This is a genomic window from Austwickia sp., assembly GCA_016699675.1.
Lineage (GTDB): Bacteria > Actinomycetota > Actinomycetes > Actinomycetales > Dermatophilaceae > Austwickia.
The window spans coordinates 3223247-3279603 of the sequence record CP064985.1 but is presented as its reverse complement, the minus strand read 5'-3'; the positions used below and the strand labels follow the sequence as shown (position 1 = coordinate 3279603).

Here is a 56357-nt window from a genome sequence, read left to right as displayed (position 1 = left end):
TTGCGCTCCAGCCCATCCCCCCTGATCGCAGCAGAGAACCCTAGAAGCACGACCGCAAGGAAGAACAGGCCGATTGCCGCCGAGACCATGAGCCCTCCCCGCTGCAACCGTAGCAACAAGCACAGCGTCGATGCCGTCCTCGCACACACTGCTGCATCACCGGTTGCTCAGCCCTACACCCTCATCTGCGGAGAGCCTGTTTCACGCGCTGATCGCCGATGCCTCGACCAGTGCGCGCCGCACGGCTTTGCGATCCACACCCATGCTCTGCGCGATCGCCCTCATCGAGACACCGCCGAGGTGGAGACGCACCGCTTCGGCCGCCTCTTCTACTCCGAGTCCCGGACGGCGACGCCCGACGCGGCGCCGCGTGAGGTGCGCCGACACGGTGGCGCGATGAACGCCGTACCTGTCTGCCAGCTCGTTGACCGTCGTACCATCGAGGTAGTCGTCAACGAGGCGGTCGACCTCAGCAGCGGTGAGAAAGGTTTGAAGATGTTCAATCCTCCGCACCACGGGGCCACGAGAGTCCGCCACCGGCGCGGTTTCCGGACGCTGAGACACCCGATAGACACCCCGCTTCCAGCGTGTGACCAGGGTCTTTAGGCGCGGGGTGAGGTTGGAGAACGTACTACGCAGGGACCCCAGATGGGTCAGGTTTGAACTTTCGACCAAGGGGCCACCCTTGGTCGAGGTTCCAACCTGGCCCTCTTTCTTTGCTTGGGCGGCCCAGCTCAGGGCGTCGGCCTGCAAGTCCGGGATGCTGAGCCCGTCGTACGGGGTCCGGTAGCCGACGCGCACGTCGTTGTCCTCGTCGATGTAGATCGCCTTGAACAGTGCCTGATTGAGGAGCCGACGGTTTGCGTCGTCGGCGCGGGCGTAGATGTCAGCGGCGTTCGACAGTAACGTCAGCGAGTCATTGAGGTTCGCTCGTGCGTCGGCGTAGTGGCCGTGGTGCGCGTTGATCCGGTACTCGATGGTCTCCAGCGACGCGGTGATTCGGTCCTGCTCCCGCTTGAGAAGGTCGAGTGGAATGGCGCCGGCGTAGGGTGCCTGGAGTAGCTTCTGCTGCTCGCCTTCGACCTGAGTTCTACGGTTCGCGAGGCCGCCGAGTTCCGCTGCTCCCTCGGACATCATCTCGTCGAACCTGGCATGGAGCATCGCCGAGAGCGCCTGCTTCGTTTCGGGGTCGATCTGGACCCGCGCGTAGAAGCGTTCGACGAGTCGTTCGACCTGCTCGATGAGCATCGCCTGCCGGGTGTGTCTACGGAGCTCAGCCCCACCACCGCACCGTCGCGTTCAGCGAGCCAGAGCGTCTCGACTGCTCCGAGCCTGGACAAGATGCGTCCCGTCACCGGGTCATTGGGCTCGACGAGCAAGGACAGCACAACCCTCGCGGTGCGCTCGTCGCTCGCGACATCACTCAACCTGGCCATCATCGGTTCCTCTCGGTGCTCGTTACCGACGAGGTGCGCGGACCGAGCCTCGCGGACACCCGCCCTGCTTAGCGGTCCTCTCCCGTGTGAGGCGACACGGGCGCAGCTACGGAGATTCACCCGGCGGACTCCGAAGAACGGCCTATTCGCGGGAGCGCCCGCGTGGCGAACCATGATGTGTTCTGTAACGAGTACTATCCGTAACATGAAGCGTCTAGGAAGCCTGAGTGACGTGGGGCTCACCGAGCTTGATAGCGCGTTGCGCCATGAACGCCTACGCCGCCGAGAGGCATGGCGAGATTGCGAGCACTGCGACCAAGCGTTCCTCGGACGAGGTGACGCTCGCTTCTGCTCAGCCCGCTGCCGTGTTGCCGCACACCGGGCGAGGAAGGACTCCAATGACTGACAGCCTGCGTGTCATCGGGTCACGCCGATACGGCACACTCTCACCATTGCGATACCCCGGCGGAAAGGCTGCGCTCGCTGGCTTCTTCGCTGACATCATCGACATTCTTGGCATCAAGGACGCCCGCTACATCGAACCCTACGCCGGAGGTGTGGGCGCAGGGATCGCGCTTCTGCGCGAGGGCATCGTCCAACACCTGGTAGTCAACGACATCGACCCAGCCGTCCACGCCTTCTGGAAGTCCGTCGTTGGCAACAACGCAGAGTTCGTAGAAATGGTCGCGTCAACGCCACTCACGATCGACGAGTGGCAGCGCCAGCGGGAGGTATATCGCTCACGGGACGAGCGCGATGCACTGCGCCTGGGCTTCGCGTTCTTCTTCTTGAATCGAACCAATCGCTCCGGGATTCTGAACGCCGGCGTTATCGGCGGCCAGCGTCAGGAGGGAAAGTACAAGATTGATGCACGATTCAACCGGCTCACACTCGTCGAGCGGTTGACTGCGATCGGTGCTCTAGCGGATCGAATCACGGTCTCTGATCTGGATGGCCGGACTGTGATCCAGCAGTACTCTCACGATGACCGGTCATTCATGTACATCGACCCGCCCTACGTGCAAGCAGGCTCGCAGCTCTATCTCAATGCCTTCGACGGACGAGACCACAAGGCACTCTCGACGATAGTCAACTCCGTTGAAAGCGCGCACTGGTTGATGACCTATGACACAGCCCCGCTGATCGAGAAACTGTACCGAGATCAGTTCCAGTGCCGACTGGAACTCACCTACTCCGCCAGGTATCCGGGACAGGCGGAAGAGCTGCTCGTGGCATCCCCGTCGGTCGCGCGGGCGATCAAGTCGTTGCAGACGACGCCTGCGATGGCGGGCGCAACAAGCGCCTAAGCAACGGGTTCACGACCTTCCATGCCTGCCGGACGTCATCCGCACTCACGGAAGCATCGGCACTGTGCGCGATGAGGTTGAACCACTGGATCGATCCGTGCTTATGCGCGTTACCCGACTGGATAGCACTAATGCCTGACTTGAGCGACTTCTCTTGTCCATAGGCCTGCACCACGCGCTTGAATACATCGCTCAACTGTCCAGTGGCGGGGGTTGGAGAGCCCTCGAAATGGACCTTGATGGTGGCCTCCAATACTGAGCGCATGAGGATCGCGGCCGCGATAGGGAGATTCGAGAGGCTGATCTTGCGCAACTCGAAGTATCGCAGCTTGAGATTCAGCGGCGCGTTCTCGTAGTCCAGCCCCGACAGATCAAGCGTGTCCTTCGTGTCTGGATGGTTGGGTCCACGGCTGCCCGTGCCGCCAGGAGGGCCGGGTGGGTTCGGAGCAGCACCACTCCCGCCAGTGTCGGGGCCACCGGGCGCGCCGGACGCGCCACCTTGGGATGGCCCGGATGGCGTCGGTCGCGCGGGAGGAGTGGGCGGCGCTGGTTGGGGCGGAGCCGCAGTCGATACGCCGTTGAGGCGATCCACCAGGGACTGATACTCCTGGCTGCGCTTCTTGAACTCTGGTGAGCGAGTGTTGAGACGCCCTGCACGGAACTCGCTGACGAGGTACTCCAAAGCGTTGAGCTTCTTCTTCGTCAACTTCACAGCGATCTTCTCAGGCGTCGAAGCCCGCGGCAGAAGCATGCCATCCTTGTCGAACTCGACACCGATCGCGGAAGCAATCTCTTTGCTTCGGTAGGCATACTCGAAGGCTGACATCGCCAGGTCGTCACTCGCGGCGTACTGCCGGAGGGTGTGATCGGAGAATGGCGCTGCGCTGAGGAAGCGCCGCATCACGGCCATCCGCATGAACCTGGCAACCTCGACATCCGGGTACTGTGCCTTCACATCGTCGACCGTGGTCTGCTCGTCGACGAGCGAATAGTAGAAGGTTGCCTGCTGATCGCGACTCCAGCGCCTCTTCGAGATGCCGGTGTGCAACCTCGCGACGTGAGGCGCAGCCGTCGCCCGGTCGGGAGCGACGATGACACGGATTCGTTCGGGGAGATTCTCCGCCTCCACTGCGTACCGCTTCAGCAGCGCGCGCATCTCTGCCTCATGGCCGGGCACGATCGTCGGGTCCTGGAGCGCCTTGAGCGCGCTGACTCGACGGTTGCCTTCCAGCACGGTGTATGGGGAGCTACCGCCGGACGCCGATGCCGACGTCACGATCGGGACTTCGTTGTCGAAGTAGCCGTCACGGAGGATCAGGCGCGCCGCTCCGAGGACATCCTCGGATGCAAACAGGTACTTCAGCGCACCTGCTTCGTCGTCGCGGCGCGTCGGTATGCGGTAGTTCTCCAGGTCGAGAAGGAGCTGGTCGAGGTCGACCTCGACTATCGGTAGCTGCTCATAAGCCATATCCAGCCCTGCTCTCGTGCTCCGTCCGGCGATCCACGCCCTCGGTGCCGAACTGGCGAGAGCAGTTGTTCGTCTCCAACGGTAGCTGCACGCCTCGGTCTCCGGGCTGAGACACGTCGGGAGCGACGATGTCCGCCGAAACCCTCTGCGCCATTAGCGGCCCAGAGCGGCGCTACGAACTGCTGGCGGACTCATCCGCAATGAGTCCAGCCTCGACCAGAGCTGCGCGCACGGCCTTACGGTCCACGCCCATCCGGCGACCGATGGCCCGCATCGAGACGCCCGCTCGGGTGAGCCGCACGGCCTCGGCCTTCTCGTCGATCCCCAGCCTTGGTCGGCGGCTCGGCACGTTGCGGCGACGCAGATGGGAGAACACGGTGGCGCGGTGAATGCCGTACCTCTCAGCGAGCGCCTTGACTCTCATCCCGGCCAGGTAGTCGCCGACGAGGGCGTCCACCTCGGAGTCGGTCAGAGAAGTTTGAGCCGTCTCGACAGTGCTCGCAACAGGGCCACGACCATCCTTCGGAGCGGTATCCTGGGGACGTCGAGAGACCTCGTAGACCCCACGGTCTAGGCGGTTGACCAGGGTTTTTGTCTTGGGGGCGGAGTTGCCGAACGTGATACTCAGGCACCCCAGCCGCGAAGGGCCCGGAGACCTGGTCTTCGGGCCCTTTGCCGTGCCACGTCGGCTGGCAGGATGGGGGAAAGTCCCGCCCTCAGGAGGCCTCGCATGCGCGCCACCGCCCGACGTACCGGGCCGTTTTCCCTCCTCCTCGCCGTGCTCGCGGGCGCGCTCATCGCGCTGGCGGGGGCGCCCGCCGCGCTCGCCCATTCCGCGCTCGTGTCGTCCAATCCCGCCGACGGGTCGACGGTCGCCGCGCTGCCCGCGGTCGCGACCCTGACGTTCAACGAGGACATCAACGGCGACTTCTCGCAGGTCGTCGTGCAGGGCTCGGGCGAGCCGCGCAACGTGCCGCCGTCGATCAAGGGGCCCGTCGTCACCGCGGCACTGCCCGCTGACCTGGGCACGGGCAAGGTCGTCGTCCGCTATCGCGTGGTGAGCAAGGACGGGCACCCGATCTCCGGGGAGATCGCGTTCACGGTGGCGGGGGCGGCGGGCGGGACGTCGGGTGCGTCGGCTGCGGCCCCCTCTCCCGGGTCGGGCGCGGGTTCCACGGCCAGCATGGCGGCAAGCGGTACGTCGAGCGCGGGCGCGGCGTCCGCGTCCCCGCGGCCCACGGCGGCGTCGAGCGTGGCGAACGGCTCGGACAACATCGTCGCGTACGTCCTGACCGGCTTCGTCGCCGTCGCCATGCTGACGATCGGCCTGTTGCTGTGGCGATGGGAAAAGCAGCGCCACAAGCATGGAGCCTGGAAGGACTAGGGCGTGTCTGACAAAGGGTTCGTGGCTGGGCTGACAGTCTGGCTGGCATGTCGCGGTTTCAGATGCTCTCGGATGCTCAGTGGTCGCTGATCGAGGACATGCTGCCCGGACCCACGGGTCGGCGTGGCCGCCCGTTTGCGCCGGCCAGGTTGATGGTCGAGGCGATCATCTACCGGTACCGGTGCGGGATCGCCTGGCGGGATCTGCCCGAGGTGTTCGGGCCGTGGCAGACGGTGTGGACCTGGCACCACCGGATGGCCATGGACGGCACCTGGGATGCCGTGAGCACCCAGCTGACCGCGGCGGCCGAGGCGGCGGGGTTGATCGACTGGTCGCTGTCGGTGGACTCCACGATCGCCCGAGCCCACCAGCACGCCACGAACACGACCCGGCTCACGGGGGCTGGATCGAATTACACGAATCCCCACCACGAGCCGCCTGATCACGGCATCGGCCGCTGCCGTGGCGGGCTGTCCACCAAGATCCACCAGTTGGTCGACGGTCACGGGTTACCGCTGGTCACCGCGATCACCCCGGGCCAAGCCGGGGACTGCCCGATGCTGGTGCCGCTGCTGGCCCAACTGCGCGTCCCCCGCGCCGTCGGCCGGCCCCGGACCCGGCCGGTCGCGGTGCGCGGTGATAAGGCCTATTCCTCCCGGGCCAACCGCGCCCACCTGCGCGCCCGCAGCATCAAGGCGGTCATCCCCGAGCCTGCCGACCAGCAGGGTCACCGGCGTCGTCGTGGCTCGCGTGGGGGGCGCCCGGTGGCTTTGGACCGCGCCGACTACACGAACCGCAACGTCATTGAGCGGCGCTACTGCCACCTCAAGCAGTGGCGCGGCCTGGCCACCAGGTACGACAAACACGCGCTGCTCTACCGCGCCGCCGTGGTCCTCAACGGCGTCATCGCCTGGACCCGCCTTTTGTCAGACACGCCCTAGCCCGTCGCCGAGCCGCGAGCGTCGGTCGCCGGCACGGGCGTTCGCGCCCGTCCGCCTTGCGCGACGGCCCCTCGACGGGGCCGAGCCGGAACACGGCGGCGTCCTCGTCGATGAGGACGTCGACGGGACGGGAACAGAGCGTAGGAACCATCGACCGCACGCGATCGCGGGCCTCCGCGTCCCACGGCCCGAGCACCACGATGCTCGGTCGCGGTCCGCTGGTGCCCCGTATGAGCAGGCCCGGATGGGCGGCCCGCAGGACGGTCTCGAGCACCCTGCGGGCCGCCTCGCATTGTGCGACGGCGCTGGCCAGCGCCGCTGGCGCATCGGATTCCGCAGCGGCGCCGGAGGCGAGGACGACCGTGGCCCCTTGCCTGCGGGCCTGGTAGGCGACGTCCTCGACCGATCCATCCACCAGCTCGGGGGCGACCAGCCGGTCCCGAACGCCCGCCTCGAGGAGAAGGCACTCGCGGCGCCGCTCGGGCTCCAGGCGGGCGCCCGACGCGACGAGCCGGAGCATGGGCAGCACCCGAGCCTGCAGCGCCGTACGTCGCCGTTCGATTTCGGCGTCTCGGGCGTCCGTGAAGGCCCGCGACCGGGCCAGCGCCGCCCGGTGCGCCAGGCTTTCATCGATCGCGGCGGAACCCCGCGCCAGGCCGGTGCGCGACAAGCCACCGACGATGGCCACGCCCAGCAGGACCGGAAACGGTCCGAGGGCCGAGCCCCACCAGGGCCGCCCGGCAGCGGCGTCCATCGCCATGGTGCCGAGGAGCATGAACCACGCCGCCGCCACGGCACGCGTCGTACCCCACCGGAATCCCACGGCCCCGGTGATCGGCATCAGCGCCCCGAGGTGCCAGTCACTCCAAAACGTATCCGCGGTCGCCACGTTGTTCCAGGTCAGGACTGCCGGCAGCGTGCACGCAGCCGGCACCAGCCAACCGACGGCCGTGGCGGCGGTGGGGGCGCAGACGATGATCACCGAGAAGGCGCAGATCAGGACGGCACCCACCTGCATGAGCAGCGTTGACCGCAGCGGCGGGGGCGCCACGAACCCCAAACAGACATTGAGCAGCATGATGCCGAGACCGAGCACGACGACCGGCACGAACGTGCGCGGCGGCCAGTCGAGCGGGGCCCGGGGCTCGGGCCCGGACGCGTGCCACGTCAGGCGGACCGATGTCCCCGCACCGACCTCCGAGCTGACGTGCACCTGGCCCCCGACGGACGCCATGCGTCCAGTCATGCTGACCGTCATGCCCGTGCGCCGGTGGACCCCGGCGGCGTCAAAACCCCTGCCCTGGTCCCGGACGAGCAACATCACCCGGGTCATGGAGAAATGTCCGGACACCGAAACCTCGCGCACCCCGGCGTGCCGGGCCACGTTGGCGATGGCTTCGCGGCCCGCGTCGATCGCCGCCACCCACGCGCTGTGCCACGCCTCCGCGTCCGGCGGCGACAGATCTCCTGACAGGGATTCCCCGCAGGCGGGTGGCGCCACGCGAACGTCGACCGAGGCGGTGAGGGCGGCTCGGCTCGCCGCCTCGCGAAGGACCGTGGCCGGATCGAGGGAGGTGGAGGCGGGTACGCCGGCGCACGGGGGATCTCGAGGGTCAACTGCGGGTCGGGTGCTGAATTCGGCGACCGCCGAGCGAGCCATCTCGGCGACGTCCGCACCGGGGGGCCGGGGCTCGGCAGCGACTCGCAGCGCCGCCAGGACGCGATCGTGGATCAACCCATCCCAGCGCACGCGCTCGGCAGATCCGGCGGCCCGACGCGCCTGTTCGGTCTGCGCGGCGAGCACGCCACCCGCTGCCCGCGTCACCTCACCCTCGGCGCGCCGGACCAGGGCGACGAACGCCGTGCTGGTCAGCTGCGACACCAGCAGCAGGGTCGTTTCCAGGAGCAAGCGCTCGGGCGGCATGGTGCCCGAGCGCACGACGTACTGGCAAAGGCAATAGCTGAGCTGCAGCGCGACGCCGGCAGGCACCCCGAAACCGGCGGCGGCGCCGGTGACGGTGGCTCCCATGACGTGCAGGAACGGGGGGTATGCCGAGCCCTGCCGGTCCGTCGGCGCCACCGTTGCGAGGACGGCATGGAGTACCCCGAGGAGCCAGCAGGCGAGGACCAGCGCCCGGAACGCGGACCAGGATCGCATCGGGCGACGAGCTTGCCAGACGCAGGTGACATACAGGCCCACGAGCAGGGCCAGGGCGAGCTGGCCGAGCGGCACGGGATACATGCCGATCTCGCTGGGCAAGTCCGTCAGCGTGACGACCAGGTTCAACCCCGTGAAAACCAGCACGGCCCGGTAGAGGGACGTGTCGACGGTCTGCCGGGACGGACTGGGGTCAATGGACATGGGGGGCCTCGATAAGGCTGTCCTCGACGGCGCGCGTATACAGCTCGGTCCTGGTGTGCGCGGGCCGACCGATGTCGCCGTACTTGCTGCGTACCCGCAAGAGGTATTCGCGCACCGTGTCCGGGGAGATGCCCATCTGGCGGGCCACGGATTTCAGCGGGAGACCCGCCGCGTAAAGACACAGCGCTTCGCGCTCCCGGGGGGCGAGATCGGGGGCGCGCCAGCCCGCGTCGGCCTCGATGGCGAGGGCCCATTCCGGGTTCAGATGCGGCGTTCCCGACGCCACCGTGGTCACCGCTTCTGCCAGGACGGCAATGGGCTCATGCTTTCCCACGATTCCCCAGGCGCCTGCCCGAAGGCATCGGGCAATCACGTGCGGCCGCGTCTCCTGGGTGAACAACAGCGGGCGGTAGCCATGGGCAGCGAGGTCGGCGACATTGTTCTCCGGAATCGAACCATCACCTAATCGGACGTCCAATACGACTGCGTCCAGCACCTCGCCGCGGGAGAGCAGCCCATCGACCGTGTTGCTCGTGAGCGTGGTGCCCAACTGCGGCATAGCGACCCGAAGCGCGTGCACCAGGCCACTGAGAATCACGGGGTGATCATCAATGAAACCGACATTCAAAGCATCCATTCCGGGGCGGCTGAGCTGCGCAAACGGATCGTCCCAGGCGACGCTTGAAGCGCTCTCCGGTGTTGGCTGGGTGGCCATCGAAACCCTCCTCCGAGGCTTCCTGATCAACCCAGATTAAGTGGCGCTTGCGCGTAGGACTAACAGGGAGCGGTCGACGCAAGAGGCTACCCCGAATCAGCGACCGACCCGGGGCGCTGCGGAGGCGTGTCCCCCAAATTGGGGACTGTGGCGCCCGCCCTAGCGAACGAGACTTATCGCCACGCACCGAAGCCACCTGACGGCCGAATCTCAAGGAGGGGCGATGCATCAGGGTTGGGGTAAAGTCTCGCGATTGATTCTCGCCGCCGTCGTGGCATTCGGCATCGGGTGGGCCGGCCGTAGCGTGATGTCGGCCACCGCCTATTCGGGCTGCTCGGACATCACCATCTGGTCCGTCCGGGGCTCCGGGGAAACTGCCGCCGAGTATGGCGGATACGGCAAGACCATGAACGCGATCCGGTCGCTGATCGCGCAGCGCCTCGCGCCGTCATTCACAGTCCAGACCATCCCGCTGGATTATCGAGCGGCCTCGGTGGAGCTCTTGAAGCCCGACGGGATCAACGTGCACCACTACGCAACGGAGCACGAAGGCGCCTTCGCCGCGAGCATCGACGACGGCGTCGTCCGGCTCAAGGCCGCGATAAAACAACGGCTCGGGGCCTGCCCGGGGACCCGCTTCATCCTGGCCGGCTACTCCCAGGGCGCCATGGTGGTCCACCAGGCCCAGTACGAGCTCGACGAGGTGGCGACCACCGCGCAGGTCGGGACGATCCTGGTCGCGGACGGCGACCGGGTCCCCCGATCCGCGGCCAGGCTTTTCGGGACGGCCAGCGCCGCGGCGTCTGGCGTCCGCACCTACCTCCGGGACTTCGCTCCGAATCCCGCCGTCCGACCGACCCGCGACGTCAGGTTCCCTGCCGAGACGGTGATGGTGACCGATTCCGAGGACGTCGTCGGGGACTTCAACTTCCGGCGCCTGGCTGGCGGCCGGGGAGCCTTCGAGCGAGGGGCTGCCGTCCACACCGGCTATGTCGACGACCGCGGAGGTTTTCGAAGCTCCGCCATCCCGGACGCCGTGGCGGAGCTCGTCTCGATCGCGACCAGGGCGGCTTTGGATCGGCCCGGTGCCGAGGGCGAGTCTCCGGAGGACCGGTGCGGGACGGGGTTCACCGTCCTGGAGACCCAGCCGGTCATTGGCGGGGTCGTGGCTCTGTTGCACCGACAGAACACGCTGTGCGCGGTCACGCTGCCCACCCGCCTCGCGGGAGCGGGACACCGCGTCACGGTGCACATTCGGCACTGGAACGGCACCGTCGTCGGCGACGCGAAAGTGGGCTGGGCGGCGGGCCCGGTATACCTCGACTATCCAGGGACCGTCTATTGGGGCGGGGCGATCGACGCGATGGTGAGCGAGCGCCGCCTTAGCGACATTCTCAAGCCGGGAGACTCGATCCACCGCGGAACGACGTTGTGGCCCATCGGCTTCGCCTATCGAGCGGCACTCCAAAACGACGGCAACCTCGTGATCTACACCCACCGCACTGGTCGGCCAGTGTGGGCCACCGGGCCCGGCGGTGACCGGCTGACCCTTCAGCGCGACGGAAACGTCGTCCTTGCCGGCCCCGCGGGGGTGGTCTGGACGCCGCATACCCAAGGCAGCGGGGCCGACACCCTCCTCTTCCAGCGCGACGGAAATCTCGTCCTCTACGGACCAGGCGGAAACGCTATCTGGGCTAGCGGAACCAACGGCAGATAGGCCAGCGCCGGATTCTTTGTTGCGCCCTTCGGCCACGTCCTCACCCGTCCCCAAACGTCCTTATCCAGCGCGCGGGAGGTCGCCATGGGCGAATGACCATGTCCTGCCCGACGTCACTCGGGCCTCCGTTTTTTCGCTGTACCGAGCATTTCCCCTGTCATCCCTGGCGCCGTTCACCAACCAGAAGGAGTACGTCATGTCCCAGTCCTCTCGTCCTCGTGCCCGGACCACCCTCCGCAGGTCTCTCAGCAGCCTCACGTTGGCAGGTCTTGCGGCGCTGGCGATCCAGCCCACCGCCAACGCGCTGACTACCGAGCCTGATGCTCCAGCACCCGACGCCACGGTCGCGTCGGATTCACCGGTCGCCCCGGAGGCGGTTCCCGACTACTCCCAGACCGTCGCGACGGCCGCTGTCTCGACCCGGGTGTCCTTTCTCAAGAAGGTGGTCCCGCTGGCCCAGGAGACGCAGCGCGAATACGCGATTCCGGCATCCGTCACGATCGCTCAGGCCATCCTCGAGACGGGCTGGGGCGCCTCGGAAGTCGGTGGGGGCTTCAACAACTTCTTCGGGGTCAAGTGTTTCAACGGCAAACCCGGGCCTATCGCCATCGGCTGCCGCTACCGGTGGACCTGGGAGGATGGCCCCAAGGGCAAACGGGTCGTGCGCGCGCTGTTCCGCGTGTACGCCACGCTGCTGGATTCGTTCCGCGACCATGCAGACTTCCTGGTGCCGAACGGCCGCGCGGGCAACACCTTATATCGCCCATGCTTCCTCTACATCGGCAGCCCGTTCGAGTTCGCGGTGGAATTGAAGCGCGCCGGCTATGCCACGGACCGGAACTACGCGAACTCTCTCATCACGCTGATGAAGGACAACAATCTGCGGTCGTATGACGTCTATCCCGCCGAATACCAGAAGCTGCCGATGCTCTCGCGCGGAGTGAACAAGCCGGTCGCGGTCCGCACGTTGCAGTACTTCCTGCGCATGCGCGGGTACAACATCCCGGTCACCGGCGTCTTTGCCGGCAGCACCGAAGCAGTGGTTCGGCAATTCCAGCGCGAACACGGCATCCCCGCGACCGGCAACGTCGCCATCCTCACCTGGACGTCCCTGATCCCACGCCTCGACCGCGGCGGCACGGGTGAGCCCGTCAAGGCGCTCCAGGTCGCCCTGAACGCCAAGGGCTACAAGCTGCCCGTCAACGGGTCGTTCGGTCCCCAGACCGAGGTGGCCGTCAAGGCCTGGCAGAAGAAGCAGGGCCTGCCCACGACCGGCGTGGCCGCCGGCCGCACCTGGGCGGCACTCCTCAGCTAAGCCGCGCCACCGCCGGTGCGATCTGACAGCGCAAGAGGCGGGGTCCTCGGACCCCGCCTCTTGCGTGTGATGGTGCGCCATCAGGGACTCGAACCCCGAACCCAGTGATTAAGAGTCACTTGCTCTGCCAATTGAGCTAATGGCGCGCAACGGCCTAAACTTTACCGTACGGCCAACCTGCCCAAGAAATCGGCAGCTCAGAGCCAGGACGAGCGTCCGGCGGAGGGCCGCCCGTGCCCCCGAGCGGCCGTTGGGGGGCTCAAGCCCGGACGGCGTACCCTCAGCCGCGCAGCGGCGCGAGCGCCCCGGCCCAGGCCTCCACCTGAGCGAAGACCTCGGCCAGCTCCCGCCGCGGCGCTCCCCCGGTGTGAACGCCCCGTCCGTGAACTCGCGGAAGATCGACAGCGAGACCACCGCCCGGACGTCGGCCAGCTTGGCGTTGGCCACGATGCCGCGCCACTGCTCGACGGCGCGCACCCCGCCGTCCGCGCCGTAGCTCACGAACCCGACGGCCTTGTCGTTCCACTCGGCGTACAGGTAGTCGAACGCGTTCTTGAACGCCCCCGGCACGCCGTGGTTGTACTCAGCGGTGACGAAGATGAAGCCGTCGTACGCCGCGATCCTCGCCGCCCACGCCTTGGTGTGCTCGTTGGCGTAGCGACCCGCGGCCGGCGGGATCGGCTCGTCGAGCAGCGGGAGCCCGACCTCGGCGAGGTCGATCAGCTCGTACTCCACCCCGGCCCGCGCCTGCGCCTGCTCCAGGACCCAGCGGCCCACCTGGTCCCCGACGCGACCGGGACGCGTGCTTCCGACGATGACGGCGATCTTCACGGCGACTCCTTTGTTGATTGGTCAACTACCCGGGCCAACGCGGAGTCGGCCGGTCGCATTCCCGCCCCGTTTCCCACCCCGGCCCACGGATCCGATCGACCGCCTGCGGCGCGAGCCGCCGCCCGGTTAGCGTGAACTCACCAGCGGCGATGAGAGAGGGCGGCGACACATGCGCGCACTCGTCAAGGCCCAGGCGGGACCCGGCCTGGAGCTGACCGACGTACCGGAGCCCACCCCCGGCCCGGCCGAGGCCAAGATCCGTGTGCTCCGCGCGGGCCTGTGCGGCACGGACCTGCACATCGAATCCTGGGACGACTGGGCCGCCGCGACCCTGCGACCCCCGCTGGTGGTCGGGCACGAGTTCTACGGGGAGATCGTCGAGGTCGGCGCCGACGTCACGCACCTGGCCCCGGGCCAGCGCTGCTCCTGCGAGGGGCACATCGTGTGCGGCGAGTGCCGCAACTGCCGCGCCGGCCGCCGCCACCTCTGCATCCACACCCACGGCATCGGGGTCAACCGGGACGGGGCGTTCGCGGACTACATCGTCATGCCGGCGAGCAACGTCTGGGTCCAGCCCGACGAGATCGACCCCGAGCTGGGCGCCGTCTTCGACCCGCTCGGCAACGCTACGCACACCGCGCTGCAGTGGCCGATGGTCGGCGAGGACGTCCTCGTCACCGGCGCCGGACCGATCGGCGTCATGGCGGCGGCGATCGCGCGGCGCGCGGGGGCTCGGTACGTCGTGGTCACCGACGTCTCCGACTATCGCCTCGCCCTGGCCAAACGCGCCGGCGCCGACCTGGCCGTCAACACCGCCCACACGACCCTGCGCGAGGCCCAGCGCGAACTCGGCATGCGTGAGGGCTTCGACATCGCCCTGGAGATGTCGGGCGCGCCGGCCGCGGTCACCGAGGCGATCGACAACATGAACCACGGCGGCCGGATCGCCATGCTCGGCCTGCCCAAGGACCCCTATCCCCTGCACTGGGGCAAGGTCATCACCCACATGCTCACGATCAAGGGGATCTACGGGCGCGAGATGTACGAGTCCTGGTACGCCATGAGCTCCATGCTCCAGACCTCGGCGCAGCTGCGCGACGCCGTACGGTCCTGCATCACCCACCGCGTCAAGGCCGACGACTGGCCGGACGCGTTCGCGGCCGCCCGCAGCGGGCGCTGCGGCAAGGTCGTCATGGACTGGTCCTGATAGCCCGCACGTCGAAAGGACAGCATGATGTACGGCGAGATGCGTGGGCGCCTGGCCGCCACGCTGGCGGAGATTGACGCTGCCGGCCTCTACAAGCACGAGCGGCGACTCGCCTCGCCGCAGTCGGCGCACATCGAGACGGTGACCACCGACGGCTCGGGGGCGCCCGGCGGGCGGGCCCCGTCGCTGAACTTCTGCGCCAACAACTACCTCGGGCTCGCCGATCACCCGGACGTCATCGCGGCGGCCAAGGCTAGCTACGACGAGTGGGGCTTCGGGATGGCCAGCGTGCGGTTCATCTGCGGCACGCAGGAGCTGCACAAGCGCCTGGAGCGAGCGATCAGCGAGTTCCTGGGCATGGCCGACGCGATCCTCTTCTCGAGCTGCTTCGACGCCAACGGCGGGGTCTTCGAGGTGCTCTTCGACGAGTCCGACGCGATCGTCTCCGACGAGCTCAACCACGCCTCGCTGATCGACGGGATCCGGCTGGCGAAGGCGCGACGCTATCGGTACCGCAACCGCGACATGGCCGACCTGCGCGCCCAGCTCGACGCGGCGCGCGACGCGGGCGCGCGGCAGATCTGCGTGGTCACCGACGGCGTCTTCTCGATGGACGGGTACTACGCCCCGCTGGGCGAGATCTGCGATCTGGCGGATGAGTACGGCGCGCTGGTGCTCGTCGACGACTCGCACGCGGTCGGCTTCATCGGGGCACACGGCCGAGGCACGCCCGAGCACTGTGGCGTCGAGGGTCGGGTCGACGTCATCACCGGCACGCTGGGCAAGGCGCTCGGCGGGGCGAGCGGCGGCTACGTGAGCGGGCCGCAGGAGGTCATCGACCTGCTGCGGCAGCGGGCTCGGCCCTACCTGTTCAGCAACGCGGTCGCCCCGGCCGTGGCGGCGGGGTCGCTGAAGGCCCTCGAGCTGGCCGGCGGTTCCGACGCCCTGCGGGAGCGGCTGGACGCCAACAAGGCGCTGTTCCGGTCGCTGATGAGCGAGGCCGGGTTCGACCTGCTGCCCGGCGAGCACGCGATCGTGCCCGTGATGTTCCCTGGCGCGGACGGCGCGCGGCTGGCCGGGCAGATCGCGGACGCGATGCTCGCGCGCGGGGTGTACGTGATCGCGTTCTCCTACCCCGTTGTGCCGCAGGGAAAGGCCCGCATCCGCGTCCAACTGTCGGCGGCGCACACCGCGAACGACGTCCGATCGTGCGTCGAGGCCTTCATCGCCGCGCGCGCCGAGGTCCGCTGAACCGGCGCACCACGCAGTGTCGAGAAACCCACCGAACACGGTGGGAAACTCGACACGGCTCCGGCGGAGATCAGCGGGGACTAGAGGTAGAGGCCCGCGTCGGGGTCGTGCTCGGGGGTGGAGACGGCATGCAGGTCGCGCTCGCGCAGCAGCACGTACTCCCTGCCGTCCAGCTCGACCTCCGCGCGCTCGCCGGGGTCGTAGAGGACCCGGTCGCCGAGCCGCACCTGCCGCACGTTCGCGCCGATCGCGACCACCGCAGCCCAGGCCAGGCGCTTGCCGAGCTGGGCGGTCGCCGGGATGATCAGGCCGCCGCCGGTCTGCCGCTCGCCCTTCTCCCCCTCATCGGAGAGCAGCACCCGATCGTGCAGCATCCGGATCTTGAGGCCGCCCTCGCTGGCGGCACGACGTCCCGACTCCGATGGAGCGGGGGCGTCGTCAGCCACGGACGCGACGGTAAATGCCCAGCCCCACCAAGGCGGCCACCACGACGACCACGGCGGCGACGCGATCGATCCGCACGTCGCCGTTCGGCGTCATGAACGTGTCCTGGAGCTTGACGACCGCGGCGTCCTTCTGACGGTTCGCGATGACGGCCGGCTTGGAGCGGTAGGCGAGCTCGTCGATGGTGTTCGCCAGCCGCGTGCGGGTGGCCTCGATGTCGGCCTCGATCTGGCGCGGGCTGCGAGCGTCCTGGCTCATGTGCTGTCCTTTCGTCTGCGGCCCGTGGCCGCCACGTCCTGGACTAACCTACCGTGGAGCGTCCGGCGCTGCCCGTGAGCGGCCGCTTTCGGGTCGCCCAGCGAGGCGAACCGGCCCGCGCCGGCCGCACCCTGCGGAACCCAACCCGCCAGCCCGAAGGAGCCCGCCATGCCCCGCCTCGACACCGGCGACGTCGCCCCCGCCTGGACCCTGCCCAGCGACACCGGCGCCGAGGTGAGCCTGGCCGACTACGCCGGGCGGCACCTGGTCATCTTCTTCTACCCGGCGGCGATGACGCCGGGCTGTACGACGCAGGCGTGCGACTTCCGCGACTCGGCCGCGGCGCTGCAGAGCGCCGGGTACGCCGTCGTCGGCATCTCCCCTGACAAGCCCGAGAAGCTGGCGAAGTTCGTCGCCAAGGAGTCCCTGACCTACCCGCTCCTCGCGGACGTCGACAAGACCGTCCTGGACGCCTACGGCGCGTACGGCGAGAAGAAGCTCTACGGCAAGACCGTCGTCGGCGTGATCCGCTCCACGGTGGTGGTCGCGCCGGACGGGACGGTGGAGCTGGCCAAGTACAACGTGAAGGCCACCGGGCACGTCGCGGCCCTGCGCAAGACGCTCGGCGTCTGAGCGGGCTGGCGGCAAGCCGGTACGGCGTACGCCGGCTCCCGCCGTACACTTCACCCTGCGCGGGAGTGGTGAAACTGGCAGACACGCAGGATTTAGGTTCCTGTGCCGCAAGGTGTGAGGGTTCGAGTCCCTTCTCCCGCACCACAGCCCGGCCGAAGACATCCCAGGCCCCGGGAGGCTCCTCCCACGAAAATGGGGGCGGCCCACTCAACCTCACGCACCACCGGTGTTGCTGCCGCCGGGGCTAGCTGGACAGGTGTGCCCGCAGGTCGTCGGCGAGGGCACGGAAGGCCTTGCCCCGGTGGCTGATCGCGTTCTTCTCCTCCGGGGGCAGCTCGGCGCTGGTCCGCTGGTCGCCCTCGACCTGCAAGATCGGGTCGTACCCGAAGCCGTTGTCGCCGCGCGGGAAGCGCGTCAGCATGCCCGGGAACCGTCCCTCGCGCACCACCGCCGTGCCGTCCGGCAGCGCCAGGCAGGCCGCGCACACGAACGCCGCCCCCCGGTGCTCGTCCGGGACGTCGGCGAGCTGCCGCAGGAGCAGGTCGAGGTTGCCCAGGTCATCGCCGTGCCGCCCGGCCCACCGCGCCGAGAACACGCCCGGCGACCCACCCAGCACGTCGACCGCCAACCCAGAGTCGTCGGCCAGGGCCGGCAGCCCGGTCGACCGGGCCGCGTGCACGGCCTTGAGGGTGGCATTCGCCGCGAACGTCACGCCGTTCTCGACGACGTCCCCCACCTCGGGGAAATCGCGGATGCTCACCAGTTCCAGGCCCAGCTCGGGCACGACGTCGGCGAGGATCTCGCGTAGCTCGCGCACCTTCCCCGGGTTCCGCGTCGCCAGGACGATGCGTCGGTCTTCCGCCATGTCGCCTCCTCGTGCTGGTGGGGATGCCTTGCGCTGCCGGGGAGCCCGCGCGGCTATCGCGAGCGTTCGCGCGGCGTACCGTCCAGCGCCGCGCGCTGCAGCTCCGTCAACCGGCCACACCCTATCGCCGCCAACTCCAGCAAGCGGTCCAAAAGGACCCGGTCGAATGGCTCGCCCTCGGCGGTGCCCTGGACCTCGACGTACCGGCCATCCCCCGTCATCACGACGTTCATGTCGGTGTCGGCGTCGACGTCCTCGACGTAGTCCAGATCCAGCACGGGCGCTCCCCCGACGACACCGACGCTCACGGCCGCGACCGAGCCGGTGAGCACGCTCACCGAGCCCTTGATCGCCGCCATGGACTTGCCGGTGGCGACGGCGTCGGCGAGGGCCACGTACGCGCCGGTGATCGCGGCCGTGCGCGTGCCCCCGTCGGCCTGCAGCACGTCGCAGTCGAGCACGATCGTGTTCTCCCCCAGCGCCTTCATGTCGACCACGGACCGCAGCGACCGGCCGACCAGCCGGGAGATCTCGTGCGTCCGCCCCCCGATCTTGCCGCGCACGGACTCCCGGTCCGAGCGGGTGTTGGTGGCGCGCGGCAGCATGGCGTACTCCGCCGTCACCCACCCCTTGCCCTGCCCCTTGAGCCAGCGCGGGACGCCCTCGGTGAAGCTCGCCGCGCACAGAACCCGCGTGCGCCCGAACTCAACGAGCACGCTGCCCTCCGCGTGGTCCAGCCAGTTGCGCGTGATCCTGATGTCGCGGAGCTGGTCGGGGCTGCGGCCGTCGTGTCGCGTCATGCCGCCACCCTATGCGAGGCCCGGCGCGGCCTCACCAGGCCACCGACCAAAGAGCCGGAGCGGGAGACGTGCCGAAGACAGCAAGGGCTACGCGGGCGCGATCGGCGCGCAGTCGTGCCCGCAGGTGGGGTTCGGGTTGGCCTGGAACGGGTACGGCGCCGCGGGCGCGTCCGGGGCCTGCGCGTGCGGGGCCGGCCGGTGCAGGATCCCGTGTTCCGGCGTGACGGTGATGCCCGCGTCGTCCGCCACCGCCGTACCGTCGACGATCAGCGTGAAGCCGTGCCGCTCCGACGGCGGCCAGGCGAGCGTGACCTGCGGGTTGGCGGCGATGTTCGCGGCGGAGCCGCGGCTCGGCGTCGGGACCAGCAGGACCCGCCCCTCGACGACGGGATCCACGGTGATGACCTTGGCCCGGCCGTCGGCGCCCACGGAGATCAGGTAGGCCGAGCCGTAGCGGGTCAACAGCGCGGCGAGGTCGGCCATCGGGACGGGGATCGTCATAGCGGCCAGCCTATGTCCCGCGGCACGTACAGTACTGGCCCCCGACGGACTCACGTGATGTATATGCCCAGCTCAGAGAGCCGTCGATCATCGGGAAATCCGGCAGAGTCCGGGCACTGTACGTCCGGAGGGACACGCGCGAGCGCTACGTCTGGGCTCGTCGCTCGTGATGCCTGCGTAGCACCGTCCGCGTGCGCTCGTCCAGCACCCGCTTCGGCACCCCGTCCACCGCAGCGGCGACCGACATCAGGCTGGTGAGGCAGTGGAATCGGCCGGCCGCGTACAGATCGTCCCAGGCAGCAAGGGCGCCGACGGCCCGCAGTGTTTCGGCGTCGCCGATCCCGACGTCGCGCAGCGCCTCGGCCAGAGCGGGGCCGATGTTGGGCAGCGACTCCAGCGGGGTGGACGACGAGGCGGTCATGCCTTCATGATCGGCCAACCTCAGGACAGTGGCGGTCCGCTAGGACTGGTGACTCCGGTTCGGGGCATGGCTCGCCTGCCTCACAGCTCGTACGTCTCCAGCGGCCGGCAGACCTCCACGTGCTCGCCCCAGACCTGCGCGGCCTGGTCGCGGCACACCTGCGGGTCGTTCCAGCTCGGGATGTGCGTGAGCATCAGCCGCTGCAGCCCCCCGGCCTCGACGGCGGCCGTCGCCGCCCGCGAACCCGTCATGTGGATGCCGCGCGGCTCGTCCCGCCCATCGACGAACGCGCAGTCGACAAGGGCCATGGTCGCCCCCGCGAACAGCCGGCGCAGGTTCGGGCAGTCGTCGGTGTCCCCGGTGTACGCCACCGCCGCGCCGTCGGCCTCCACCCGGATCCCGTAGCTCTCCACGGGGTGGTTGACCTCGTACGGCGTGAGCCGGAACGGCCCCACCTCCCACGGCTGGCCCGCCGCGATGACACCGAACGCGAACTGATCGTCCAGCCGCTCGGGGCGCGTCACGCCGTACGCCCGGCCCAACCGGTCCGCGGTCCCCTCCGGCCCCCACACGGGCAGCCGGCCGGCCATCGGCCCTCCCGGCTGGTGGTTGCGCATCACGTACAGCCCGCACGCGTCGAGGCAGTGGTCCGGGTGCAGGTGGGTCAGCACGACCGCGTCGAGAGCGCGCGGGTCCAGGAACCGGTGCATCGGCCCGATCGACCCGTTGCCGAGGTCGAGCGCGATGGACCAGGTGCGCCCCTCATGCTCGGCCTGCACGAGATAGCAGGACGCCGGCGACGCCGGCCCAGGGAACGACCCGGAACAGCCCACGGCGATCATCCGCATCGGCCTGACCTACTTCCCGCCACTCTCACGATGCCTTCGCGGTGCTCGCGTACACGTCCGCGACCTCGGGCCCGAGGAACCGCCGCGCGAGCCGGGCGAATGCCGCCGGGTCGCCGGTGGTGGTGAACCCGTGCTCCGGCGGCGGCAGTTCTCCCTCGCGCAGCTCGCCCCGATCAGCGAGCACACGGTAGACATCTTTCGCCGTCTCCTCGGCCGAGGACACCAACGTGACCGTGTCGCCCACCACATAGCTGATGACGCCGGTCAGGAGCGGGTAGTGGGTGCAGCCCAGGATGAGGGTGTCGATCCCGGCGTCGACCACCGGATCGAGGTAGCCCCGGGCTACCGAGAGCAGCTCCGGGCCACCGGTGACGCCGTTCTCCACGAACTCCACGAACCGCGGACACGGCTGGCTCACGACGCGAATGTGCGGCGCGGCCGCAAACGCGTCCCGGTAGGCGCCGGACTGGTGGGTGCCCATCGTCGAGATCACGCCGACCCGGTCGTTGCGGGTCGCCGCCGCCGCCCGCCGTACGGCCGGTTGGATCACCTCCACGACCGGTACGTCGTAGCGCTCCCGCGCGTCGTGCAGCACCGCCGCACTCGCGGTGTTGCAGGCGATGACGAGCACCTTGACGCCGTGGTCGACGAGGCGGTCCAGGCACTCCAGCGCGAACTGGCGGGTCTGCGCGATGGGCCGCGGACCGTACGGCGCGCGGGCCGTGTCGCCGAAGTAGGCGACGGACTCGTGCGGCAGCTGGTCGAGGACGGCCCGGGCGACGGTGAGCCCCCCATAGCCGGAGTCGAAGATGCCGATCGGCGCGTCCACCACGACAGCGACTATAAGCGGGGGGTACGACGCCGCCGCGGGCCTCTGGTCCCGGGCGTGGCGTGACGTACGTCGCGGGCCAGCGCAGCAAGGTCAGCCGGCTGAGCCTCAGCGATAGCCGCCGAGCAGTTCCTCCGGTCCAAGAACCGTCACGCCGTCCACGCTGGCTCCAGACCTGGACAGAGCCAAGAGACCGGTATCGGGTCCGGCGCCAGGCAGCTGTACACGATGCGCGTGCAAGCGGGCGAGATCGTGGCGATCGAAGGGTGCCCGCTCTAGCCACTTGATAGACCCCACGGCGAGCACGCGGTCGGCGACTGGCTGCCGGTCGGCCACGACCAGATCGATCTCGGGAATGTTCGTCCGGGTCCAATACCCGCCCACGACCCCTGGCGTGCCGTTCTGCGTGCGCACCGAATTCACCGCGCACCGTTCGAGCGCTTCACGCAACACGGGCTCGATGGCCCGCCCCCGCCACGTGGTCCAGGACGCCTCGATTCGGGAGAGGACTCGATCTCCCCGGCCCCGCTCGATCTCCCCGAGGTAAGGACCCAAGAAGGTCAGCCAGAACCGGAGGTAAGGGTCGGCCACCCGGTATCGCTTGTCCTTGCTCGCCGGCCTGGTCGAGAGGGGCTGGTCCACGGCGACAACGCGCTTGGCCACCAGCGTGGTCAGGGTGCGGCTCACCGAGCCGCTGGGAAGATCCCCGGCCGCGCGGCCGATCATGGTGAACGTCCGCTCGCCGTGCCCGATCGCCTGGAGCACGGTCCTGGCCTGGACGTCGACGGGAAACTCCGCAGCCAGCGAGCGCTCGGCCGAGACCAGGAGTGCGGAGGTCGGGTCCTGGCAGGCGTCTCGTAGGTAGTCCCGGAGCGAGGCCCCCAGGGACCATTCGGTGCAGATCAGTGGCAGCCCGCCCGTCACGAGGTAGGCATCGAAGGCGTCGGCTGCGTCCAACTTCAGGAGGTCAGCCACGTCGGCGGGGGTGAGCGGCGGAACGACCATCTCCCTGGCCCGCTGATGAAACGGTCGCCCGTATTCGTTCAGCGACTCCATCATCCCCAGGTCCGAGCCGATTCCGATGAGCAGGACACCGCGGCGCCCGAGTTCACGGTCGAAGGCTCGCTGCAGAGACCCCTCGAACGCCTCGTGCTGCGCCGCCAGATAGGGAAGCTCGTCCAGCACGACGACGCTGCCGCGATCCGGCAGCGCCGCGGCTAACAGGCGCAACGCACTATCCCAATCGGAGAGCTGCACCCCATTGAAGAGGCCGGCACCGGGGAGCGTGGACTCGGCCACCTCCTGGGCGAAGAGGCGCAGTTCGTCGCGGACCGGTCGGCCAGAGGCCGCAAAGAAGACGTGCGGTACGTCGGCGCGCGCGAGGAACTCCTCTACCAGGCGAGACTTGCCCACCCGGCGCCGGCCACGGATGAGCAACGCCTTGCCCGGCCTATCGTCGCGCCCGGAGCTCGCCCGCCGCAGCATCTCGTCTAGCCGCGCCAGTTGTGCCTCTCGACCGACGAACATGCTGACTCCCGCGCACTTCCCCAGAGATACTCTCACTCACGATGCTTTCATCGGTGAGACTATCACTCGTGAGGCAAAGTTACCGAGCCCGACTCAGATGGTGAGGCCGTCCGGGGCCGCCGGGGGCTGCTCCTCCCGCATCCGGGACAGGAAGGCCCTCGTCCGCTCGTGCTGCGGGTTGCCGATCACCTCGCGCGGCGGGCCCTGCTCGACCACGACGCCGCCGTCCATGAAGACCACCCGATCGGCCACCTCGCGGGCGAACCCCATCTCGTGGGTAACCACGATCATCGTCATCCCGTCGTGGGCCAGCTCCCGCATCACCGCGAGCACGTCGCCGACCAGCTCGGGGTCGAGGGCCGACGTCGGCTCGTCGAGGAGCATCAGCTTGGGGTCCATCGCCAGGGCGCGCGCGATCGCGACCCGCTGCTGTTGGCCGCCGGACAGCTGGCCCGGGTAGGCATCGGCGCGGTCGCCCAGCCCGACCCGATCCAACAGCTGGCGGGCGCGGTCCTGGGCAGCGGCCTTGCCGATCCCGCGCACCAGCACGGGCGCCTCCATGATGTTGGCCAGCGCCGTCATGTGCGGGAACAGGTTGAACCGCTGGAAGACCATGCCGATCTCGCGGCGCTGCGCGGCGATCGTCTTGTCGGGCAGCTCGTAGAGGTGGCCGCCCTTCTCGGCGTACCCCATCAGCTCCCCGTCGACCCAGATCCGGCCGCCGTCGATGCGCTCCAGCAGGTTGATGCAGCGCAGGAACGTCGTCTTGCCCGACCCGGAGGGGCCCAGCAGGCAGACCACCTCGCCGCGCGCCACGTCGAGGTCGATGCCCTTGAGCACCTCCGTGCCGTGAAACGCCTTGTGCACGTTCAGGGCCCGAACCAGCGGCCCACCCGACGTACCGGCGGTCGCCATCACGCGCCCCCCATCCCGCCGCCGCGCGCGAACCGGCGGTTGGTCTGCTTGCCGACGTGCGCCTCGCCGAAGCCGCGCCCGAAGTAGCGCTCCACGTAGCTCTGCACGACCATCAGCAGCGAGCAGACGACGAGGTACCAGATCGTCGCCGCCACGAACCCCGCCATCGGCTTGAAGAGGCGGAACCCGAAGTTCGAGGTCTGGTAGTAGAGCTCGGTGATGACCGGCACGGCGATGAGCAGCGAGGTGTCCTTGACCATCGCGATGGTCTCGTTCCCGGTCGGCGGCACGATCACGCGCATCGCCTGCGGCAGCACGATGCGCCGCATGGTCTGGGCGCGGGAGAGCCCCAGCGCCTGCGCCGCCTCCGTCTGGCCCTTGTCGACAGACAGGATGCCCGCCCGGGCGATCTCGGCCATGTAGGCGGCCTCCGACAGCGCGAGGCCCATGATGCCGCCGACGAGGCCGCCGGTGATGGCCTTGACGTCGAGGGAGAAGAACGTGAGGTCGGTCGACAGGCCGAGCCAGCCCGCGAGCTGCTGCCCGAACGGGAGGCCGATGTCGAGGGTGCTGTAGAGGTACCCGAGCCCGACGCCGATCATCGCGAGCAGCACGTAGCGCGGCACCGCGCGGAAGAACCACGTGTAGATGAAGGAGAGGAAGCGCAGCACCGGGTTGGTGGACAGCCGGGCCACCGCGATGGTGGTGCCCAGGGCCACGCCGATGACCATGGCGGCCACCGTGACGAAGACCGTGCCCTTGAGGAGGCCCTCGACCACCGGCGACTGCACCATGATCTGCCCGGCGAGCGCCCAGTCCCAGCGGGGGTTGGTCACGAACGAGCTGACCAGCATCGCGGCGAGCACGAGGATGATCGCCGCGCCGACCCAGCGCAGCGGGTGGCGGACCGGCCGGGCGTGGATGGTGCCCGGCCGGTCGTCCCGGGCCGCCGCGGGGACGGCCGTCGGCGGATGCGTCACGGGTTCACGGCGAAGGAGTCGATGGCGCCCTTCTCGCCGCCCCACTTCGTCAGCGCGGCCTTGTAGGCGCCGGACTTGTTCAGGTCGGCCAAGGCGTCGGCGATGGCCTGGGCGAAGTCCTTCTGGTCGAGGGGCACGACGATGCCGTACGGCGCGCTGTCGTACAGGTCACCGAGCTGCTCCAGCTGCCCGTTCGTCTGCTTGATCGCGTAGAGCGTGATCGGGCTGTCCGCGATCATCGCGTCGACCTTGCCCGAGGTCAGGGCCGCCGTGATCTTGCTCTGCTGGTCGTCGATGACGAGGTTGACGCCCGGCTTGCCGGCGGCGGTGCACGTCTTGGTGGCGGCGTCCATCTCGTCCTGCTGGACGGTGCCCTTCTGCACTCCGATGTTCTTGCCGCAGACGTCCTTGGGGTCCATCTTCTTCGGGTTGCCCTTGGCGACGGCCCAGAGGCTGCCCGCGTTGTAGTAGCTCACCATGTTGACCGCCTTCTTGCGATCGGCGTTGATGGTGAAGCTGGACATCGCCACGTCGTACTTGCCCGACTGCACCCCGAGCAGGATCGTGTCGAACTGCGCAGGCTGCCACTCGGTCTTCCGCCCAAACCTGGCCGCGACCGCGTTGAGCACGTCGACGTCCATGCCCTGCACGGTCTTGCCGTCGTCGGCGAGGAACTCGTTCGGGGCGTACGTCGCGTCCACACCCACCACCAGCTTGCCCGCGGTCTTGACCTTCTCCGGCAGCTTGGCGGCCAGCTTGTCGTCCTTGGTCGGGGTGGCCGGCGCCGAGGAGCTGCCCCCGGCAGCGGCCCCGCCCGAGGTCGAGGAGGAGGACGTGGACAGGGAGTTCGAGCCGCAGGCCGCCAGGCCGAAGGCGGCCACGGTGAGGACGGCGAGGGAACGGGCGCGGGCGGTACGCATGATGGGTGGGCCTTCCGGGGGGCCGCAGCGACGCTGCCGCGGCGGTGGTCACGGGGTGAAACGGTACGTCGTGGTCGGGTCACCGGCCGCGAACGCCGACGGACAGACTACGCGCCAGGCGCGGCCGCGCCCATCCCCCGACCCGCGCCGAGCAGGTCGAACGACCAAGGACGTCGCCGAAGGGTCACCGACCGGTCGGTGACTAACCCTGTGGGGTGTAGCGCCCGTGCCCCGGTTGGTCCCCCACCGCGGGCACTGCCTCGCCGGCGGTGCCCTCCCCGCCGTGCCGCGCCGCGTGCGCCTCGTCCTCGGCGCCCGCCCGGGTGTTGGTCGGGTCGAGGACGCGCTGCAGGAAGGTGCGGGTGCGCTCCTCCTGCGGCGCCCCGATGACCTGGCTGGGCGGGCCCTCCTCGACGATGACCCCGCCGTCCATGAAGATCACCCGGTCGGCGACGTCCCGGGCGAAGGCCATCTCGTGGGTGACGACCATCATGGTCATGCCCTCGTCGGCGAGCTGGCGCATGACGGCGAGCACGTCGCCCACGAGCTCGGGGTCGAGCGCCGAGGTCGGCTCGTCGAAGAGCATCAGCTCGGGGTCCATCGACAGGGCCCGGGCGATCGCGACGCGCTGCTGCTGGCCGCCGGAGAGCTGCGCCGGGTGGCTGGCGCCGCGGTCCCCCAGGCCGACCTTCTCCAGGTTGGCCTGGGCCTTGGCGCGAGCCTCCGGGGCCGACCGGCGCAGCACGGTGCGCTGGGCGAGCATGCAGTTCTCCAGCGCCGTCAGGTGCGGGAACAGGTTGAACTGCTGGAAGACCATCCCGAGCCGGGCCCGCACGTGGTCGATGTCGCAGTCCGGATCGGTGACCTCTTCGCCGTCGATGAAGACCTGCCCGCTGGTGGGCTGCTCGAGGAGGTTGACGCAGCGGAGCAGCGTCGACTTGCCGGACCCGGACGGGCCGATGACGCAGACCACCTCGCCCTTGTGGATGGTCGTGTCGATGCCCTTGAGGACCTCCAGGTCGCCGAACGCCTTGTGCAGGCCCCGGATCTCGACCGGCGGGGCGGCCGGGGGGTTGGTGCTCACGGCGTCACCGGGCCTTCGCGTTCTTGGCCTCGAGGCGCTTGACCAGCACCGTCAGCGGCAGGGTGATGATGAGGTAGCAGAGGCCGCAGACGATCAGCGGCGTCATGTTGGAGTTGCTGGACGCCAGGTCGCGGCCGGTCTTGGTGAGCTCGTACTGGGCCGTCGACAGCCCCAGCACGTAGACCAGCGAGGAGTCCTTGACGAGCAGGATCAGCTCGTTGGTCATCGGCGGCAGGATGATCCGGAAGGCCTGCGGCAGCACGATCTTGCGGGTCGCCTGGCCCGGCGTCATACCGAGCGAGCGCGCCGCCTCCACCTGGCCCTTCGGCACCGCGAGGATGCCGGCGCGGATGGTCTCGGACAGGTACGCCGAGGACACGATCCCCAGCCCCAGCCACACGGAGCCGACCTCCCCGCCGGGGATCGCGACCCCGGGCAGGATGAGGCTGATCAGGCTGAAGGCGATGAGCACGATGATCGCGGGCAGACCGCGGAAGAACTCGACGTACGCCGTGGCCAGCCAGCGGTACGGCGCGACCTGCGAGAGGCGCATCAGCGCAAGGACGGTGCCCGCGAGGACGCCGTACGCGAAGGCACCCAACGTGTAGAGCAGCGTGTTGCCGATGGCCCGCAGCAGGCCGCTCTGCGCGGTGAGCGCGATCATGTCCGCGCGGAAGAAGGCCTGGCCGATCTGGTGCCAGTCGGCGCCCACCACCACGAGGACGGCGACGGCGGCCAGCACGGCGTACTGGATCAGCCGCGTCCGGCGGGCGCGCTGCCGCGGCGAGCCCCGGCGCACCCGCGCCGGGGCCGTCCCCGCGGTGGGGCTCGCGTGGGGATGCGCGGTGGAATTCGCGGTGCTCACCTCAGGAGGTCTTCGCGCCGAGCCACTTCTGGTCGATCTTGCCCAGGGATCCGTCCGCCTTGAAGTCCTTGAGCACCTGGTTCATGAGCTGCAGCATCGCGGTGTTGTCCTTGCCGGTGGCGAGGCCGTACTGCTCCTGCGTGTCGATCTGGGCCACCACGGCGGTGTCGGCGTTGTCCTTGGCGAAGTTGAGCATGACGCCGGAGTCGTTGAGCGAGCCGTCGACCGTGCCGGCCTTGACCGCGTTGGACAGCGAGGCCGCGTCTTCGAAGATCTTCATCTGGTAGCCGTTGACGGAGACGTTCTTCTCGGCGTACTCCTTGCCGGTCGTGTCCGTCTGGACGCCGAGCATCTTGCCCTTCATCCCGGCGAGGTCCTTGATCGGGCTGTCCTTCTTGACGAGGAGGGCCTGCTTGGAGGTGAAGTACGGGTCGGAGACGCCGAGCGCGGCCTTGCGCTTGTCGTTGATCGTCATGCCCGCCGCCGCCATGTCGCACTTCTTCGCGGCGAACGCGGCGCCCGAGGTGATCTGGGCGAAGTCGATGTCGACGACCTCGGTCTTGGCGTTGACCTTCTTCGCGATGAGGTCCGCGATATCGATGTCGTAGCCGACGATCTTGCCGCCCTCGGGGTATTCGAACGGCTTGAACCCGGAGTGCGTGCAGACCAGCAGCGTGCCGTCCTTGATGAGCTTGACCGCGGGGGCGCTACCGGAGCCGGACCCCGAGGCGCTGCCGGAGGTGCCCCCGGCGGCGGGCTTGGTCTCGTCCTTCGCGCAGCCCGCGAGGGCGAGCGGAACGAGGGCGGCGGCGAGGGCTGCGGTGGCGAAGCGACGGCTGATCAGACTCACGGGGGCCTCCTGGCGATGCGGTGAGCAGGTCTCCCCGCTCGGGCTGGGCGACATCCTGCCACGTCAGGCCCCGGCCACCCGGTCACAGACGGATTCCCAGCCTCAGCCGAATCAGCGGCCCAAACGACCGCTCGTGCCCTGCACGTTTGGTGCCATGGCACCAAAAGGCCAGGTCACGAACGGTCAGCCTGTGGATAAGACCTCAGCCGTGGGCGTCGTCGAGTCGGTCGAGCATCGCCTGCGCGAGGGTCTCCTGCAGCCAGGTCAGGAAGTCGTAGACCGCCACCATCCAGGCGGCCTCCTCGTCCAGGGCGCCCTTGGCCAGGGCCAGCTCCAACCGGTCCGCGTCCGTGTCCGTTCGCAATTGCAAGCGCTCCCCCACGACGAGACGGACGTCGGTCAGCGCGACCGCGAAGGCCTGCGCCTCCTCCTCGTCGAGGCGCACCTCGTCCGACCGCCCCCCGTCGGAGCGCCCACCCTCGGCGGTCCGGGCCAGCGCGGCGATCGCCGACTCCAGATTCGCGGCCTTGCGGGCCCGCAACCCGGGCGCCGCCATGCGCCGAAACTCGGCCGCCACCAGCGGGTCGTCCCGGTGTGCGTCCGGTAGCAAGCGGTCCAGGGCCGGGTCGCGCTCGGGGTCGTCGAGGTCGTCGTTCCCGGTCGGGGTCGCGGCGGGCGACTGCGGCGCGCCCGGGTCGGCGTCGAGGTGCTCCAGGCCCGCCTCGGCCATGATCCGGTCGAACTCGTCGCCGAGGGCCGGCGGCTCGGGCGGCGCCACGATCGAGAGCACCTGCAGCATCAGCGAGGCCAGCAGCGCCCGCTCGTCGTCGTCGAGGCGGGCGACGTACGCGCAGGGCACCGGCCCCCGCGCCCCGGCCCCCCGCCGGCGGGGCGGACGCTCCCGACGAAACCCGTGCGCCATCAGTCGTCCTTCTGGAAGGTGGCCCACAGGCCGTAGCCCTGCAGCGCCTCGGTGTGGCGTTCCATCTGCTCCCGCGGGCCGGTCGCGACGACCGCGCGGCCCTTGTGGTGCACGTCGAGCATGAGGGCCTGCGCCTTGGCCTCGGGGTAGCCGAAGTAGCTGCGGAACACCCACGTCACGTAGCTCATGAGATTGACCGGGTCGTTCCAGACGAGGGTCACCCACGGTACGTCGAGGTCGGCGTGTTCCTCGGCCAGCTCCAGCTGGCTCTCCGCGGGCGCGATCGACACCCCACCACAATAGAGTGTGGCCTGTGACCAGCACGACCACCGCGACGAGCGCCCCTGTCCGCCCGAGCACGGCGCTCCTGACCGACCACTACGAACTGACGATGCTGCAGGCTGCGCTCCATTCCGGCGCCGCACATCGCCGCAGCGTCTTCGAGCTCTTCGGGCGGCGGCTGCCGGACGGCCGACGGTACGGCGTGGTCGCCGGCGTGGGCCGCGCCCTGGAGGCGCTCCAGGACTTCACCTTCGGCGAGGCCGAACTCGCCCCTCTCGCGGCCAAGCGGGTCGTCGACGACACCACCCTGGATTATCTGCGCGACTACCGGTTCACGGGGTCGATGTGGGGATACGCCGAGGGCGAGATCTACTTCCCCGGCTCCCCGCTGCTCATCGTGGAGGCGACCTTTGCCGAGGCCTGCATCCTGGAGACGGTGCTGCTGTCGATCTACAACCACGACTGCGCCGTCGCGTCGGCGGCCAGCCGCATGGCGACTGCGGCGGGCGGCCGGCCGCTGATCGAGATGGGCTCGCGGCGTACCCACGAGGAGGCCGCCGTGGCCGCGGCCCGCGCGGCGTACGTCTGCGGCTTTGCGACGACCTCCAACCTGGAGGCGGCGCGGCGCTACGGCATCCCCAGCGCGGGCACCTCGGCGCACAGCTTCACCCTCCTGCACGACACCGAGGAGGAGGCCTTCCGCGCGCAGGTCACGTCGCTCGGGAAGGGGACGACGCTGCTGGTGGACACGTACGACGTGGCCGCCGCCGTCAAGCTCGCCGTCGAGATCGCGGGCCCCGAGCTGGGCGCGGTCCGGCTCGACTCCGGCGACCTGGTCACGCAGGCCCACGAGGTCCGCGCCCAGCTCGACGCCCTCGGAGCCACCAACACCCGGATCGTCGTCACGAGCGACCTCGACGAGTACGCGATCGCGGCGCTCGCGGCGGCCCCGGTCGACGCGTACGGCGTGGGCACGTCCCTGGTCACCGGCTCCGGCGCGCCCACCGCGGGGCTGGTCTACAAGCTCGTCTCGCGCACCGACGACTCCGGCACGATGGTCGACGTCGCCAAGAAGAGCAAGGACAAGAAGAGCGTGGGCGGGCGCAAGTTCGCCCTGCGCCGGGTCAGTGACTCCGGCGACGCCGAGGCCGAGGTCATCGGCATCGGCGAGGCCCCCACCAACGACGGCAACGATCGAGAGTTGCTCGTGGAGCTGGTCCGGGACGGCGCCGTGGTCGCCGACATGAGCGCCAACGCCGGCCGAGCGCTGCACAAGCGCGCCCTGGCCGAACTGCCCGCCGGAGCCCGTCGGCTCTCCCGCGGCGAGCCCGTCATTCCGACCCTCTACCAGGACGAGGTGAAGTGAGCATGGCCAGCACCCCGCGCCCCGGCGGCTCCGGTGGGCGCGCCCGCGCGCTCGTCGTCGTCGACGTCCAGAACGACTTCTGCGAGGGCGGTTCGCTCGCGGTGACCGGCGGAGCCAAGGTCGCCGCCGACGTGGCGGACTTCCTCACCCGACACCGCCGCGAGTACGCCGCCGTCGTGGCCACGGCCGACTGGCACGAGGACCCCGGCGCGCACTGGGCCAACGCACCCGACGGGCCGCAGGGACCCGACTTCGTCGACACCTGGCCGGTGCACTGCCAGGCGGGTACGCCGGGTGCGCAGTTCCACCCGGCCTGGGCGGCGCTGACCGACCCCGGTCAGGACGGCGGCGTGGACGCCGTGTTCCGCAAGGGGCGCCACGAGGCGGCGTACAGCGGTTTCGAGGGGACCACGACCGAGGACGACCGCGAGGTGGGCCTCGCCGCCTGGCTGCGGGAGGCGGGCATCGCCGAGGTCGACGTCGTGGGGATCGCCACCGACCACTGCGTCCGGGCCACGGCGCTCGACGCAGCCCGACACGGCTTCGCGACCCGCGTCCTGCTCGACCTCACGGCCGGGGTCGCCCCGGACACGACGACCAAGGCGCTCGCGCAGCTGCGCGAGGCCGGCGTCGAACTGGCGGGCACCCTGCCCTCATAATCCGCGGCGCCAGGAGGTGGCCTGCCGCGGGCGCCAGGCGGTGGCTGGCCGCGGAGCCGCCGCGGCCAGCCCTCCGCTCAGGCCAGGCCCAGGTGCCGCGCTTCCTCCCAGAGCTCGTCGCGGATGCTCGGGTGGGCGGCGCGTTCGATGAGGTTCTCGGCCTGCTGCTTCTCGGAGCGGCCCGCGCACTCCGCGACACCGTTCTCCGTGATGACGCAGGTGTGCTGCAGCGAGGTCACCGGCTCATCGAGCAGCGGCACGATCGTCGACACGTTCGCCTTCGGGTGCCAGCTGCGCAGCGCCATGATCGCCTGGCCGCCGGGGGCGTGCATCGCGCCGACCGTGAAGTCGGTCTGGCCTCCGAACCCGGAGTGGATGCGGGCGTTGATGCGCGAGGCATTCGCCTGGTCCATGAGGTCCACCTGCAGGGCGGTGTTGATGCTGGTCATGCCGGGGTTCTGGCTGATCTGGGCCGGCGCGTTGGTGGTCTCGGTGCGCAGCAGCCGCACCCGCGGGTTGCGGTTCAGCCACTGATAGAGGTCCAGCGAACCGAACACGAAGGACGCCGTGATGAGCCGGCCCATGTCGAGCGCGCCGGCGTCGTCGAGCGTGAGGATGCCGTCCGAGATCATCTCGGTCCAGATCCCCAGCTTGCGCTTCTTGCTCAGCCCGGCGAGCGTCGCGTCGGGGATCTCGCCGATCCCCAGCTGCAGCGTCGATCCGCTGGCGACCCGCTCGGAGACGAGGTTGCCGATAATCCGCGCGGACTCGGCGCGGTCGATCGCCCCGGCGGAGGTGGCGGGCGCGGCGTGCGCGTGCGGGGTGAGCGGGGCGTCGGAGGGGACGATGGCGTCGAACATCTCGACCTCGTACTCGCCGTCGCCGAACGTGTACGGCATCGTCGGGTTGGTCTGCGCGATGACCAGCGCCCCGGCCGCGCGCGCGGCCTCGATGACGCCGGGCATGATGTTGACCTCGCAGCCGAGGCTGAGGTTTCCGTGCCACGGCTCGGAGGTGTGCACGACCACCGCGTCGACGGTGAGGAACCTCTTGACGAAGTATTCGGGGACGTGGGACAGGCGCGCCGGGTAGTACTGCAGGCGCGGGCTCTTGCGCATCCCCGCGCCGACGAAGGCGGATTCCAGCGTGACGCCCTCCCGGTCGGGAAGGCCCACCGGGCCGTTGAGGAGGAAGAGGCGGTATTCCGGGACGACCGCGTCGATCGCCCCAATCATGGTCCACGGGACGGCGCCGTTGCCACTCACGACGACGCGGGGGTTGTCGCCCCGGGCGAAGACGAGGGCGGCGGCCTGCTGGGGAGTCATTTCTCGCACGGCTCCACTGTGCCAAAGATTCCTCCTGACCGAGGGCGTACGACACGGTTCGGGACGCCGGTCAGGGGGCCTTGGGCGCCACCGTGACTCGCGAGAGGACCAGCCGCGCGTAGGCCTCGCCGCCCGCCGGACCGAGGTGGATGCCGTCGGCGGCGAACCACTCCGGGTGCCCCTTGGCGTGGCTGTGCCAGTCGGCGACCTGGACCGTCGCGTAGTCGGGTGCCACCCCCGCGATGCTCTCGACCGCCCGCGCCTCCCAGCTGCGCGGCACCTTCGGCGTCACGAGCACGACCTGGCGCACCGCGGGCACGCCGCCGAGCGCATCCAGCGCGGCCCGCAGCTGCTCCTGCGGGACGAGGCCGTTGTCGCCCGTGTGGATCAGCACGACGTCGGAGTCGATGCGCCCGGCCCGCGCGTCCTGCCCGACCTGGGCCAGCGTGGTCCAGCTGTGCTGCCCCTCCCTGGCCTGGTTGATCACGGACCCGACCCAGCGAGTCAGCGCGGGTTGGGCGCCGAGGGCCACCGAGTCGCCGTAAACGGTCATCGTCAGGTCGCGGCGCGGCGTCACCTGATCGGGGGTGAGGGTGGGGACGGGCTTGGGTACGCCGTGCCGGGGCGCTGCCAGCGGCGCCCGAAGGTCGGGGAATTCCACGTGGGGCGGGACGACGAGGGTCAGGCTGAGCCCCGCCAGCAGCTGGGCCATCGCCAGCCGCACCTTGTCGACGCCGTTGACGCCACCGGCGCCGCCAGGACCGAGCGCCTGGCCCGGCGTCAGCGGCGCCTCCGCAGGCGTCGGGAGCGGGTCCGCAGGCGCCGGGCACGCCCAGGCCCGGCGCCAGCCGCGACGGCGTACCGGGTCTTCGACCAGCCGGTAGGACAGCTCCGCGAGCACGACGGTCAGGGTCACCCGGAGCAGCGCGACCCGCAGCCCGGTCCAGGGCAGATCCAGTTCGGGGCGGGTGAACGCCACCACCGGCCAGTGCCACAGGTAGAGGCCGTAGGACCGGCGCCCGACGTACCGCAGCAACCGCCCCGACAGGGCGGCCTCCAGCGGACCCGGCCGGGAGGCGACCGCGACGACGACCGTCGCGAGCACGGCCACCAGGGCGAAGCCGACGCGGTAGAGCAGCGGGTCGTACTGGTCCACGACCACGACCAGGACCCCGAGGGAGGCGAGCGCCAAGACACCGAAGATCGTCGGCCGCCACCCGGCCGGGCGCAACGCGGGCGTCAGCGGGCCGAACCCGGCGCCCCCGCGCCGGAACGCCAGCGCCGCGCCGAGCAGCAGCCCGCTGGCGTGGCTGTCGGTGCCGAAGTACCACCGGCTCGGGTCCCCCAACTGCGGGGTCGCCGTGAGCGCGGAGCCCAGGCCCAGGACCGCCGCCGAGGCCACCGCGAGGGCGAGGCTGGCGGAGCAGAGCGCGAGCCGCGCCCGCCGCAGGTCCGGCGCGTGCCGCAGCAACCCCGCGATCAGCAGGGGCCAGAGCAGGTAGAACTGCTCCTCGACGGCCAGGCTCCACAGGTGCGCCAGGACGGGCGGGCGGCCCACCGACTCGAAGTAGGACCGCTCGTGCAGGATGTACCACCAGTTCGAGGTGTACGTCGCCGCCGCCCCGACATCCCCGGCGAAGACCCCGAGCTGGTCGCGCCCGGCGGCCAGCATCGCCGCGGTCGCACCCACCAGCAGGAGCAGGACGGCGGGCAGCAGGCGGCGGATCCGCGCGGCCCAGAACGCCCACAGCCGTACGGCGCCCAGCGAGCAGCGGGCCCAGAGCTGGCTGCTGATGAGGTAGCCCGAGAGGACGAAGAAGACGTCCACCCCTAGGAAGCCTCCCCTGACATAAGGAAGATCCAGGTGGTAGAGCACGACCGCGGTGACCGCGAGTGCGCGGAGGCCGTCGAGGCCCGGCAGGTAGGTGCGTCGACCGGACGATCCGGTACGGCGATTGCGGTCCCGAACTGCGGCGTTCGCGACCTGCTGATGCACCGGGGTCCCTCCGTGGCTGCGCTCGTTTCGTCGAGCGTGCCACGCAGGCGGGGCGCCTCGCGGGCGCCACACCGGGCCGTCGTGCGAGTTATGTCGCGTGGGAGGGCCCGAGCGCGAGGCAAGGTGGCCGGCGGACGCCGCGTGCGCCTGCCGCACCCATCCCGGTCAAGGCCGGTCCGGCTCCCGCATCACAACTTCGGTCCCGCCGGCCAGGTCGTGCAACGTGCGGCGATCGCGATCCAGCGTGCCGCGGCCCAGGTCGACGAGCGTGAAGAGCACGCCGAGATCGCCCAGGACCGGCGTGCCGCCCGCGATCTGACCGGCGACCTTGACCCCGCTGCGCCGGCTCGCCGCCTGCATCGACAGCGCGCGAGGTTGGCCCGGGCGGCCGGGTTCGCCCGGATCGCCGGTGACCCGCACCCGGATGTGCAGGAGGCGCCGCCCCCACGTGGTGCCGAACTTCGTCAGGGCGATCAGTTCGTAGAGAAAGTAGACCAGCGTCGCCGCCGTCCACGCCGCGGCGACCGCGGAGACCAGTTCCGGCGGCGGCGTGGGCAGTTCGCTCCCGCGCACCGAGGCCGCCTGGCTCGCCTGCGACCACGCGGCCAGCTGATCCCAGCGGGTGGCGAGGATCGCCATCGTGACGGGCAGGCCCATGGCCAACGTCAGCCCGAGGTCGACGGCCCACGCGAGCAGCCGACGCCACCACGGCGCCAGCAGGGTCCCGTCGGCAGCCCGGCGGCCGGGCAGGGGCCGGACCGGGACCGGCGGCCTCGCCGGTCCCCCGGCGACCGGCGGCCTGCTGGGCTCTCCCGACGGCGCCTCCCCCCACAGCGGTGCCGACGACGGCCCGGGCTCGGCCCCGGCCTCGCCCGCCAGCTGCCCCGGCCGGTCGGTCAGGTGCCCGGTCCACGACGCGCCGTCCCAGTAGCGCAGTCGGCCGCTACCCGCGGGGTCGTCGTACCAGCCGGGCGGAGGTGAGGGCATGGCTCCATCCTGACACCCACCCATCACCGCCCAGCGCGGCGAATGCCCCCCGGAAGGGACGAAAGGCACCCGGCGAGGGCCCCCGCGGGGCTACCCTCCTGGTCATGAACAGCGGTGTAGACGAGCTCGACGCGCGGATCATCTCCGTGTTCACCGAGCGCCCCAGCATCGGCGTGCTCGGGGCCTCCCGCGCGCTCGGGGTGGCCCGGGGCACCGTCCAGGCGCGGCTGGAGCGGCTGGCCGAGCGCGGCGTCATCCGCTCGATGGCGCCGACGATCAGCCCGGCCGCCCTGGGTTATCCGGTCACCGCGTTCTGCAGCCTGCAGATCCGGCAGACCACGGGGCAGTCCCCCGTGGGCGAGCATCTGGCGCACATCCCCGAGGTCATCGAGGCCTACACCATCACCGGCACGTTCGATCTCTTCGTCATCGCGGTGGCGCGCAGCAACGAGGACCTGCAGCGGGTCATCGACGCGATCGTCGACCACGACGACATCCAGCGGGCCTCGACGCAGATCGCGCTGGCGACCCACCTCGAACGACGTACCCTGCCGCTCGTCCGCGCCGCGAGCGAGCCCGAGCCGGCCCGCGAACGGGACGCCGCCGAGCGGCAGCCGCGCACCGCCTGACCGCGGTCGACGGCGCGGGCGACGAGAGCGATCGCCGCGGGTGGATCAGCGCCGCCCGACGAACCAGGCGCGGATTCGGTCGATGCGCGCGGTGACCTGCTCGTGGGTGGCCTGGTCCAGGGCGGGGCCGCCGCAGTCCCTGCGCAGCTCCGCGTGCACGACCGCGTGCGGCTGGCCGGTCTTGCGGGCGTAGGCGCCGACCAGCGTGTTGAGCTCCTTGCGGGTGCTCGCCAGGGCCCGGTGCGCGGCGACGGGCGCATCGGCGGCGCCGGGGTCGGGTCGGGCGGGTCGGGCGGCAGTACGCCGGGCGTGCCGGCGCTGCTTCTCGGCGAGCACGTGGGCGACCTGGTCGGGCTCGAGCAGCCCGGGCAGGCCGAGGTATTCCTCCTCATCGGCGGACCCCGGCGCCGAGGCGAACCCATATTGCTCCGCGTCGAACAGGACGTGGTCGAACTCCGCGTCGGAGGCCAGAGCCTCGAAGCCGGGCTGGTCGTCCCCCAGGTCGGCCGTGCTGCGGGTCGCGTTCGCCTCCTCCAGGAGCGCCTCCTCCGGCGCCCACAGCCCCTCCTCGGCGGCCTTGACGGCCCGGTCCAGGGCGTGATCGCGCTCCAGCTCCAGCGCGGCCGCGTGCGCCAGGATGGCGGGCACGCTCGGCAGGAACACGCTCGCCGTCTCCCCCCGCCGCCGGGTCCGGACGAACCGGCCCACGGCCTGCGCGAAGAACAGCGGGGTCGCGGTCGAGGTCGCGTAGACGCCGACCGCCAGGCGCGGCACGTCGACCCCCTCGGACACCATCCGCACCGCGACGAGCCAGCGGGACTCCGCGGCGGCGTACGTCTCGATGCTCGCCGACGCCTTCGGGTCGTCCGACAGCACCACCGTGGGGGGCTCGCCGGTGAGCTGGAGCAGGATCGCGGCGTACGCCCGGGCCTGCGTCCGGTTCGTCGCGATCACCATGCCGCCGGCGTCCGGCACGTGCCGGCGGACCTCGGTGAGCCGCTTGTCGGCGGCCGCCAGCACCGCGGGGATCCACTTCCCGCGCGGGTCGAGGGCCGTGCGCCAGGCCTGCGCGATCATGTCCTTCGTCAGCGGCTCGCCGAGGCGCGCGCCGACCTCGTCGCCGGCTTTGGTGCGCCAGCGCATCGCCCCGCCGTACGCCAGGAAGATGACCGGCCGGACGACGCCGTCGGCGAGTGCCTGGCCGTAGCCGTAGGTGTAGTCACTGGCCGAACGGCGGATGCCGGCCTCGTCGGGCTCGTAGCGCACGAACGGGATCGGGTTGGTGTCGCTGCGAAACGGCGTCCCGGTGAGGGCCAGCCGCCGCGTCGCCGGTTCGAAGGCCTCGCGGATCGCGTCACCCCAGGCGCGGGCGTCCCCGCCATGGTGGATCTCGTCGAGGATGACCAGCGTGCGCCACCGCTCGGTCCGGCTGCGGTGCAGCCGCGGGCGGGTGGCGACCCCGGCGTACGTCAGCGCGATCCCGTCGTAGTCGGCACTCGTGCCCCCGGCCGCATTGGTGAAGTTCGGGTCGATGTGGATCCCGACGCGGGCGGCCGCGTCGGCCCACTGGGTCTTGAGGTGTTCGGTGGGCGCCACCACGGTGATCTTCTGGACGATCCCCGCCTCGAGCAGCTCGGTGGCAATGCGCAGGGCGAAGGTCGTCTTGCCGGCGCCCGGCGTCGCGACCGCCAGGAAGTCTCGCGACGAGCTGCCGCGGTAGATCTCCAGCGCCTCGGCCTGCCAGGCGCGCAGCTTCGCGGCGGTGCCCCACGCCGCCCGCTCCGGGAAGGCTGGGGACAGGTGGGAGGCGGCCGAGGTACTCATCGCCCGGCCACCGTACCCGACCGGACGGCGGGCTCCCCGCGCGCCCACCGGACCTGGCGTGTCGGCGATCTCACCCTGAGGGGGCTACTCCTCGCCGTCCGCCGGCTCGCGAAGGCCCTCGTAGATCTCCTTGCAGACCGGGCAGACCGGGAACCGGTTGGGGTCTCGGCCGGGCACCCAGACCTTGCCGCACAGGGCGATCACCGGCTGTCCCGACAGGGCGCTCTCGAGGATCTTCTCCTTGCGGACGTAGTGCGCGAAGCGCTCGTGGTCGCCCGGCTCCGACAGCTGCGTCTGGGTCGCGGTCTCCTCGCGCTCCAGGACCGAGGTGGCGGTGCCGGGGCCGAGGGGCCCGCCAGGGCCGTACGGGTCGAACGGGTCCGGCGGCATCGGCGGCTCCGCGCTGGCGAGGCCTCCACCAGGGCCCCAGGCAACGGATGGCGGGTTCGGCGAGGTCATGCGCGCCAGTGTAGGCCCCGCGCGATTCGCCCGGCCCGGCCCCGCTCGCGTCCCGCCCGAGCCTCAGTTGCGCTCGGGATCGTCGGGCAGGTACGCCACGAAGGCGAGGCGGTTGCGCTGCCGCCGCAGCACCCGGCGCCACAGCCCGGTCGGTTCGGGGCTGAACACGTCGGTGGTCTCGCGGCCCACGACGTACCAGCTGTCCTCGGCCAACTCCGCCTCCAGCTGGCCCGCGCCCCAGCCGGAGTACCCCGCGTAGATGCGCAGGCCGCCCACGTGGCGGGCCACCTCCGCCGGATCGCTGTCCAGGTCGACGACGCCGACGGGGCCGAACAGGCGGTGGACGCAGGGCGGGTCGCCGGCGCCGGCCAACCAGCCCAGTCCCAGCGCCGTGTCGAGCCCCACCGGCCCGCCCTGGAACAGCTCGGCGGGCTCGCTGAGGTGCGTCGACCACCCGGTCAGCACGCGGTCCACGGCGACGCCGAGCGCCTTGTTCAGGACGACGCCGTGGGCGCCCGCCTCGTCGTGGTGCAGCAGCAGGACGACGCTGCGCCGGAACATCGGTTCGGTGATGCGCGGCGTCGCGACGAGGAGCTTCCCGGTCAGCGAGGTCGTCACGACGATGGGCTACCCGGCTTCGCGCCCCTTCATGCGTCGGCGGTCCCCCTCGCGGGCCGGACGCCGCCCGGGGCCGCCGGGGCCCTCCGGCCGCCGCATGGGTCGCCGGCGCGGCGGCGGCTCCACGATCCGCAGGTAGGACTCCTCGGGGACGGGGATGCCGGTCGTCCGTCGGGCGCCGGTGGCCGCCAGCAGCGCCTCGTCGCCGGGACCTGCGGCCACGGGGACGACGTCCACGCCGGCCGCCGCAACGAGACGCTCGACCGTACGGCGTTGGTGCGGCAGCGCCAGCGTCACCACGGTGCCGGGCTCCCCGGCGCGGGCCGTGCGGCCGGCGCGGTGCAGGTAGTCCTTGCCGTCCATCGGCGGGTCGACCTGCAGCACGACGGAGACGTCGTCGACGTGAATGCCCCGCGCGGCCACGTCCGTGGCGACCAGCACGGGCATCCGGCCGTCGCGGAAGGCCGCGAGCACCCGGTTGCGGGCGCCCTGGTTGAGCCCGCCGTGCAGCGCCGCGGCGAGCACGCCCTGCTCGCGGATCTCCCGGGCCACCCGGTCGGCGCCCAGCTTGGTGCGCACGAAGACGATCGTGCGGCCGTCCCGGTTGGCGACCTGCGCGGTGACCAGCTTCTTGTGCGTCGGCTCGACCAGCAGGACGTGGTGCTCCATCGTGGTCACGCTCGCGGTCGCCGCGTCGGTGGCGTGCTCCACCGGGTCGGTGAGGTAGCGCTCGACCAGCTCGTCGATGCCCTTATCCAGCGTCGCCGAGAACAGCAGGCGCTGGCCGCCGGGCGGAATCATGTCGAGCAGCGCCGTGACGTCGGGCAGGAAGCCCATGTCGGCCATGTGGTCGGCCTCGTCGAGGATCGCGACCTCGACCGCGTCGAGCGCAACCGCGCCGCGGTCGACCAGGTCGATGAGCCGGCCCGGCGTCGCGATCAGCAGGTCCACGCCGCGCTCCAGCGCCGCGAACTGCGTCGCGTAGGCGAGCCCGCCCGCGACGAGCTTGTGCCGCACCCCGGCCACGTGGGCCAGGGGCTCCAGTGCGTCGCTGACCTGGATCGCCAGCTCCCGCGTGGGCACCAGGACCAGCGCCTTGGGACGCTTGGGGGCCGCCGGCTCGCCCGCGGCGAGCCGGGTCAGCGTCGGCAGCCCGAACGCGAGCGTCTTGCCGGAGCCGGTGCGGCCCCGGCCGAGGACGTCACGGCCGGCCAGCGCGTCCGGGATGGTGGCCGCCTGGATCGGGAACGGTTCGGTGATGCCGTCGCGGGCCAGTCGCCGCACCAGCACCTCCGGCAGCCCCAGCGCGCTGAAGGCGTTGTCAGGGGCGACGGTCGGGTCCGGCAGCGGCCCGCGATCCGGGATCTCCCGGCTCTGGGGTTCCTGCCGGCGCATCCGGTCGGCGTGCGGGTCGGGGCGGTGGGCCGGCCGGCCCTCGCCGTACCGGCGGTCGGTGCGCCGCGGCTCGCCGCCGCGGTAAGCGCCCTGGTCGGGGTCCCGCCAGCGCGGCGGCCCTGCCGGGGCGCGGTCCTGGTCGCGGCCCGGTCGGTCGTCGCCGCGGTGAGGCCGCTGCGCATCGCCCTGCCGCTCCCACCGCTCGGTGCGCGGCTGCCAGGACCGGTCGTCGCGAGGGCGGTCGCCGTGGTCGGCAGCGCGACGGTACGGCGTGCGATCGTCCCGGTTCGGCGTCCGCTGGTCCCGGCGGTCGTCCCGCTCGTAGCGCGGCTTCTCGCCGTAGCGGGGCCGATCGTCGCGGCGATCGTCCCGCTCGTAGCGCGGCTTGTCCCCGTACCGGGGCCGCTCATCCGACCGGGGTCGCTCATCCGACCGGGGACGGTCGAAGCGAGGACGCTCGTCCCGACGCTCGTAGCGAGGGCGCTCCCCCTGGTCGGCCGTGCGGCCGTACGGCGCCCGGTCGTCCCGACGCGCCGGCCGCGCATCCCGGCGATCGTCCCGCTCGTAGCGGGCCTTGTCTCCGTAGCGGGGCCGCTGGTCGCGGCGGTCGTCACGCTCGTAGCGCGGCTGGTCGCCGTAGCGGGGCCGCGCGCCCTGGTCGGCCGTGCGGCCGTACGGCGCCCGGTCGTCCCGGCGAGCCGGCCGCGCATCCTGGCGATCGTCCCGAGCGAAGCGCGGCTTGTCCCCGTAGCGGGGCCGCTCATCGGACCGGGGCCGCTCGCCCCGATACCCCGATCCCAGCTGACCGGCCGCGTCGGCGGCGCGGTCATCGGAACGGCGGGGGCGGAAGGGGGCGCCGGTCTTGGCGTACCGTTTCGCCGCCTCGCGGGCCCCCGGTGCGGATCCGCGCGCGGGCGCGGCTCCGCCGCGGGCCTTGCGGGCCTCGGCCTTCTGGGCGGTGCTCCACCGCGCTTTGGCGCGCGCGGTCGTCTTGCTGGCCTTCATCGTGCTGTCCTTCGGTGTGGCGGGCACGATGAGCCGCACCATGATTCGCGGATCGTGCCGTCGCCGGTCGGAGACCGGCGAACGGGCCGGGAGACGGGTCGCCTGTCCCGGCGGGCCTTGGCAGGCCGCAATGCCTACCAGGGCTGAAGTGGAGGTGTCCCGCGCGAGCGGAGTGCTCGCGACCAGGTCCGCGTGCTGCGGAAAAAGACCCGCGGTGAGCGGGCGGAAGCCATCCTACCAGCGGCCGGGCTTCGGCCCGCGCGAGGGCCGGGGAATGCCCGCCCGGGGATCGTCGTTGGGCAAGGCATGAGCACCCAAGCGCTGACCGCCGACACCTTCGAGAAGACCGTCACCCAAGACGGCATCGTCCTGGTGGATGCCTGGGCCGCGTGGTGCGGCCCGTGCCGCCAGTTCGCGCCGGTCTTCGAGGCCGCGTCCGAGAAGCACGCCGACGTCACGTTCGCCAAGCTGGACACCGAGGCCGAGCCGCAGCTCGCCGGGATGCTGGAGATCACCTCGATCCCGACCATCTTCGGGTTCCGGGACGGGGTGTTGCTGTTCGCCCAGCCGGGCGCGTTGCCCGCCCAGGCCCTCGACCAGGTCATCGAGCAGATGCGCGGCATCGACATGGACGAGGTCCGCGCCGAGATCGCCAGGCAGCAGGCCGCCGACCAGCCGGAGGCCTGACGTACGAAAAGGGCTCACCCGCAGCGGGTGAGCCCTTTTCGCGGCCCTGCGTGACGTGTCCGCGGTTGGTGGAGGTGGCGGGAATCGAACCCGCGTCCGCCGGCACCGAACCAGGACTTCTCCGGGTGCAGTGCGCTATGGATTTTCTCGGCCTCAGGGCTCGCGCGCACACGTCCCCTGACAGGCCCAGTCGAGTAAGAGTCCCGCGCACGTCCCCCGACATGACGGCGCAGCAAGCTACCTAACTGACGCCAGGAACTGAGTCGGCAGCGAACTCAGGCTGACGGACTTCGAGGCTCGCTCAGGCGGCGAGGGCGAAGTCGGTGCGCTTGGAATCGGCACCTATTGGTTTGCCGGGATCGTTTACGAGATAACCCGACATCCTCGACCCGCTTCCCCTGGAATGACGACCGTCGTCGAAACCGATCACCCCCTTGGGGCGGGCACGTCACGCTGTGCAGTTCTCAAACCCACCAGACCGTACGTCGTCGCTGGGCGACGCCGTACCGTCATGCGGTCTTTCAGGATACCTCGGCCAACGCCGGGAGCTCGACCGCTTATTCCGGCCGGCCAGCTTGCAGGCCCCGAGCCAGCCGGCTGGCCCGAGATGCCCGAGGGGCCCGAGCCGGGCGGCCCGGCCCGCGCGAGCCGGGCTGGTCGGTCAGTCCTCGCCGCGCGCCCCGAGCTTGAACCGCCGACCGCTGACCTGGTCCGGGGTGATCTCGAGGTAGTGGTACTTGGCGGTGGACACCCAGGGGCGCAGCGGCAACGTCTCGAAGAACTCGCGCTCCTCGTCGGAGTCGAGCTCACGCGCGCGGCCATAGATGATGACGCTGGTCGCCTCGGTGGGCCGGACCTGGTCGAACTCGAAGGCAATCTTGTGGTTGATCGTCACGCTGAGCAGCTTGGACCCCGACGCGGTGCGGATGTAGATCTTCCCGTCGCGGGCGCAGTAGTTGACCGGGCAGATGTCGGGGTCGTTCGCCACGGAGAACGCCAACCGCCCGAACTCGTGGGACTCCAGCAGCTCCCAGCAGCGGTTCTCCTCGAGCACGGTCACGACGTCATCGCTCATCGCCGGAAACTCCCTCTCTCGCCACTGCGCCGGCCCGAGACGTTCAGGGGTCGGCCCGTTGCTGGCAGCCTAGCGCTCCGCACGATGCGACATGGCGCGCTCGGCCTCGCGACGATCCTGCCGTTCCCGCAGAGCATGCCGCTTGTCGTACTCCTTCTTTCCCTTGGCGAGGGCGATCTCGACCTTGGCGCGGCCGTCCTTGAAGTACAGGGCCAGGGGCACGAGGGTGTGCCCGGCCTCCTTGCTCTTGCCGGCCAGCTTGGCGATCTCGTCGCGGTGCATCAGCAGCTTGCGCTTGCGCCGCGCCGCGTGGTTGGTCCAAGTGCCCTGGGTGTACTCGGGGATGTGGACCCCCTCCAGCCAGGCCTCGCCGTCGGCGATCGTCGCGAACCCGTCGACCAGCGAGGCCCGTCCCATCCGCAGCGACTTCACCTCGGTGCCCTGCAGCACCAGCCCGGCCTCGACGGTCGCCTCGATGTGGTAGTCGTGGCGCGCCTTGCGATTGCGGGCGACGACGTTGATGCCCTTGTCCCTGCCCTGAGCGCCCATGAGGGCCAAGCCTAAGGCAGCGGCGTCAGAACCAGCCTCGCGGGTTCACGGGGGCGCCGCCCACGCGGACCTCCCAGTGCATGTGGCAGCCGGTGGACAGACCGGTCGACCCGACGTACCCGATCACGGCGCCCCGCGAGACCGACGCGCCGACGCTCGTCGCGTAGCCCTGCATGTGGTTGTACGTCGTGACGATGCCGCCACCGTGATCGATCCAGACCGAGTTGCCGTAGCCGCCCATGGGCGCCGCGTGAATGACCTCGCCGTTGCCGCTCGCGTGGACCGGCGTGCCGCAGGGGACGCCGATGTCCATGCCGGAGTGCAGCTCCCGGGTGCCCAGGATGGGATTGATACGCCACTCGAACTCGCTGGTGACCGGCCCGTTGACCGGGACCGCGAACTGGCCGCTGCCGCCGGACCAGGTGGCGCTCGGCTTGCCGTATTTGGCCGCCAGCAGCGCCGCGATCCGGTCGGACTCGGCCTGCAGCTGGGCGACCCGCTTCTCCTCGTCGCCCTTCTGCGCGGCGACGGCCGCGGCCGCCGTCTTCTGCTGCGCCTCGAGGGTGACGAGCTGGGCCTTCGTCTGGTCGGCGAGCTTGCGGGCCTCCTCGGCCTGCGCCACGGCAGCCTGGGCCTGCAGCTGCAGAGAGGCGATCGTACGCCGGGTCTCGGCCAGCTTGACCTGCTCGGCGTCCGCCTTGGCCTTCTGCGCGGCGAGCTCGGCCAAGACGGCGTTCTGGGTGTCGTTGACCTTCTCGACGACGTACATGTTGTTGGCGAGGTCCTTGGCCTTGTCCGTGTTCAACACGGCCGCCAGGCGTTCGAGCCCGGATCCCTCGTAGGCCTCGCGCGCGATGTTGTCGCGCAGGTCGGTGTTGCGGGCCTGCTCGGCCTTGATGGCGGCGATCCGAGCGAGCCCGTCCGCCTCCTCCTTCTTGGCCTTGACCAGGTCGGCGTCGATCTTGGCCTTCCGCTCGGTGGCGGCCTTCTCCTGCGCCTGCGCCGAGAGCAGCGCGCGCTGGGCGGCCGCGATGTTCTCCTGCGTCTTCTGCAACGCGAGAACGGCCGCCTGGGCGGCGGCCGACAGGTTGGCGAGTTTGGCGCGGGAGTCGTCGAGTTGCGAACTCACGCGGTCGCGTTGGGCGTCGATGTCGTCGGCTCGGGCCGGGCCGCCGAAGGTGCCCCCGGCGACGAGGGCGCAGCCCACCGTCATGGCCCAGGCCGCTCGGGACCGTCGACGACGTCGGGCGTAGGTCGCCTTCGTGTCGTTCTCGTACACCAGTGACCGCCTTAGGGTGCTCGACTGCCTGTCCGGGTGACCCTCGGCCGCCGCCTGGTGGCACCGACCTGCGGGGAAACCCAATTCCACGGTAGGGGAGCCGGACTGACCGACCGGTTCGACACGCCCACAAGGTCGCGGCGGGCACGAAACCCCGAATTATCTTATCGTTCCCCGCGGCTCGCTCTTGAGGGCCCCGGCGGTGACGGGCGCCCAGCGGCGCCGTACGGCGTTCTCCGCGGGCGAACGGGCGCCGCCCCGCCGGGCCGCCGTACGGCGTTCTCCGCGGGCGAACGGGCGCCCCGGTCAGACGCGAACGAACCGCACCAACGCGATCCAGGACACGATCACCCCGACGCCCAACCCGAGCAGGGCCATCCACGGGGTGACCGCCCAGACGTCGGGCACGTCGACCCAGCGGAAGTCCTGGAACCGCTGGGCCAGTTGGTTCACGCCGAAGCGGACCAGCGCCCACAGGCCCAGCACGGCGAGGCCCGTGCCGGCGAGCGAGGCCAGCACGGTCTCCAGCATGAAGGGCAACTGGATGGCGGCCTTGCTGGCGCCCACCACCCGCTTGATGCCGGTCTCGTGGCGGCGGCTGTAGGCGACCTGGCGGATCGTGGTGCCGGTCAACAGGATCGTGCACACCAGCATGAGCCCGGCCAGCGCCCACGCGACATACCGCAGCACGTCCATCACCCGGAACAGCGGGTTGAGGATCGCCCGGATGTCCTTGACCGTGGACACGCCGGGAGCCCCGTTGAATGCGGCGTACATCTTGTCGTAGTCCTGGGGATCGGCCAGGTGCACCCGGTAGGCCGCCGGGATCGCCTCCTTGGGCGTATCCCGGAAGGCGGGGTTGGTGAACTGCTCCCGGAAGCGCTTGTAGGCCTCGTCCTGACTCTCGAACGCGACCTCCTTGACGACCGGCTTCATCGACTCCAGGTCGGCACCGACCTTGTCGATCTGCGCCTGGGTGGCGGCCTGCCGCCCGCAGGTGGGCTCGCTGGAGTTCTTGGTGCACAGGAAGATCGAGACCTCGACCTTGTCGTACCAGTAGCCCTTCGCGGTCTCCACCTGGCGTTGCGCCAGCAGGCCGACACCGAAGAAGAGCAGCGAGACCGCGGTGACGATCATGATCGAGACGGCCATCGAGGCGCTTCGCCGCAGCCCGTTCCAGGCCTCGCCCAGCAAGAACATCGGTCTCATCGCTGCCCCCCGCCGTACACGCCGCGGGCCTGATCCCGCACGACCGCGCCGTCGTCGAGTTCGATGACCCGCCGGCGCAACTGGTTGACGATCTCGTCGTCATGGGTGGCCATCACGACTGTGGTGCCGCGCCCGTTGATGTCGTCGAGCAGGGAGACGATGCCCAGGCTCGTCGTGGGATCGAGGTTGCCGGTGGGTTCGTCGGCGAGCAGCAGCGTGGGGTTCTTCACCACGGCGCGGGCGATCGCGACGCGTTGCTGCTCGCCGCCGGACAACTCGCTCGGCAGGCGCTTGGCCATCCCCGACAGCCCGACCAGGTCCAGCGATTCACCGACGGAGCGGCGGATGGCGCGACCGTGGTGGCCGAGCACATGCATGACGTAGGCGGTGTTGTCGTAGACCGTCTTGTCCGGGAGCAGCCGGAAGTCCTGGAACACCATGCCGATGTCGCGGCGCAGCTTGGGCACCTGCCGGCGGCGCATGCTCGTCACCTCCCGCCCGGCGACGGTGATCCGGCCGGCGGAGGGGCGCTCCTCGCAGAGGATGAGCCGCATCATCGTCGACTTGCCGGAACCGGAGGCGCCGACAAGAAAGGCGAACTCGCCGTCGCCGATGGTCAGGGTCACGTTGTCCAGGGCCGGGCGCTGGGTGCGTCCGTAGCGCATGGAGACGCCGTCGAAGTCGATCATGCGTTCAGCTAGTCCTCGTGGGTCCGTTCTCGGGTGCGTGGCCGGGTTCCTGCGTCGGGGCCTGGGTCGGTGTCAGGTGCGTGGCGGGTGCCGCGGTACGCCGGGAGACCGCACGGCCCCGGGTCCGGGCGACCGCCTTCGGCCCCGTGGTGCTCGATCGCCAGCCTACGGCGCGATCTCACGCGCTGCGGTAACCCCAGGTCCCAGCGGCGTTGCGGCCCGGGCCGGCCCGACGGCCGGCGCCCCCGATCCCGGCGGGCAGATCCCAGATGGCGAGCCGATCTGTTCGAAGACCGGGATCCATACCTCGACAAACGAAGACGTTCGTCCTTGTTTCCCCGCAGCCGTCGAAACCGACGGGGCGCCCATGGTTGGATGAGCCCCATGACGCGACAGATCGGTGTGACAGAGCTCGCCCTCCGGGACGCGCACCAGAGCCTCATGGCCACCCGGATGGCCATGGAGGACATGGTCGACGCATGCGCGGACATCGACAAGGCCGGCTTCTGGAGCGTGGAGTGCTGGGGCGGCGCCACGTTCGATTCCTGCATCCGATTCCTCAACGAGGATCCCTGGGAGCGCCTGCGGACGTTCCGCAAGCTCATGCCCAACTCGCGCTTGCAGATGTTGCTGCGCGGCCAGAACCTGCTCGGCTACCGGCACTACGCCGACGACGTCGTCGACCACTTCGTCGAGAAGGCCGCCGAGAACGGCATGGACGTCTTCCGGGTCTTCGACGCCCTGAACGACCCGCGCAACCTCGAGCGCGCCATGGCCGCCGTGAAGAAGTCCGGCAAGCACGCGCAGGGCACCATCTGCTACACCACATCCCCGCTGCACACCACGGAGGGCTACGTGCAGCTGGCCCGGCAGCTGCGCGACATGGGCGCGGAGTCCCTGGCCCTGAAGGACATGGCGGCGCTCCTGAAGCCCCAGCCGGCGTACGACATCGTCAAGGCCATCAAGGCCGAGATGCCGGACATGCAGATCAACATCCACTGCCACGCCACCACGGGCGTCACGCTCGTGTCCCTGTGGCGCGCGATCGAGGCCGGCGCCGACGTCGTCGACACGGCCATCAGCTCCATGTCGCTGGGCCCGGGCCACAACCCGACCGAGTCGCTCCAGGAGATGCTGGAGGGCACCGACTACAGCGCCGATCTCGACAAGGCCCTGCTGCGCAAGGTGCGCGACCACTTCGCGGTCGTCAAGCCGAAGTACGCGCAGTTCATGAGCGCCTTCTCCGTCGACACCGACATCTTCGACAGCCAGATCCCCGGCGGGATGATCTCCAACATGGAGTCCCAGCTCAAGCAGCAGGGCGCCGGCGACAAGCTGCGCGAGGTCCTCGAAGAAGTCCCGAACGTCCGCAAGGCCTCCGGCTACCCGCCGCTGGTGACGCCGTCCAGCCAGATCGTCGGCACCCAGGCCGTGTTCAACGTGCTCATGGGCCCCTACAAGGTGCTCACCGCCGAGTTCGCGGACCTGATGCTGGGTTACTACGGCCACAACATCGGCGACTACGACCCGGAGGTCGTCGCCAAGGCCAAGGAGCAGACCGGCAAGGAGCCGATCGAGCAGCGGCCCGCGGACCTCATCCCCGCCGAGTTCGAGACCCTGAAGAAGGAAGCCGCGGAGGTCGAGGGCTTCAACGGCACCGACGAGGACGTGCTCACCTACGCGATGTTCCCCAAGGTCGCGCCGGGGTTCTTCAAGACCCGGCCCGAGGGCCCCAAGTCGGTGGCCAAGGATCCCGCCGAGGTGGAGGCCGAGAAGCTGGCCGCGATGAGCGACGGCAAGTCGGGTCCGGTGCGCGCCCCGATCCGCTACGACGTGACCGTCGACGGGCGCACGCACAGCGTCGCCGTCAAGCCGGCCTGAGCCCGGTCCGAGACCACAAGGAGGACGGCCGATATGGCAGACAAGCCGAAGACGATGGCCGATCGCATCGCGGAGCTCCGCGAGCGGCGCGCCAAACTCGAGGCCGGCGGCGGCGCGGCGCGCCACGAGAAGCAGCACGAGTCGGGCAAGCTCACGGCGCGCGAGCGTCTCGCCGAGCTGCTCGACCCCGGCACGATGGAGGAGATCGGGCTCTTCGCCGAGCACCGCACCACGATGTTCGGCATGGACAAGGCGGTCATGCCGGCGGACGGCGTGGTCACCGGGTGTGGCAACGTGCTGGGTCGCCCGATCCACTTCGCCAGCCAGGACTTCTCCGTCGCGGGCGGCTCCGCCGGCGAGATGCACAACACCAAGGTGAGCAAGGCCCAGCACGCGGCCCTGGAGATCGGCACGCCATTCGTGTGCATCAACGACTCCGGCGGCGCCCGGGTGCAGGAGGGCGTGGACTCCCTGTCCGGCTACGGCAAGGTGTTCTACGAGAACGTCATGCTCTCCGGGGTCTGCCCGCAGATCTCGATCATCATGGGCCCCTGCGCCGGTGGTGCGGTCTACTCCCCCGCGCTGACCGACTTCATCATCCAGACCAACGCGGCGCGGATGTTCATCACCGGCCCGGACGTCATCAAGTCGGTGACCGGCGAGGTCGTCACCGGCGAAGACCTTGGCGGCCCCATGGCGCACATGGTCCGCTCCGGGGTGACGCACTTCGTCGCCGAGACCGACGAGCAGGCCCTCCTCATCGCCAAGAAGCTGCTCAGCTTCCTGCCGAGCAACAACACCGAGGACCCGCCGTTCGTGCCCGGCCACGACGAGGTCGACCCGGACGAGTCGCTGAACGACATCATCCCGGACGACCCGAAGAAGGCCTACGACGTCCGCGACATCATCGTGAAGCTGGCCGATGCCGGGGACTTCCTGGAGGTGCAGGCCGGCTACGCGATGAACATCGTCATCGGCTTCGGCCGCATCGCCGGCAACGTCGTCGGGTTCATCGCCAACCAGTGCAACCAGATGTCCGGCGTGCTGGACATCAACGCCTCCGACAAGTCGGCGCGCTTCGTGCGATTCTGCAACGCCTTCAACATTCCGTTGGTCACCCTGGTCGACGTACCGGGCTTCATGCCGGGCACGCAGCAGGAGTACGGCGGCATCATCCGGCACGGCGCGAAGCTGCTGTTCGCCTACTCCGCGGCGACCGTCCCGAAGATCACCGTCGTGCTGCGCAAGGCGTACGGCGGCGCGTACATCGCCATGTGTTCCAAGGATCTACACGCCGACCGGGTCTATGCCTGGCCGAGCGCGGAGATCGCGGTAATGGGCGCAGAGGGCGCCGCGGGCGTGGTCTTCCGCAAGGAGATCGCCGCGGCCGACGACCCGGCGGCCAAGCGGCAGGAGCTCATCGACCTCTACCGCAACGCGTTCAGCACGCCGTACGTCTCCGCGGCCCGCGGCTACGTCGACGACGTCATCGAGCCCGCCGAGACGCGGTTGTACATTGCGCGCGCCCTCGAGGTGCTGCTGACCAAGCGCGACATGCGGCCCGCCAAGAAGCACGGCCTCATCCCGCTGTGACGATCGCCAGAGCAGACCAGGAAGGAACTTCATGAGCGACACCGGACCCGACGTCCCGGTCGCGCAGCTGCTCGAGGCCATCGAGAAGCTGACCGCACGGGTCGACCAGCTTGAGAAGCACATCAACCAGTTCCACCCGCCGGGTGACCTCCCGGAGGACGTGCTCCTCGCCATCAGCGCCGCCTGCGCGGCCTACCTCGGCCACCGGGCCAAGGTCAAGCAGGTGCACGTGCGTCGCCGCAGCAACTCGTGGGCCTCCATGGGCCGCACGGACGTGCAGCAATCGCACCACATCTCGCACGGCCAGACTTGGTAGAAGGGTAGGGACATGAAGCTCAAGGTGACGGTGAACGGCATCGACTACGACGTGAATGTCGAGGTCGAGGAGGAGCCCGCCCCCACCCTCGGCGCCATCATGATCGGCAGCACCTCGGCCTATGGCGTCACGCCGACGGCGGCCAAGGCCACCGCCGACGCCCGCAACGGGCTGACGGCGCCGCTCGCCGGGACGGTCGTGAAGATCCTGGTGAAGGAGGGTGAGGCGGTGAAGTCCGGCCAGACCCTGATGGTGCTGGAAGCCATGAAGATGGAAACCGAGATCACGGCGCCGGCCGACGGCACGGTCTCCGCCGTGGACGTCTCCGTCGGTGAGGCCGTCCAGGGCGGCCAGGTCCTGCTCGAGTGGGCCTGACGCGACAGGCATGAGTTGGTGCCGGATCGGCTAGGCACCGATCGGCACCGGGCAACGGGGGCGTTCGGCTTCGGCCGGACGCCCCCGTTCGCGTGTCGTGCGGGGTCAGCGGGTGATGCCGTCGACGTCCGCCTTGGCCTCGGCCAGCCCCAGCCCGGTCTCCTCGGTGGACCTTGATCGCCTTGATCTCCTTGCCCTCAGCGCGAGCTGGCGGACCCGCGGGGAGACCACGGCGGGGACAGGCAGTCTCGTCAGATCCACGCCACTGGCGTGGGCCAGGGCGTCCACCTGTGCCTCCAACGTCGCCACCCGACGCCGCAGGTCGGCCACCGCCGCACCGCTCGTCCCCGATCCGCCCCCGAACAGCTCAGCCCATCCCATGCCCCCAGGGTGCCACGCCAGGAGGGCGCGTCAGCGCCGGCACGACGCGCGTCGGGCGCGACCGCGCGCCGGGATGGCCGTCAGGAGAGGTCCGCCAGCCAGGCGCCCACGCGTGGCCAGGTCTGCGCCAGGCTGGTGCAGCCCATGAACAGCCCCACGTGTCCGGCGGCCACGAGCTCCCGACGTACGGCGTCCTTCGGCGTCCCGAACAGCCGCGCCGCCGCGAAGACCTGCTCCGGCGGCACGAACGCGTCGGCGTCGCCGGCCAGGAGGTACAGCGGACAGGTGATGGCCTTCGGGTCCGCCGGCCGGCCCAGCACCGGGAACCCGCCGTGCGCGAACTCGCTGCGCAGCGAGAGGTGCTCGATCGCCTCCAGGTAGAGCCGTCCGGGAAGGTCCGGGGTCTCGTCGTCCCAGGTGGCGAAGTCCCGCCCCTGCCGGCGCCGCTCCGCCTCCGCCAGGTCGTCCCAGAGGTCGGGCTGCGGGGCCAGGCCCACCTCCGCGGGGTCCAGGCCGGGCCAGGCGTCGAACAGGAACTCACCCGGGAGCACGCCCCGGCCGGCGCGCACCAGCGACTGGTGGGTCGACAGCGGAGTGCGCACGACCAACCGGCCCATCGGCCCGTCGACCGCTTCGCCGTCGACGGGCGTCCCGGCGAGCACCAGCGCGTTGACCCGCTCGGGGAACCGCGCCGCCAGCAAGGCGCACATCCACCCGCCCAGGCCCAAGCCGACGAGGTTCGCCCGGCCGCCGAGGTCGTCCAGACAGACGAGGAGATCCTCGAGGTAGTTCTCGATCCCCAGGTCCGCCATGTCGGGCGTGGCCGAGCGCCAGCTCGTCAGGTACAGCGGCCCCACGCCCGCCGCGCGCAACACCGCCATCAGGCTGTGCCCCGCGTCATGATCGGCGATCGTGGTCGCGTGGCCCACGAAGGGCGCGACGACGATGGTCGGGATGCCGGTGGCGGCGGGGGCGCTGTGGTCTCTGATCTCGACCGTGCGCAACCGCAGGTGGACGCTCTGGTCAATGGCCGAACCCAGGTCGATGAGGCTCATGCCCTTAGCATCGTCCGGAGTGATCAGTTATTTATGCTGATCAGAGGTCCGTGATCGAAATCTCTACGCGCCAGTAACAAAGGGGCTGATGCGCCCCGCGTGACCCACCTCTCGTGTGGGCCAGCTCACCGTCCCGCCGATCAGGCGTGGGCAGGCGAAGCCGTCCGGGGCGACGCCTGCGGCGCCGTCGTCGGACGCGCCGCAGGCGTCTTCGCCCCGATCGGCACCTTCCCGCCAAGACTCTCGATCTGGTGGGCCGTCACCTCAGGAGCCTCCTCCGCGGGGCTCAGGAGAAACGACGGCCATGCTGACGGGACACTGCCCGATGTCTTCGCGCTCACCCCTCCATCATCGTTCGTGGAGGTCAGCCGCATGAGCCAACCGCTACTCACGAGTCTGCAACGTGAGCAAGGTCTCAGTCAGCCGCCGCCCGTCCTAAGCCTTCGCTGCCTTCTTCGACGCGCTCGTGCGCTCCTGGTCGCGCTTCTCGAACTCCGCTGCGGCCCGGCCCGCGCTGCGCTGGTCCTAGCCTTCGCTGCCTTCTTCGGCGCGCTCCAGCGAGCGCTTCCAGCGGATCCCCGCCTCCAAGAACGCGTCGATGTCCCCGTCGAAGACCGCCGCGGTGTTGCCGACCTCATACTCGGTCCGCAGGTCCTTCACCATCTGGTACGGGTGCAGGACGTAGCTGCGCATCTGGTCACCCCACTCGCCCTTCACGTTGCCGGCCAGCGCCTTCTTGGCCGCGGCCTCTTCCTCCTGGCGCTTCAGCAACAGGCGGGACTGCAGCACCCGCAGCGCCGCAGCCCGGTTCTGGATCTGGCTCTTCTCGTTCTGCATCGAGACGACGATGCCCGTGGGGATGTGCGTCATCCGGACCGCCGAGTCCGTCGTGTTGACGCTCTGGCCGCCCGGGCCGGAACTGCGGAAGACATCCACTTTGATCTCGTTCTCCGGGATCTCGATCGAGTCGGTCTGCTCGATCAGCGGAATGACCTCTACTGCCGCGAAACTCGTCTGCCGGCGGCCCTGATTGTCGAACGGGCTGATCCGGACCAGGCGGTGGGTGCCGGCCTCGACGGACAGGTTGCCGTAGGCGTACGGCACCTTGACCTCGAACGTCGCCGACTTCAGGCCCGCCTCCTCCGCGTAGCTGGTGTCGAGGACCGCCGTCGGGTAGCCGTGCCGCTCCGCCCAGCGCAGATACATCCGCAGCAACATCTCGGCGAAGTCCGCCGCGTCGACGCCGCCAGCGCCCGACCGAATGGTGATGACCGCCTCGCGCTCGTCGTACTCCCCCGCCAGCAATGTGCGCACCTCGAGCTCACCGACCGCCGTACGCGCCGCGCGCAGTTCCGTCTCCGCCTCGGCCATCGTCTCGGCGTCGTTCTCCTCCTGGCCCATCTCGACCAGCGCCTCGAGATCGTCGATGCGGGCATCCATGCCCTCGATCCGCTCCAGCTCCGCATTGGCCCGGGACAACCGGCTCGTCACCGCCTGCGCGTTCTCCTGGTCGTCCCACAGATCCGGGGCGCTCGCCTGCCGCTCCAGATCCTCGATGTGCGCCTTGAGCTTCGCGACGTCGGTGACCTCACGGACCGACGCCATCGTCGCCCGTAGGTCTTTGATTTCGGCGGGAAAGTCGGTGGCCACGAGGATCGAGTCTACGGCAGGGCGGCGCAGCCCTCCGCCCGGGCTCACCCACGTCAGCAGGGGTCCCAGGGCCACGCCGGCCCGGTCGCGGAGCCGGCTTCCCCGGGGCCGTCACCCCGGCAAGGTGATGTCGACGCAGGTCCCTCCCCCGGGCCGCTGCCGAGCCGAGATGAAGCCGTGGTGCCGCTCGACCACCCGCCGAGAGATCGCCAGCCCCAGCCCGGTGCCCGGGTAGCGCCGAGCCGCCCCGGAGACGCGGTGGAACTCCTCGAAGATCGAGGCCTCCTCCCCCACGGGCACCCCGATGCCGCGGTCGGCGATCGTCATCGTCAGATAGCCGGAGGCGGTGCGCTGGCCGCTGATCTCGATCTCGGCGGGGTGCCCCTCCACGGTGTACTTCAGCGAGTTCCCCACCACGTTATCGACCACCTGGCGAATCAACGCGCGGTCACCGCGGAGCTGAAAGGGCACCTCCGCCTGGATGGTCGGCGGCGTCGCCTCGGCAGGCAGCCGCGCTGCCACGACCTCGTCGACGAGCGCCTGAAGATCGAACTCGGTCACCACGAGGTTGCCGTCCCGCGCCAACGCGTAGGCCAACAGGTCGCCGAGGAGGGTGTCCATGCGCACGGTGGCCGCGCTGATGTGGTCCAGACCCTCCTCCGCGGCGTGCCCAGCGCCCCGGTCGCCGAGTTCCTGGCGCAGCGTGTCCACCCACATCACGATGGCCGCGAGCGGCTGCCGCAGATCGTGCGCCACCACCCGGGCGAAGGTGCGCAGCTCGCTGAGCTGGCGACGTTCCTCGGTGACGTCGCGCAGGATCGCCACCGAGCCCAGCTCTCCGGCGTCCAGCATGTGCGATTCCACCGAGACCGTCCGGATCGGCACCCCGACCGCGTCCCGCAGGACGAGGTCCACCGGCGGCAACGGCGGGGCCTCGCGAGGCAAGACCATGCCCCGGTCCAGGGGCGCCCCGAGCCCCGACAGGCCGGACCGCGGGGACCCGACCTCCCGCGCGGCGCCTCCTAGGGCGCCCTCGACGCCTTCGCCGTTTCCGATCATCATGCCCACGGCGGCCTGATTGCGCAGGAGGACCGCGCCCTTGGCGTCCAACACCACCACGCCCTCGCTCATCGAGCCCAGGATCGTGCGCAGCAGGCTCGTCTGCTCCGCCAGGCGCATGCGGTCGCGCGACAGCTCCTCGAAGAGCACCGCGCGTTCCTCGCGATCCACCGACAGAGCGAGCGAGACCACCAGGGCGACGAGGAGCACGAAGTGCAGCAGCGCGCCCTGGGCGTCGGTGGGCAGCCAGTCGTAGGGCCACTGACCCGCCACCCCCAAGGCGATGAGGCTGCCGCCGACCGCCACCAGGTAGACGTAGCACTGCAGCACGGACATCAGCGAGCTGGCGACGACGGCGCACAGCAGAATGGCGAACGACAGGATCACGCTGAGGTCGGTCTGCGTCAGGAAGAGCACC

The 56357-nt window shown here is 70.3% G+C and carries 55 protein-coding genes, 2 tRNA genes, 1 other RNA gene and 2 pseudogenes (2 of these 60 running past the window's edge); 17 read left to right on the top strand and 43 right to left on the bottom strand.

Features of this window, described 5'->3' with window-relative positions:
* The 3 genes and pseudogenes from IPK37_15000 to IPK37_14990 all read right to left on the bottom strand — a co-directional run.
* A protein-coding gene (locus IPK37_15000; protein ID QQS00199.1) for an SdpI family protein crosses the window boundary here: on the bottom strand, positions 1-89 show its 5' portion. Its footprint begins 268 nt before the window's first position; 89 of the gene's 357 nt are visible here — the first part of the coding sequence; it begins with the start codon at positions 87-89; the stop codon falls past the left edge of the window.
* 112 nt (positions 90-201) lie between these two features.
* Positions 202-516 carry a hypothetical protein gene (locus tag IPK37_14995; GenBank protein ID QQS02915.1) on the bottom strand — a complete coding sequence of 105 codons (315 nt, stop codon included), beginning with the start codon at positions 514-516 and terminating at the stop codon, positions 202-204.
* Between the two features lie 126 nt (positions 517-642).
* Positions 643-1260: pseudogene (locus tag IPK37_14990) on the bottom strand (recombinase family protein).
* A 442-nt stretch (positions 1261-1702) separates the two neighbouring features.
* On the opposite strand from IPK37_14990, the gene IPK37_14985 reads away from it, so the two are divergent.
* On the top strand, positions 1703-2743 hold the full coding sequence (locus IPK37_14985; GenBank protein ID QQS00198.1) for a DNA adenine methylase: 1041 nt from the start codon (positions 1703-1705) through the stop codon (positions 2741-2743).
* Here IPK37_14985 and IPK37_14980 read toward each other — a convergent pair.
* The gene (locus tag IPK37_14980; GenBank protein ID QQS00197.1) at positions 2694-4211 is read right to left on the bottom strand and encodes a hypothetical protein; all 1518 of its coding nucleotides are present in this window, start codon (positions 4209-4211) and stop codon (positions 2694-2696) included. The genes IPK37_14985 and IPK37_14980 overlap by 50 nt on opposite strands.
* 172 nt (positions 4212-4383) lie before the next feature.
* Positions 4384-4668, bottom strand: a complete 285-nt coding sequence (locus tag IPK37_14975) for a hypothetical protein (GenBank protein QQS00196.1) — start codon at positions 4666-4668, stop codon at positions 4384-4386.
* Positions 4669-4941: 273 nt separating this feature from the next.
* Between IPK37_14975 and IPK37_14970 the strand changes: the two genes are divergently transcribed.
* Both IPK37_14970 and IPK37_14965 read left to right on the top strand, forming a co-directional pair.
* Positions 4942-5595 carry a copper resistance protein CopC gene (locus tag IPK37_14970; protein ID QQS00195.1) on the top strand — a complete coding sequence of 218 codons (654 nt, stop codon included), beginning with the start codon at positions 4942-4944 and terminating at the stop codon, positions 5593-5595.
* A 47-nt stretch (positions 5596-5642) separates the two neighbouring features.
* Positions 5643-6536, top strand: a complete 894-nt coding sequence (locus IPK37_14965) for an IS5 family transposase (GenBank protein QQS00194.1) — start codon at positions 5643-5645, stop codon at positions 6534-6536.
* Here IPK37_14965 and IPK37_14960 read toward each other — a convergent pair.
* Positions 6499-8898, bottom strand: coding sequence for a hypothetical protein (locus tag IPK37_14960; GenBank protein ID QQS00193.1), 2400 nt, complete (start codon positions 8896-8898; stop codon positions 6499-6501). The two genes, IPK37_14965 and IPK37_14960, sit on opposite strands and share 38 nt — an antisense overlap.
* Positions 8888-9613, bottom strand: coding sequence for a response regulator transcription factor (locus tag IPK37_14955; GenBank protein QQS00192.1), 726 nt, complete (start codon positions 9611-9613; stop codon positions 8888-8890). Before IPK37_14955 ends, IPK37_14960 begins: the two co-directional genes overlap by 11 nt.
* A 253-nt stretch (positions 9614-9866) precedes the next feature.
* On the opposite strand from IPK37_14955, the gene IPK37_14950 reads away from it, so the two are divergent.
* A complete protein-coding gene (locus IPK37_14950; protein QQS00191.1) occupies positions 9867-11330 on the top strand; it encodes a cutinase family protein in 1464 nt (487 codons plus the stop codon).
* 196 nt (positions 11331-11526) lie between these two features.
* Positions 11527-12645, top strand: coding sequence for a peptidoglycan-binding protein (locus IPK37_14945; protein ID QQS00190.1), 1119 nt, complete (start codon positions 11527-11529; stop codon positions 12643-12645).
* Between the two features lie 70 nt (positions 12646-12715).
* On the opposite strand, the gene IPK37_14940 is transcribed toward IPK37_14945, so the two are convergent.
* Positions 12716-12791, bottom strand: a tRNA-Lys gene (locus IPK37_14940).
* A 134-nt stretch (positions 12792-12925) separates the two neighbouring features.
* Positions 12926-13476 (bottom strand): annotated as a pseudogene (locus tag IPK37_14935) (NAD(P)H-dependent oxidoreductase).
* A 169-nt stretch (positions 13477-13645) separates the two neighbouring features.
* On the opposite strand from IPK37_14935, the gene tdh reads away from it, so the two are divergent.
* Positions 13646-14683 (top strand): L-threonine 3-dehydrogenase, encoded by a 1038-nt coding sequence (gene tdh, locus IPK37_14930; protein QQS00189.1) that lies wholly within the window; start codon positions 13646-13648, stop codon positions 14681-14683.
* Positions 14684-14710: 27 nt separating this feature from the next.
* Positions 14711-15934 (top strand): glycine C-acetyltransferase, encoded by a 1224-nt coding sequence (locus tag IPK37_14925; GenBank protein ID QQS00188.1) that lies wholly within the window; start codon positions 14711-14713, stop codon positions 15932-15934.
* Positions 15935-16014: 80 nt separating this feature from the next.
* Here the strand turns inward: IPK37_14925 and IPK37_14920 are convergent, their stop codons facing one another.
* Both IPK37_14920 and IPK37_14915 read right to left on the bottom strand, forming a co-directional pair.
* Positions 16015-16308 carry a co-chaperone GroES gene (locus IPK37_14920; protein QQS02914.1) on the bottom strand — a complete coding sequence of 98 codons (294 nt, stop codon included), beginning with the start codon at positions 16306-16308 and terminating at the stop codon, positions 16015-16017.
* 64 nt (positions 16309-16372) lie between these two features.
* Positions 16373-16636, bottom strand: a complete 264-nt coding sequence (locus tag IPK37_14915) for a DUF3618 domain-containing protein (protein QQS00187.1) — start codon at positions 16634-16636, stop codon at positions 16373-16375.
* Positions 16637-16804: 168 nt separating this feature from the next.
* Between IPK37_14915 and bcp the strand changes: the two genes are divergently transcribed.
* Positions 16805-17269 carry a thioredoxin-dependent thiol peroxidase gene (gene bcp, locus IPK37_14910; protein QQS00186.1) on the top strand — a complete coding sequence of 155 codons (465 nt, stop codon included), beginning with the start codon at positions 16805-16807 and terminating at the stop codon, positions 17267-17269.
* 59 nt (positions 17270-17328) lie between these two features.
* Positions 17329-17413 (top strand) — tRNA-Leu (locus IPK37_14905).
* A gap of 100 nt (positions 17414-17513) precedes the next feature.
* Here IPK37_14905 and rdgB read toward each other — a convergent pair.
* The 15 genes from rdgB to clpS all read right to left on the bottom strand — a co-directional run bounded on the left by rdgB (position 17514) and on the right by clpS (position 29886).
* Entirely contained in the window at positions 17514-18134 is a 621-nt protein-coding gene (gene rdgB / locus IPK37_14900; GenBank protein QQS00185.1) for an RdgB/HAM1 family non-canonical purine NTP pyrophosphatase, read from the bottom strand.
* Between the two features lie 53 nt (positions 18135-18187).
* A complete protein-coding gene (gene rph, locus IPK37_14895; GenBank protein QQS00184.1) occupies positions 18188-18934 on the bottom strand; it encodes a ribonuclease PH in 747 nt (248 codons plus the stop codon).
* An 87-nt stretch (positions 18935-19021) separates the two neighbouring features.
* The gene (locus IPK37_14890) at positions 19022-19435 is read right to left on the bottom strand and encodes a pyridoxamine 5'-phosphate oxidase (protein QQS00183.1); all 414 of its coding nucleotides are present in this window, start codon (positions 19433-19435) and stop codon (positions 19022-19024) included.
* A 145-nt stretch (positions 19436-19580) separates the two neighbouring features.
* Positions 19581-19856, bottom strand: coding sequence for a TfoX/Sxy family DNA transformation protein (locus tag IPK37_14885; GenBank protein QQS00182.1), 276 nt, complete (start codon positions 19854-19856; stop codon positions 19581-19583).
* Between the two features lie 80 nt (positions 19857-19936).
* Positions 19937-20704: an MBL fold metallo-hydrolase gene (locus tag IPK37_14880; protein ID QQS00181.1), complete on the bottom strand. Its 768-nt coding sequence runs from the start codon at positions 20702-20704 to the stop codon at positions 19937-19939.
* A 25-nt stretch (positions 20705-20729) separates the two neighbouring features.
* The gene (locus IPK37_14875; GenBank protein ID QQS00180.1) at positions 20730-21536 is read right to left on the bottom strand and encodes a glutamate racemase; all 807 of its coding nucleotides are present in this window, start codon (positions 21534-21536) and stop codon (positions 20730-20732) included.
* A 105-nt stretch (positions 21537-21641) separates the two neighbouring features.
* Entirely contained in the window at positions 21642-23060 is a 1419-nt protein-coding gene (locus IPK37_14870) for an ATP-binding protein (protein ID QQS00179.1), read from the bottom strand.
* Between the two features lie 93 nt (positions 23061-23153).
* On the bottom strand, positions 23154-23945 hold the full coding sequence (locus IPK37_14865; GenBank protein QQS02913.1) for an amino acid ABC transporter ATP-binding protein: 792 nt from the start codon (positions 23943-23945) through the stop codon (positions 23154-23156).
* A gap of 29 nt (positions 23946-23974) precedes the next feature.
* On the bottom strand, positions 23975-24829 hold the full coding sequence (locus tag IPK37_14860) for an amino acid ABC transporter permease (GenBank protein ID QQS02912.1): 855 nt from the start codon (positions 24827-24829) through the stop codon (positions 23975-23977).
* A gap of 122 nt (positions 24830-24951) precedes the next feature.
* On the bottom strand, positions 24952-25875 hold the full coding sequence (locus IPK37_14855; GenBank protein ID QQS00178.1) for an ABC transporter substrate-binding protein: 924 nt from the start codon (positions 25873-25875) through the stop codon (positions 24952-24954).
* Between the two features lie 202 nt (positions 25876-26077).
* Positions 26078-26959, bottom strand: a complete 882-nt coding sequence (locus tag IPK37_14850) for an amino acid ABC transporter ATP-binding protein (GenBank protein QQS00177.1) — start codon at positions 26957-26959, stop codon at positions 26078-26080.
* Between the two features lie 4 nt (positions 26960-26963).
* Positions 26964-27713 (bottom strand): amino acid ABC transporter permease, encoded by a 750-nt coding sequence (locus tag IPK37_14845; GenBank protein ID QQS02911.1) that lies wholly within the window; start codon positions 27711-27713, stop codon positions 26964-26966.
* A 112-nt stretch (positions 27714-27825) separates the two neighbouring features.
* Positions 27826-28728: a transporter substrate-binding domain-containing protein gene (locus IPK37_14840; GenBank protein QQS00176.1), complete on the bottom strand. Its 903-nt coding sequence runs from the start codon at positions 28726-28728 to the stop codon at positions 27826-27828.
* A 148-nt stretch (positions 28729-28876) separates the two neighbouring features.
* Positions 28877-29596 (bottom strand): DUF2017 domain-containing protein, encoded by a 720-nt coding sequence (locus tag IPK37_14835; protein ID QQS00175.1) that lies wholly within the window; start codon positions 29594-29596, stop codon positions 28877-28879.
* Positions 29596-29886 carry an ATP-dependent Clp protease adapter ClpS gene (gene clpS, locus IPK37_14830; protein QQS00174.1) on the bottom strand — a complete coding sequence of 97 codons (291 nt, stop codon included), beginning with the start codon at positions 29884-29886 and terminating at the stop codon, positions 29596-29598. The genes IPK37_14835 and clpS overlap by 1 nt, the downstream gene beginning before the upstream one ends.
* Positions 29887-29909: 23 nt before the next feature.
* On the opposite strand from clpS, the gene IPK37_14825 reads away from it, so the two are divergent.
* Entirely contained in the window at positions 29910-31244 is a 1335-nt protein-coding gene (locus IPK37_14825) for a nicotinate phosphoribosyltransferase (protein QQS00173.1), read from the top strand.
* Positions 31245-31246: 2 nt separating this feature from the next.
* Positions 31247-31903, top strand: a complete 657-nt coding sequence (locus IPK37_14820; protein QQS00172.1) for an isochorismatase family protein — start codon at positions 31247-31249, stop codon at positions 31901-31903.
* 77 nt (positions 31904-31980) lie between these two features.
* On the opposite strand, the gene IPK37_14815 is transcribed toward IPK37_14820, so the two are convergent.
* The 3 genes from IPK37_14815 to IPK37_14805 all read right to left on the bottom strand — a co-directional run bounded on the left by IPK37_14815 (position 31981) and on the right by IPK37_14805 (position 36211).
* Positions 31981-33228, bottom strand: coding sequence for an acetyl-CoA hydrolase (locus IPK37_14815; GenBank protein QQS02910.1), 1248 nt, complete (start codon positions 33226-33228; stop codon positions 31981-31983).
* 70 nt (positions 33229-33298) lie between these two features.
* On the bottom strand, positions 33299-35224 hold the full coding sequence (locus IPK37_14810; GenBank protein ID QQS00171.1) for an acyltransferase: 1926 nt from the start codon (positions 35222-35224) through the stop codon (positions 33299-33301).
* Between the two features lie 165 nt (positions 35225-35389).
* Entirely contained in the window at positions 35390-36211 is an 822-nt protein-coding gene (locus tag IPK37_14805; protein ID QQS00170.1) for an RDD family protein, read from the bottom strand.
* 104 nt (positions 36212-36315) lie between these two features.
* Between IPK37_14805 and IPK37_14800 the strand changes: the two genes are divergently transcribed.
* On the top strand, positions 36316-36840 hold the full coding sequence (locus IPK37_14800; GenBank protein ID QQS00169.1) for an Lrp/AsnC family transcriptional regulator: 525 nt from the start codon (positions 36316-36318) through the stop codon (positions 36838-36840).
* A 45-nt stretch (positions 36841-36885) separates the two neighbouring features.
* Here the strand turns inward: IPK37_14800 and IPK37_14795 are convergent, their stop codons facing one another.
* From IPK37_14795 to IPK37_14780, 4 genes are all read right to left on the bottom strand, one after another.
* Complete coding sequence (locus tag IPK37_14795; GenBank protein QQS00168.1) at positions 36886-38664, bottom strand: DEAD/DEAH box helicase; 1779 nt, start codon at positions 38662-38664, stop codon at positions 36886-36888.
* 84 nt (positions 38665-38748) lie between these two features.
* Positions 38749-39054: a DUF3039 domain-containing protein gene (locus IPK37_14790; protein ID QQS02909.1), complete on the bottom strand. Its 306-nt coding sequence runs from the start codon at positions 39052-39054 to the stop codon at positions 38749-38751.
* A 132-nt stretch (positions 39055-39186) separates the two neighbouring features.
* Positions 39187-39741 (bottom strand): YqgE/AlgH family protein, encoded by a 555-nt coding sequence (locus tag IPK37_14785; GenBank protein QQS00167.1) that lies wholly within the window; start codon positions 39739-39741, stop codon positions 39187-39189.
* Between the two features lie 9 nt (positions 39742-39750).
* Positions 39751-42141: a DEAD/DEAH box helicase gene (locus IPK37_14780; GenBank protein ID QQS02908.1), complete on the bottom strand. Its 2391-nt coding sequence runs from the start codon at positions 42139-42141 to the stop codon at positions 39751-39753.
* Between the two features lie 306 nt (positions 42142-42447).
* On the opposite strand from IPK37_14780, the gene IPK37_14775 reads away from it, so the two are divergent.
* Positions 42448-42828 (top strand): thiol reductase thioredoxin, encoded by a 381-nt coding sequence (locus IPK37_14775; GenBank protein ID QQS00166.1) that lies wholly within the window; start codon positions 42448-42450, stop codon positions 42826-42828.
* A gap of 66 nt (positions 42829-42894) precedes the next feature.
* Here IPK37_14775 and ssrA read toward each other — a convergent pair.
* From ssrA to ftsE, 6 genes are all read right to left on the bottom strand, one after another.
* Positions 42895-43262, bottom strand: a transfer-messenger RNA (tmRNA) gene (gene ssrA, locus IPK37_14770).
* Between the two features lie 227 nt (positions 43263-43489).
* Entirely contained in the window at positions 43490-43903 is a 414-nt protein-coding gene (locus IPK37_14765; protein ID QQS00165.1) for a pyridoxamine 5'-phosphate oxidase family protein, read from the bottom strand.
* A 69-nt stretch (positions 43904-43972) separates the two neighbouring features.
* Positions 43973-44452 (bottom strand): SsrA-binding protein SmpB, encoded by a 480-nt coding sequence (gene smpB / locus IPK37_14760; protein QQS00164.1) that lies wholly within the window; start codon positions 44450-44452, stop codon positions 43973-43975.
* Positions 44453-44477: 25 nt separating this feature from the next.
* Positions 44478-45731 carry a peptidoglycan DD-metalloendopeptidase family protein gene (locus IPK37_14755; protein QQS00163.1) on the bottom strand — a complete coding sequence of 418 codons (1254 nt, stop codon included), beginning with the start codon at positions 45729-45731 and terminating at the stop codon, positions 44478-44480.
* Between the two features lie 306 nt (positions 45732-46037).
* Positions 46038-46931, bottom strand: coding sequence for an ABC transporter permease (locus tag IPK37_14750; GenBank protein ID QQS00162.1), 894 nt, complete (start codon positions 46929-46931; stop codon positions 46038-46040).
* Positions 46932-46936: 5 nt separating this feature from the next.
* Positions 46937-47629 (bottom strand): cell division ATP-binding protein FtsE, encoded by a 693-nt coding sequence (gene ftsE, locus IPK37_14745; protein QQS00161.1) that lies wholly within the window; start codon positions 47627-47629, stop codon positions 46937-46939.
* A gap of 375 nt (positions 47630-48004) precedes the next feature.
* On the opposite strand from ftsE, the gene IPK37_14740 reads away from it, so the two are divergent.
* From IPK37_14740 to IPK37_14725, 4 genes are read left to right on the top strand one after another with little or no spacing between them, the layout of a single operon-like run.
* Positions 48005-49510: a methylmalonyl-CoA carboxytransferase subunit 5S gene (locus tag IPK37_14740; GenBank protein QQS00160.1), complete on the top strand. Its 1506-nt coding sequence runs from the start codon at positions 48005-48007 to the stop codon at positions 49508-49510.
* Between the two features lie 33 nt (positions 49511-49543).
* Positions 49544-51103, top strand: a complete 1560-nt coding sequence (locus IPK37_14735; protein QQS00159.1) for an acyl-CoA carboxylase subunit beta — start codon at positions 49544-49546, stop codon at positions 51101-51103.
* A 31-nt stretch (positions 51104-51134) separates the two neighbouring features.
* Positions 51135-51419 carry a hypothetical protein gene (locus IPK37_14730; GenBank protein ID QQS00158.1) on the top strand — a complete coding sequence of 95 codons (285 nt, stop codon included), beginning with the start codon at positions 51135-51137 and terminating at the stop codon, positions 51417-51419.
* 12 nt (positions 51420-51431) lie between these two features.
* Positions 51432-51794 (top strand): biotin/lipoyl-binding protein, encoded by a 363-nt coding sequence (locus IPK37_14725; GenBank protein QQS00157.1) that lies wholly within the window; start codon positions 51432-51434, stop codon positions 51792-51794.
* Positions 51795-51899: 105 nt separating this feature from the next.
* On the opposite strand, the gene IPK37_14720 is transcribed toward IPK37_14725, so the two are convergent.
* From IPK37_14720 to IPK37_14705, 4 genes are all read right to left on the bottom strand, one after another.
* Positions 51900-52175, bottom strand: a complete 276-nt coding sequence (locus IPK37_14720; GenBank protein ID QQS00156.1) for a hypothetical protein — start codon at positions 52173-52175, stop codon at positions 51900-51902.
* 80 nt (positions 52176-52255) lie between these two features.
* Positions 52256-53230 (bottom strand): alpha/beta hydrolase, encoded by a 975-nt coding sequence (locus tag IPK37_14715; protein ID QQS00155.1) that lies wholly within the window; start codon positions 53228-53230, stop codon positions 52256-52258.
* A 525-nt stretch (positions 53231-53755) separates the two neighbouring features.
* Positions 53756-54880 carry a peptide chain release factor 2 gene (prfB, locus tag IPK37_14710; GenBank protein ID QQS00154.1) on the bottom strand — a complete coding sequence of 375 codons (1125 nt, stop codon included), beginning with the start codon at positions 54878-54880 and terminating at the stop codon, positions 53756-53758.
* A gap of 111 nt (positions 54881-54991) precedes the next feature.
* Positions 54992-56357, bottom strand: partial view of a hypothetical protein gene (locus tag IPK37_14705; GenBank protein QQS00153.1) — the 3' portion only. Its footprint extends 692 nt past the window's final position; 1366 of the gene's 2058 nt are visible here — the last part of the coding sequence; the start codon falls outside the window, past its right edge — the gene reads right to left on this strand; its stop codon occupies positions 54992-54994.

What these genes read in the sequence shown, in the direction of transcription:
- IPK37_14985 (QQS00198.1), top strand. Translation starts at nt 1,703, where the DNA reads ATGAACGCCTACGCCGCCGAGAGGCATGGCGAGATTGCGAGCACTGCG.
- IPK37_14980 (QQS00197.1), bottom strand. Translation starts at nt 4,211, where the DNA reads ATGGCTTATGAGCAGCTACCGATAGTCGAGGTCGACCTCGACCAGCTC.
- IPK37_14970 (QQS00195.1), top strand. Translation starts at nt 4,942, where the DNA reads ATGCGCGCCACCGCCCGACGTACCGGGCCGTTTTCCCTCCTCCTCGCC.
- IPK37_14965 (QQS00194.1), top strand. Translation starts at nt 5,643, where the DNA reads ATGTCGCGGTTTCAGATGCTCTCGGATGCTCAGTGGTCGCTGATCGAG.
- IPK37_14960 (QQS00193.1), bottom strand. Translation starts at nt 8,898, where the DNA reads ATGTCCATTGACCCCAGTCCGTCCCGGCAGACCGTCGACACGTCCCTC.
- IPK37_14955 (QQS00192.1), bottom strand. Translation starts at nt 9,613, where the DNA reads ATGGCCACCCAGCCAACACCGGAGAGCGCTTCAAGCGTCGCCTGGGAC.
- IPK37_14945 (QQS00190.1), top strand. Translation starts at nt 11,527, where the DNA reads ATGTCCCAGTCCTCTCGTCCTCGTGCCCGGACCACCCTCCGCAGGTCT.
- tdh (QQS00189.1), top strand. Translation starts at nt 13,646, where the DNA reads ATGCGCGCACTCGTCAAGGCCCAGGCGGGACCCGGCCTGGAGCTGACC.
- IPK37_14925 (QQS00188.1), top strand. Translation starts at nt 14,711, where the DNA reads ATGTACGGCGAGATGCGTGGGCGCCTGGCCGCCACGCTGGCGGAGATT.
- IPK37_14920 (QQS02914.1), bottom strand. Translation starts at nt 16,308, where the DNA reads ATGCTGCACGATCGGGTGCTGCTCTCCGATGAGGGGGAGAAGGGCGAG.
- IPK37_14915 (QQS00187.1), bottom strand. Translation starts at nt 16,636, where the DNA reads ATGAGCCAGGACGCTCGCAGCCCGCGCCAGATCGAGGCCGACATCGAG.
- bcp (QQS00186.1), top strand. Translation starts at nt 16,805, where the DNA reads ATGCCCCGCCTCGACACCGGCGACGTCGCCCCCGCCTGGACCCTGCCC.
- rdgB (QQS00185.1), bottom strand. Translation starts at nt 18,134, where the DNA reads ATGGCGGAAGACCGACGCATCGTCCTGGCGACGCGGAACCCGGGGAAG.
- rph (QQS00184.1), bottom strand. Translation starts at nt 18,934, where the DNA reads ATGACGCGACACGACGGCCGCAGCCCCGACCAGCTCCGCGACATCAGG.
- IPK37_14890 (QQS00183.1), bottom strand. Translation starts at nt 19,435, where the DNA reads ATGACGATCCCCGTCCCGATGGCCGACCTCGCCGCGCTGTTGACCCGC.
- IPK37_14885 (QQS00182.1), bottom strand. Translation starts at nt 19,856, where the DNA reads ATGACCGCCTCGTCGTCCACCCCGCTGGAGTCGCTGCCCAACATCGGC.
- IPK37_14880 (QQS00181.1), bottom strand. Translation starts at nt 20,704, where the DNA reads ATGCGGATGATCGCCGTGGGCTGTTCCGGGTCGTTCCCTGGGCCGGCG.
- IPK37_14870 (QQS00179.1), bottom strand. Translation starts at nt 23,060, where the DNA reads ATGTTCGTCGGTCGAGAGGCACAACTGGCGCGGCTAGACGAGATGCTG.
- IPK37_14860 (QQS02912.1), bottom strand. Translation starts at nt 24,829, where the DNA reads ATGCTGGTCAGCTCGTTCGTGACCAACCCCCGCTGGGACTGGGCGCTC.
- IPK37_14855 (QQS00178.1), bottom strand. Translation starts at nt 25,875, where the DNA reads ATGCGTACCGCCCGCGCCCGTTCCCTCGCCGTCCTCACCGTGGCCGCC.
- IPK37_14840 (QQS00176.1), bottom strand. Translation starts at nt 28,728, where the DNA reads ATGTCGCCCAGCCCGAGCGGGGAGACCTGCTCACCGCATCGCCAGGAG.
- IPK37_14835 (QQS00175.1), bottom strand. Translation starts at nt 29,596, where the DNA reads ATGGCGCACGGGTTTCGTCGGGAGCGTCCGCCCCGCCGGCGGGGGGCC.
- IPK37_14820 (QQS00172.1), top strand. Translation starts at nt 31,247, where the DNA reads ATGGCCAGCACCCCGCGCCCCGGCGGCTCCGGTGGGCGCGCCCGCGCG.
- IPK37_14815 (QQS02910.1), bottom strand. Translation starts at nt 33,228, where the DNA reads ATGACTCCCCAGCAGGCCGCCGCCCTCGTCTTCGCCCGGGGCGACAAC.
- IPK37_14805 (QQS00170.1), bottom strand. Translation starts at nt 36,211, where the DNA reads ATGCCCTCACCTCCGCCCGGCTGGTACGACGACCCCGCGGGTAGCGGC.
- IPK37_14800 (QQS00169.1), top strand. Translation starts at nt 36,316, where the DNA reads ATGAACAGCGGTGTAGACGAGCTCGACGCGCGGATCATCTCCGTGTTC.
- IPK37_14795 (QQS00168.1), bottom strand. Translation starts at nt 38,664, where the DNA reads ATGAGTACCTCGGCCGCCTCCCACCTGTCCCCAGCCTTCCCGGAGCGG.
- IPK37_14790 (QQS02909.1), bottom strand. Translation starts at nt 39,054, where the DNA reads ATGCCGCCGGACCCGTTCGACCCGTACGGCCCTGGCGGGCCCCTCGGC.
- IPK37_14780 (QQS02908.1), bottom strand. Translation starts at nt 42,141, where the DNA reads ATGAAGGCCAGCAAGACGACCGCGCGCGCCAAAGCGCGGTGGAGCACC.
- IPK37_14775 (QQS00166.1), top strand. Translation starts at nt 42,448, where the DNA reads ATGAGCACCCAAGCGCTGACCGCCGACACCTTCGAGAAGACCGTCACC.
- IPK37_14765 (QQS00165.1), bottom strand. Translation starts at nt 43,903, where the DNA reads ATGAGCGATGACGTCGTGACCGTGCTCGAGGAGAACCGCTGCTGGGAG.
- smpB (QQS00164.1), bottom strand. Translation starts at nt 44,452, where the DNA reads ATGGGCGCTCAGGGCAGGGACAAGGGCATCAACGTCGTCGCCCGCAAT.
- IPK37_14750 (QQS00162.1), bottom strand. Translation starts at nt 46,931, where the DNA reads ATGTTCTTGCTGGGCGAGGCCTGGAACGGGCTGCGGCGAAGCGCCTCG.
- ftsE (QQS00161.1), bottom strand. Translation starts at nt 47,629, where the DNA reads ATGATCGACTTCGACGGCGTCTCCATGCGCTACGGACGCACCCAGCGC.
- IPK37_14740 (QQS00160.1), top strand. Translation starts at nt 48,005, where the DNA reads ATGAGCCCCATGACGCGACAGATCGGTGTGACAGAGCTCGCCCTCCGG.
- IPK37_14735 (QQS00159.1), top strand. Translation starts at nt 49,544, where the DNA reads ATGGCAGACAAGCCGAAGACGATGGCCGATCGCATCGCGGAGCTCCGC.
- IPK37_14730 (QQS00158.1), top strand. Translation starts at nt 51,135, where the DNA reads ATGAGCGACACCGGACCCGACGTCCCGGTCGCGCAGCTGCTCGAGGCC.
- IPK37_14725 (QQS00157.1), top strand. Translation starts at nt 51,432, where the DNA reads ATGAAGCTCAAGGTGACGGTGAACGGCATCGACTACGACGTGAATGTC.
- IPK37_14720 (QQS00156.1), bottom strand. Translation starts at nt 52,175, where the DNA reads ATGGGATGGGCTGAGCTGTTCGGGGGCGGATCGGGGACGAGCGGTGCG.
- IPK37_14715 (QQS00155.1), bottom strand. Translation starts at nt 53,230, where the DNA reads ATGAGCCTCATCGACCTGGGTTCGGCCATTGACCAGAGCGTCCACCTG.